The organism is Cytobacillus horneckiae, from assembly GCF_002835735.1.
GTDB lineage: Bacteria > Bacillota > Bacilli > Bacillales > Cytobacillaceae > Cytobacillus > Cytobacillus horneckiae.
The window spans coordinates 57672-107094 of record NZ_PISD01000015.1; the positions used below are offsets into that span (position 1 = coordinate 57672).

Genomic DNA, 49423 nt, shown 5'->3' on the forward strand with positions numbered 1-49423 from the left:
CTATAAATCTATAGCCAAGCCCCTTGACCGTTGTGATGAAGGCTGGCTTTGAGGGAGCTTCTTCGATTTTTTCACGGAGCCTTCTAATATGAACCATCAATGTATTGTCTGCCCCATAAAAATCCTCTCCCCAAACTCTTTCAAACAGTGTTTCCTTGCTGATAATCCGGTTTGGATTGCGCATAAAGCACGCCATTAAGCCGACTTCTTTTGCCGTCAGTTCAAGAAGTTCACCATCTTTCATTACTTCCGTTTCATCAAGATTCATTGTAAATGGACCGACAGTCATCGCTTTGTGGGCATTTGTCTGCACGGACATTTCCATCGTATATAAGCCTGCGCGCCTAAGCTGAGCTTTCACGCGAAAAGCGACTTCTTTTGGACTGAATGGTTTTGTTATATAATCGTCGCCGCCAATCGCCAGTCCCAATATTTTATCGATTTCATCGGATTTAGCAGATAAAAATAACACAGGAATTCGTGAGACCTCGCGGATTTTATTGCATAAATCATAGCCCTCTCCATCTGGCAGCATGATATCTAATATAGCGATATTCGGGTTGAACGAATGAAACTTCTCCCAGCCCTCTTGAACAGAACCCGCCATTTCTACTTCTGAAAATCCTTCCTTCGCAAGCGCCGTCTTTATTAAATGACATAAGTCACTCTCATCATCCACGATCAAAATACGCGGCTTTTCCATCGCTAGCACATCCTCTCTTTTACAAATGAGACCGTTCTATCTCCTTATAGTATAAACCACTGTTGAAGCTATTTTAGCATTTAAGGATTTTGTAAGGTAGCCGTGAATTTAGCGTAAGGTTCGCTCGGTATAGTAAAGACATAAGAAAGAGGTGCATATGGATGGAACCATTATTAGTAGTAAGAAATGCAGAAAAAATTTACGGAAATAGCGCAAATACCTTTAAGGCGCTTGAAAATATATCATTTGAGATAGACCATGGAGAATTTGTAGGTGTAATGGGACCTTCGGGTGCAGGAAAATCAACATTGCTTAATGTACTTGCAACCATTGATTCACCGACAAATGGAGATATTTTAATCGGCAATGACAATATTGCCAAAATGAAAGAAGAGGCACTGGCCGATTTTCGCCGTGATCACCTTGGGTTTATATTCCAGGATTACAACCTGCTGGATTCATTAACTGTGCGTGAAAATATTCTTCTTCCGCTGGCCATTGCAAAGAAACCGGCAGCTGAAATCAAAGAGCGTGTAGACACAATTGCCCGTACTTTCGGCATTTCAAATTTACTCGACAAATACCCATACCAGATTTCCGGCGGTCAAAAGCAGCGTACAGCTGCGAGCCGTGCGCTCGTCTCTAATCCAAAGCTCATTTTTGCAGATGAGCCTACAGGGGCATTGGATTCTAAATCAGCGACTGATTTGCTGGAGAGTTTAAGCAAATTGAATGTTGAGCATGAAACAACGATTATGATGGTAACGCATGATGCATACGCTGCAAGCTTCTGCCGTCGAATTTTATTTATTAAGGATGGTCAATTGTCGAAGGAAAAATTCCGCGGTACGAAAACACGGAAGGAATTTTTCCAAATGATTTTAGACGAACTGGCTCAAATAGGCGGTGACGTGCATGACGTTATTTGATTTAGCGCTGAAGAATATTCGCCGCAACATGAAAAGCTATTCGCTTTATATCGGTTCGACGATTTTTTCAATCATTATTTACTTCACATTTGTGACTTTGAAATATAGTGAGGACATTAGTTCATTAGCAGAAACATCCAAACAAATCAGCAGCATCATGAGCGCTTCCGCATTTGTCTTAATGATTTTTGTGGCGATTTTCATTGCCTACTCAAATTCCTTCTTTATGAAAAAAAGGAAAAAGGAAGTCGCGCTTTATTCGCTTTTAGGTGTACGCAAACGTTCGATTGGCTTCATGCTGTTTTTTGAAAACATGGTCATTGGACTGCTTTCACTAGTAGTTGGCGTGGGGCTTGGGTTTTTATTGTCACGCGCATTGCTGACCATTTTAATGAAATTGATGGGTCTGGATATCGTAATCGGATTTGCATTTTCAATCGATGCGGTCATCAATACATTGATTGTATTTTTCATCATTTTCTTATTTACCTCCATGCAAGGATATCGCGTCATTTATCAATTTAAGCTCATCGATTTATTTCATGCTGAGAAAAAGGGCGAGGAATTGCCAAAGGCCCGCATGATTTCGGCTATTTTAGGCGTGGTCACTTTGGCAACGGCTTACTGGCTGGCATTGCAGGATTTAACGACTTCACCCATTTGGCGCATGCTCAGTTTAGCGATGCCAATCGTCATTATTGCCTTAACTGTCATTGGCTCTGCACTAATATTTAATAGTGTGCTTGTCTATATGTTATCAATCATGAAAAACAATAAGCGCTGGGCTTGGAAAGGGCTTAACTTAATGACTTCCTCGCAGCTGCTGTATCGTATTAGGGGCAATGCGAAAACTTTAACAATCATTGCGACCTTGAGTGCGACAACCATTACAGCGGGCGGAGCAGTATTTGGACTTTACTATAATGCAGATAAAAATGTACAGACCTATACGCCATATACATTTATGTGGGAAGGTGCTCCGCAGGAAATTGATCCACATTTAATAGAGCACGCTGAAACTGTCCATAGCAAGACGCTTCGGATTGAACAAGGTGCGTATGAAATGGAATATGCAGTCATTAAACAATCAACATTTGAAAAACTGGCGAAAAACCTGGATTGGTCAGATATACAAGTGGCAAAAGACGAGGAAGTGCTGATGATTGATGCGTTTTATAATGAACAATGGTCGCAAAAAGTAGACTCAGTCATGATTGATGGCACAGAATACAAGGTCGCGAAATTGTATGACAAAGCAGTATTTAATACATTCACAATTGGCGCAAGTGCCATCGTTGTCACAGATAAGCTATACAGTGAAATCACTGCAGATGAAAAAACATACCAAGCTGTGCAAGTAAAAGATTATAAAAACCAATTGGCATTATCCGAGGAATTAGCTGCTAAAACCGAAAATTTCTCGAGTGCAACAGAAGACTACAGGGCTTCAATTGAAGCATCAGGTGCGCTGTTATTCGTCGGCAGCTTTTTAGGACTGGTCTTTCTTGTAGCAACCGGCAGCATTATCTTCTTTAAGATGATGACAGATGCAGAAGAAGATAAAGGAAAATACGCCGTGCTATATAAAATTGGCGTATCAAAACGAGAAATGAAGCGGACAATCCGCAGTCAAGTAGGGATGATATTTGCGGCGCCGCTAGGATTGGGCCTTCTTCACGGAGCGGTGGCATTAACGGCCTTCTCCAATTTATTGATGATGAATTTGCTCGTGCCGGTGCTTATATGGATGCTTGCTTATACTTTAATTTACACCATTTATTATTTCATCACAGTACGAAGCTTTAACAAAACAGTTCATTAAGATGGAGGAATAGATATGAAAAAAATATTAGGGATACTAGGCGTATTATTAGTGGGTGCCATTGTTATTTTTGCAACAGTGGATTTTAATAGATTTGGGAAAGAGAAAGCGTATGTGCAAATTACAGACACAGCCTCAGTGGAAGAAACAAAATTAGATTCTGGCGAAATCATAAAGCGGTACTGGTATAATCTGCCTGCCTATAAAGAAAATGGCGATATGATAGAGGTTGAATTTTCTGGCGCAAAAGAACTGCGCAAAGATGCCTATTTGATGCTGTATATAAAGAACGGAAAAGAAGTCACTTCCTATGATGAAGTACAGCTAAAAGAAATTCCGCAAAAAGCAAAAGAGAAGTTGGAAGGATAAGCGAAAAAGCCCCTGAGCAGCCATTCGTGCGCACAGGGGCTTTTCAAATTCAAGATAATATCAGGTATAATAGAAGTTTGTACACGGAAATGATAAGAAAAAACAATTTTGAATAAAAGAGGCTTCGTTATGAGTGAAAAAAGCTTTAAAGACTATCAATTAAGTGAAGAAATTGTAAGGGCGCTGGATAGCTTAGAATATAAAAATCCAACGGAAGTGCAAGATCAAGTGATTCCTCTAGTTCTTGCGAAAGCAGATCTTGTAGTGAAATCACAAACAGGAAGCGGCAAAACGGCATCCTACGGCATTCCCATTTGTGAATGTATTGATTGGAAGGAAAATAAACCTCAAGCATTGATTTTAACACCAACAAGAGAACTTGCCGTTCAAGTGAAGGAAGATATCACAAACATCGGCAGGTTTAAACGAATTAAAGCTGCTGCGATATTTGGTAAACAGCCATTTGCAGTTCAAAAAACAGAATTAAAGCAAAAAACGCATGTTGTCGCAGGTACACCTGGCCGTGTGCTGGATCATATAGAAAAAGGTACTTTGGCGTTGGATGAGATCAACTTTCTAGTAATAGATGAAGCAGATGAAATGCTGAATATGGGCTTTATTGATCAAGTGGAATCGATTATTAAAAAAGCCCCTTCCAATCGTGTAACAATGCTGTTCTCGGCCACTTTGCCTGATAAGGTAAAAGACTTGTCGCTTAATTATATGAAAACACCGAAGGATATTGAAATAAAGGCAACAGGTATGACCACTGATAAAATTGATCATTCTCTTGTGCATATAGCAGAAGACAATAAATTTTCGATGCTAAAAGATGTGACCGTCGTTGAAAATCCGGATAGCTGCATCATTTTTTGCCGAACGAAGGAACGCGTCGATGTGCTGTCCGACAAGTTAATCGATAGCGGGTATAGCTGTGATCAGATTCACGGTGGCATGGAGCAGTATGACCGTTTAGAAGTGATGGAGGATTTTAGAAGGGGCGAATTCCGCTATTTAATCGCTACAGATGTCGCTGCGCGGGGAATTGATATTGATAATATTACGCATGTGATTAACTATGATATTCCGTTAGAAATGGAAAGCTATGTTCACCGTACAGGAAGAACAGGCCGAGCAGGACAAAAGGGGAAGGCCATTACGTTTGTTACATCCTATGAAGAAAAGTTTTTAAAGGAAATTGAAGAATATATCGGCTTTGAAATTCCAGAAATGCCGGTTCCATCCAAAGAAGAAGTAACGAAATTGAAATCTGCTTTTGACGAGAAGATGGAAATTGAACCAACAATAAAAAAAGCAAAAAATGAAAAATTAAACAAGCATATTATGAAATTGTATTTTAACGGTGGAAAGAAAAAGAAGCTTAGAGCCGTTGATTTTGTAGGAACCATTGCAAAAATCGATGGTGTCACAGCGGATGATATCGGCATTATTACGATTCAGGATACAGCTTCTTTTGTTGAGATACTAAATGATAAGGGTCCGCTTGTGCTGAACAAAATGAAGCATACAACGATCAAAGGTAAGCTGTTGAAAGTACATGAAGCAAGAAAATAGATATTTCTCCAATTGGTGGTAGACACATATTGGCAACTGACTTAGACGCATATATTTACATGAATGGTTCAAAATAGACAAGTAAGTCAGATAATAGGAGGAATAAAATGGACTTTCAACAACCGCAAAACCACCAAAATATTGAAACCGGTACTGTTCCGCCACAATTGAACCATGGCGGCCATGAAATGTTTGATGCTCACGAAGTACTCGCAGGTGCGATCAACACAATGAACACGTATACAATGCTAAGTGAGCATGTGCAAGATCCAGAGCTTCGCGATATTTTACAGCGACAAAAACAATTTATGGCAGATGAATATAACATAACACTAGAATGCTTTAAAACGGGACAAGATCCTTCAAAACCGACTCAAAGCTATAAAATGAAACAAGGCAATGACTTCACGTATGGCATGAAACCGAGCCAGCCAAAAAAACCAATGCAATCTGCAGCAGAATTAAACGATGAAACCATTGCCCTTAGCATGTTAAGTGCAGTGAAGTCGGTTGCGCCAGTTAAAACAGGTGCAGCGATGGAAACAACCAATCCGGTCGTTCGCCGTGTACTTGCAGATTCGATTCCGAACTGCATTGAGATGGCCTATGAAATCTCACTTTATCAAAACAAGCACGGTTACTATCAAGTGCCGCAGCTTTCGCAAATGGACATGCAGCAAATGCAGAATGGTTATGCATCTGCGCCAGTTCAGCCGCAAATGCCTGGACAATATCCTTCTCATTAAAAATAACGCTGTTTCCATTAATGGAAGCGGCGTTATTTTTAATGAGGATATTCGGCATGCTCCTTCATGCTGAAGCTTAAATCTTAATCAGGCACTTCATCCTTCGATTGGCCATATAATCGGACTCTTTCACTAGGCTCTTACGAAAAGAAACCAATAATCGGTGTGCAGAAGTTAAGAACTGAAGCATAGCTAAGCCTTTGTTCACGAGGTGTTTGCAATTTTTCTCACTCCTGTCATTATTTTCAATTTACATAACATCAATTTTATAAAGGTAGACTAGAGGAAAGCGACTGTAACATTTAATAGGTTGGGATTAAAGCGATTTTCAATAAAGGAAGTTATAATAAAATTAAGAACTAAGTTTTATGCAACAGATGAAAAGGAGGCTGATGACATGAGTAATAATGCAGGCTGGAATTTAGATAATAGTTACGTCAAACTGCCTAAATCATTCTACTCCAGCATGAACCCGAATCCTGTAAGCGCGCCAAAATTGGTTTTTTTCAATGATGAGCTGGCTGCATCTCTCGGATTGGATAGCCAATCATTGCAAAGCGAGGAAGGCGCAGCCGTATTTGCAGGAAATATTGTTCCAGAAGGTGCTTCGCCGCTTGCTCAAGCTTATGGTGGGCATCAATTCGGTCATTTTAACATGCTGGGGGATGGCCGGGCAGTGCTGTTAGGCGAACAAATCACTCCTGAAGGGGAGAGAGTGGATGTTCAGCTAAAAGGCGCAGGCAAGACAGTCTTTTCCCGCGGGGGAGATGGCCGGGCTGCTCTTGGTCCGATGCTGCGGGAATATATTATTAGCGAAGCTATGCAAGCGATTGGCATTCCGACAACCCGCAGTTTGGCTGTTGTGACGACTGGAGAATCGATTTTTCGTGAAACGGAGCTGCCTGGAGCAGTGTTGACACGAATCGCAGCGAGCCATCTGCGCGTGGGCACCTTTCAATATGCGGCAAAGTGGGGGGAGCTTGAAGATCTTCGCGCCCTTGCCGACTATGCTATACAGCGTCATTACCCTGAAATTGAACCAGATGAGAATCGATACCTGTCATTTCTTGAAGAAGTGATAGAACGACAGGCTGCTCTCGTTGCGAAATGGCAGCTCGTTGGCTTTATTCATGGGGTCATGAATACGGATAATATGACCATTAGTGGTGAAACAATCGATTACGGACCTTGCGCTTTCATGGATGTGTATAATCCGAAAACAGTCTTTAGCTCCATTGATGTTCAAGGCCGCTATTCATATGGCAATCAGCCATATATGGCTGGCTGGAATCTTGCGAGATTTGCTGAAAGCTTAATACCGCTCCTTCACGATAATCAGGAACAGGCAATCGAACTTGCTCAGCAGAAAATTTCAGCATATATGGACATTTATCAATCATATTGGCGCACCGGAATGAGATCGAAACTGGGGATATTTGGCGAAGAGGCAGAAGATGAGGCCATTATGAACGACCTTCTTAATTTGATGGCAGAATATAAAGCGGATTATACAAATACATTCAGAGCTTTAACGTTCAATGCACTAGAAGGCTCTGATCTATTCAAATCAGATGAATTCTCGCAATGGCATAAGAGGTGGCAGGAAAGGCTAGATAGACAACAGGAACAAAAGTCGGAAATCGGTCTTCTCATGAAAAGGAGCAATCCTGCAGTAATTCCGAGAAACCACCGAGTAGAGGAAGCGCTTGAAGCAGCGGTCGAGCATGGCGACTACAGTGTGATGGAGCATTTATTGAATGTGCTCTCACACCCATATGCACATTCTGCAGAACAAGAGCCATTCGCCAAGCCTCCTATCACGACTATACCTTATCAAACATATTGCGGAACGTGAGTTACATGCTGTCTTGGATTCAAGGCAGCATGCATTTGTTTTTGAATAAGATGAAAACGTATTTAAGAAAATTAGAAAAAGGTGATCAGTCATGACAAAAACTATAGTAGAAAAATTAAACTTACAAAAATATAAAAAAGCCGTTATTCTTGATACTCCAAAAGGCTCAAATTACTTTGATGGCTTAACAGATTATGATACAAAGCTAAAAGCGGGCGGATATGATCTCATTTTTGCTTTCGTCCTTGAGATGGATGCTTTAAAAAATCTTGTTCAAAAGGTGATTGCCGGCAATTATTTAAACGAGAAGGGTTACCTTTTTATGGCCTATCCGAAAAAAGGGAACAAAGTATACCAAACTTTCATTCACCGCGACGATTTGCTAGCTGGATTAGGTGCGGATGAAGATGGCTATATCGGATCGAGCGATATAAAATTCGCACGCATGGTTGGGCTCGATGAAGTGTTTACTGTCGTTGGTTTAAAAGTGGAAGCAAGAAAAAGCCGTCCTTCTTCAAAGGCAAGTCAATGCGTGGATGATTATATTGCAATGATTCCAGACATAGAAAGTGATTTGCAGGATGCCCCCGAATTACTTTCATTTTATCAGTCGCTCACCCCGGGTTACCGGAAGGACTGGGCTCGATATGTTTACAGCGCCAAACAAGAGGCAACAAAGGCGAAACGGCGCGAGGAAATGAAGATGATTCTGGATAAGGGCTATAAAAGCCGCGATTTGTATCGCAGGGAGATCTAGTCTATAGATTGCTTTAGGAACTTATTATTTTTGATTTATTTAGTCAGATATATATGATAAAATTCAATATAGAACTCCGATATCGGTTTCCTATATAACGGGAGAGATAATAATTGGAAGATAAAGTATTAAGGAAACTTTTCCTTGGTTTTATCCAAATTCATATATTGCATCATGCGAAAGAACACCCAGTTTTTGGACTCTGGATGTTAGAGGAGCTTAAAGAGCATGGATATAGTATTAGCTCAGGAACTCTCTATCCAATATTGCATTCTATGGAGGCAGACGGGCTATTAGAGAAAGAAAACAAAATTGTCGATGGCAAAATAAGAAAATATTATCGAACCACAGTTAAAGGTGAAGAAGTGCTTCTTGAAGCAAGGAATAAAGCCTATGAATTATTCAAGGAAATTAAGGATTAGGAAGCGTTGAAGCTTACTTTTCCTTACTGTGAGAAGGGAAAGTGAAAATGCAAAAACCTAATAAAAATGTTCTTCAATCTTTATTAGAAATATTTATCGTATCATCTAAGCTGGGATTGACTTCGTTTGGCGGACCAATCGCTCATTTAGGCTATTTTCATAATGAATATATTCGTAAAAGAAAATGGATGGATGAAAGGAGCTATGCGGATTTAGTAGCGCTGTGCCAGTTTCTGCCCGGCCCGGCAAGCAGTCAGGTTGGAATAGGAATAGGCGTGATGCGCGCAGGTGTAGCGGGAGGTATTGTTTCATTTCTTGGATTTACATTGCCTTCTGTAATCACCCTCATTTTATTTGCACTGCTTATTCAAGGGTTTGATATAGGAAATGCTGGCTGGATTCATGGCTTGAAAATTGTAGCTGTAGCTGTTGTCGCCCATGCCATCATCGGAATGGCCAATAATTTAACGCCTGATTTGCCAAGAAAAGCAATTGCTTTATTTGCTTTAGTACTTACTTTGCTGTGGCAGGCAGCATTTTCACAAATTGGCGTGATTTTGTTATCAGCGTTTATTGGCTATCTTTTGTTCAAGGAGACGAAGGAAGAGCCTCATACTCGTGTTGATTTTCCAATATCACGCCGATTTGCCACCGTCTGTTTAGGATTATTTTTCGGGTTGCTTGTTCTTTTGCCGATTATGAGAGAAATCACCTCATGGCAATGGATCGCAATGTTTGATAGTTTTTATCGTTCTGGTTCTCTCGTATTCGGCGGAGGCCATGTAGTCCTGCCATTGCTAGAAAGAGAATTTATTCCTACAGGCTGGCTGACTGAAGAAGCCTTTCTGGCAGGCTACGGAGCTACTCAAGCTGTTCCAGGTCCATTATTTACCTTTGCCGCTTATCTTGGGACAGTCATCAATGGCTGGACAGGAGGCTTATTAGCAACAACAGCGATTTTTCTACCGGCTTTTCTTTTGATTTTAGGAACGCTTCCTTTTTGGAATATTCTTCGAAGCCATCCTAAAGTGAAAGGGGCACTAATGGGCGTGAATGCGGCCGTAGTCGGCATATTAATTTCAGCATTCTATCATCCTATTTGGACAAGTTCGATTAAGGAACCGGTTGATTTTGCCTTTGCAGCTATTCTATTCAGCATGCTCGTATATTGGAAATTGCCGCCATGGATTATTGTAATTACTGGTGCAGTGGGTGGAACGCTCCTGTCGTATCTGTAATGATAACTTGAAAAATGACTGATTCATTGTTTTATCAGTCATTTTTTTGTTTTTTTTCCAAAAACTTTAATGCCGAGATACCAAAATACAGCCATTAAAATAAATGAAGCAATCAATACGGGTGTCGGTCCAAATTGAATAATAAATGGGACAGATGCTGCTGTTACAAGGCCTCCTCCAACCATAGGTTCAAAAAGAATTTGTTTGTAGCCGAAAGCGTTTAATGCCGGCGTTTTATTTTCGGGGTCGACCGTACGCATTAGCATAATCCCTGTAGCTGCTACGCCAGTCGATTGTCCAAAATCTCCGAGACCTCTTTCAAACCAGTAATGGGGAATCATCTTTGGTGCTAAATATAAAAATAGGATGACATTAAGTGCAATACCAGCTACCGCTAGAATGATAAAAGGAATAAGATTATTACCGATTACTTGCAAACTTAGCGAGCCCATTGCGCTTATAATAAGGAAATCGAGTGCTACTCCTTGAATGCGATTAATTGATTCACGATCTACTAAATGCTGCTTATCAAATCGCGAAAGGAAAATTTGCAGCAAAATGCCGCCAATCATCGCAAATGGAAATAATGGTACATATTCAAATAAGTAAAAATCAAAGGCTTTCCCGTAGGTTAAAGTCTCCAGCCAGATGAACAATTCTAGGATCATGTAACCGCTAAATATCGAAATAGAGACAAAGCCTATATGCAGCGCCAACGGTTCAATTGACATTGTTGAAGTGGTTTTAGTGCCGGCTGATTCACGTTTTTCAACTGGAACAATTCCAGATTGCTGTTCAATGGATATATCATTCGGGTGCTGAAGTGTTTTTGACTTCCCATTCCTTGCTCCCCAATTAATAATGGCCATGCCAATGATAATCCCTGATAAGATTCCTACTGTAGAAAGTCCAATGGCTAAATCATAGCCTTCCTCAAACCCAAGAGAGTTAAATGTCCCCTGAAGTCCAGCAGCAGTCCCGTGGCCGCCAACAAAGCTTATTTCTATCAGTGCACCTGCTGCAGGACTGAGTCCGAAAATAGGAGTAATAATCAATATAGCAAGTAAAATCCCAACTACATATTGCGCAAATGAAATGGTATAGCCCAATGCGATATGGGGTCCGCCTGTTTCCCACATTTTTTTCGGTTTTGGCAAAACAAATCCAATAAATAAGCAAGCAAATACAATGTTAATAAGCAGTCCTGGTAAATCAGCCCATACTTGAACGATTTCTTCAGTAAATATCCCTGCCTGAAAAGTTGATGAATGACTGAATCTTCCTAGTACTTCAGGTCCAAGCATTAACGCAAGGCTTCCGCCAATTAGTGATGTTGGTAAAAACAGCCGCTGTAAAATCGGAATCTTCACTCTGATGTATTTTCCGAGAATTAGTAATGTTGCAAGTACGATAAGGGCAAAGCCAATTACTTCTAATGTCATTCCATATTCATCCTTTAGCTTAAATCAAAGTTTTTTAATAACGTTCCCTGTTTTTCCAGTAAAAAACATGAATAAAATTGATATATTAATTAAGTATTTATTTTCAAATGTATGAATAGATCGTTGTTGGCGTCAGATTATAAGTAGAGGATATTTATCAGCTTACGAAAACCGAAAAAGGAGTGTTTTAATTGAATATTGAAAAGGCCAAAGGGCGCCATTATATTCAGGATCGTACTGGAAAAATGATTGGGGAGATTACCTTTATTGAGACGGATGAACATACGGTCATGATTGAGCATACCTTTGTAGATGAAGACCACCGCGGGGATGGTGTTGCTCGGGAGCTAGTAGATTCTGTTGTTCAGGAAATGAAGCGGGAGAATAAAAAGATTATTCCCGCCTGCCGATTTGCCGCAGTATTGTTTGAACGCATCCCGTCCTATAAAGAACAAATGGCAAAATAGCAAAAATCCTCTTGCTCAGCGGTGGGGCCCTTTGTGAATACGATCAGGACTAACCGCAGAAGTACTGCGGTTTTTTTGGTGCACGAACAAATTTGAATGAATCAAACACGAAGAAAGCACAATGACAATCAAAATAGGTCAACGTATTATTCATTCGCAAGCAACCTAACTTTACATAATATTTTGATTTCCTTTATTTTCGTAAAGTAAAAATGTTCAATATCTATTTCTTTATTGGAACAAACCTATTATAATATAATAATTCATCATAATTGAAATTGTTATAATACAGAATTAGAGGAGGATCATCTATGGAATGGTTTCAAAGTCTAATCACAACAATCGGTAATTTCGTTTGGGGACCAGTAACACTTGTTTTAATTGTTGGAACAGGTATTTTTTTAACAATCAGACTAGGATTCTTGCAAATTAGAGATTTGCCTTATGCTCTAAAACTCACTTTTAGTAAAAGTGATAAAAATAATAAAGATAAGGGAGACATCTCTCATTTTCAATCATTAATGACTGCAATGGCAGCTACGTTAGGGATAGGAAATATAACTGGTGTGGCGACTGCAATCATGATGGGTGGAGTCGGTGCTATTTTTTGGATGTGGCTAGCAGCATTTTTTGGGATGGCAACAAAATATGCAGAGGCAATTTTGGCGGTTAAATATCGAGTCACAAATCATAAAGGCGAAATTTCTGGTGGCCCGATGTACTATATTGAGAAAGGCCTTGGATGGAAATGGCTAGCTGTATTATTCGCACTATTCGGATTTTTGGCATCATTTGGAATTGGAAACATGACGCAAGCGAATACGGTTGCCGGCTCATTAGAAACAAACTTTGGCATCAATCCTTGGATTTCAGGTTTTATATTAATGGTGTTTACAGCCATTGTCCTTTTAGGAGGAATTAAGAGCATTGGTAAAGTAACAGGTATATTTGTTCCTTTTATGGCTTTATTTTATTTAGCCGGCGGACTAATTATTATTATTTTAAATATAACAGAAGTACCGGCAGCATTCGCTTTAATTATCAATGAAGCATTCAATCCATCTGCAGCCGCCGGCGGTGCGGTCGGAATGGCTATTCGCTACGGGGTTGCACGCGGAGTATTCTCTAATGAGGCAGGTCTAGGCTCTGCGCCAATCGCTGCAGCTGCAGCAAAAACCGACTATCCAGGCAGACAAGCCCTCGTATCTATGACCGGCACATTTATTGATACAATCATTGTATGTACAATAACAGGGCTAACAATTGTTCTAAGCGGATTATATGCTGGCCACGAAAATGCTTCAAGTTTAACAGGTGAGGCATTTGAATTGTTCCTTCCGGGTGTTGGTAATTATATTGTTATGTTTGGAATTATGTTCTTTGCCTACTCTACTATTATTGGCTGGTCGTATTATGGTGAGAAGTGTTTCGGCTACTTATTCGGCGATAATAAAACAATTATTTATAAAGTGCTATTTGTTGCTATTGTAATGATTGGTGCGGGACTAGAGCTAGAGCTCGTATGGGGCATCGCTGATATTTTTAATGCTTTAATGGCTGTGCCTAACTTAATTGCGCTTCTATTTTTATCACCGGTCATTGTTGCTGAATCGAAAAAATTTAGGGCCATCCGTAATAAAGAAAAACTGGAAGAAAGAAAGCAAAAAATGGCAAGTTGATTTAGCAGGTTTTTCCTCTCTTCTATTGAATTATTTAATCAAGGTATAAAGAAGAGGGGGAAAACAAATGGCTACTGTGAGAGTTGAAGTAGAGCAAGGGCTACTTGAAGGAATAATAGGAAATGGTGTCAAGGTGTGGAAGGGAATTCCTTACGCTAGAAAGCCGATAGGTGCCCTCCGTTTTCATCCCCCTGTACCCATGGAAAAATCGGCAGGCATTTATCACGCTGATGCATTCGGACCTGTGAGCATTCAAAATCGTGAAATTGCAGAAAGGTTGGGTACACCTACCAAAAATATGTCTGAGGATTGCTTATATCTGAATGTATGGGCTCCCGAGAAAACTGAAAAGAAGCTTCCAGTCATGGTATGGATTCATGGCGGGGCATTTCGATCAGGCTCTGGGAGCACACCATTATATGATGGCACAAAGCTTGCTGCTTCAGGGGAAGTCATTGTCGTCACGCTCAACTATCGCTTAGGCGTCTTTGGCTTTCTTCACTTAGCAGGAATTAGTAAAGAATATACGGCAAATCTCGGTTTACTAGATCAAATAGCCGCATTAAAATGGGTGCAGGAAAATATCGCTGTATTTGGAGGCGATCCTAATCAAATGACTATTTTTGGTGAATCTGCCGGATCAATGAGTGTAGCCGCATTATTAACAATGCCTGCAGCCAAAGGCTTATTTCAAAAAGCAATCCTGCAAAGCGGCGCATCACAGACAATTCCTCACAAAAAAGCAACTGAAATCGCAGAAGCAGTTTTATTAGAGCTTGGAATAAAAGAGAATGAGCTTGGAAAGCTGAATTCATTCACAGCGGATGAAATTGTACAGGCTAGTGAAAAAGTGACTCTTCAGTACGCAGCCTCTGGTGCCATGCCTTTTCAGCCGACAGTCGATGAAAGAACATTGCCTTTTCAGCCAATTGATGCAATTGCAAACGGTGCAGCAAAGGGTATACCGATAATAATTGGGACAAATCACGATGAGGGCCACTTCTTTTACAATGAGCAAACGCCTCTTACACCGGAAAAAGTAATAGCGGCTTCATTAGTTAAACGAGTAGGGGAGGAAAATGCCAACCAGCTTGCATCTTACTATCCGAAAACCATGGATGGTCAAGCACAATACATGACCGATTTTGTGTTTTGGAGACCGTCGCTGCAATTAGCCGCTGCTCAATCCACCTATGCCCCTGTCTGGATGTACCGTTTCGACTGGCATATTCAGGGGCATCCTATGGCAGGAAAGGCTATGCATGCGCTGGAAATTCCTTTTGTATTCAACAATCTATCATACTTTGAAAAAATAAACGTTCAGGTGAACAATGAAATAAAGTCATTAGCCGATACGATGCAAAAAGCTTGGATAACATTCGCCAAAACAGGTCAGCCTAACATTCAACATGTTGATTGGCATGCTTATTCCGTATATAAACGCTCAACCCTGATTGTTAACTCTACAATTTCTTTAGTTCCGGACCCTAATAGTGAAAAAAGAAAATTAATAATAGAAGATCATCACCAAGAACGAAAATAGACTAACAAAGAACCACTCTTAATAGAGGTGGTTCTTTTTGGTTAACAGGAGATGTTTAGTTTCATGTGGGATATAAAAGGGAGATAATTCAGTGTAGAGCCGGAAAAAGAAGCCACCTTCCGGACAAACGCGTAATATCTCTGCGAAAAGCTGGAAAAAAAGCGCCCTTCAATGAGATAAAAGCAATGTATCTCAGCGAAGAGCATAAAAAAGTCCTTCAGCAAGATAAATCTTACTGAAGAATTGAAAACCAAAGGGCAGCATTCCAAAGTCATATCAAATTCCCCACCCGATACAACTCACCAATAAAACGCCTATTTCTTATGCATTTTTCTCAACCAAATAGCAAGCTGGAGCGTAATCACATCATTGGTTTTTTGAGGATTGTAGCCGGTTATTTCTTTGATTTTCTTAATACGATAAATGAGCGAATTACGGTGGATATACATTTTTTTTGCACATTCACCAAGGTTTAAATTATTAGCGAAGAACTGCTCTAATGTATCGATTAACTTTTCCGATAATCCACTTAATATCCGTCCATAATATTGCTGCTGTGAGTTTTCATCTAGTTTTTGCAGCAGTGCCTTTGTTTCAATTTCTTTAAATGCTGTTAATGATTGATCAGGTTCACCCAATGTTAACGAAGAGATCGATTCCTGATAGGTATGGGGTATGCCGGTTAATTCAGTGACACTTGTACCCATGCCAATTTTTGTATCTATTCCTTTTAGCTGCCCCTTGGCGATTAATTTCAGTAAATTATCTTTTACCTTTGTATCAGGAATCCCAGAGCTAAGAATAAATTGTTGATTCACACCTAAAAATCCGATTAATGTATGTTTTTTATTAAAAATACCCTCCACCCAATGGGTAAAATCTATTCTTTTTAATTCAGGCTTATTTGTTTCAATGACTGATACTTGAAAGGGAGGCTGAAGAGAAATGCCGACAAGCTCCAGTCTTTGTTGGATTGATTTTTCATTTAAAGTGTCCTGAAGTAAATCATCGAAAATATGATCCTTTGTTTTTTGCTGCCATTCTATTTGTTCTGCTGTAAATGCTTGCTGAAGCATCATCTCTGTAATCATTTTGACTAATTCGCCAAACTCCATAATTTCTTCAGGATTACCCGTAATACCGATGACGCCTATAATTTTTTGATTGAAATGAATAGGTAGGTTGATTCCAGGCAAAGAGCTTTCCCATTTAACAAGGTCTTTATCGTGGATAATAACCGTCTTGCCAGTTTTTAAAACTTCCATTGCACCATCATGGATTGTATTCATTCGTTCAGGATTCCCAGAAGCAATGATGATCCCATGATCATTCATTATATTAATATTGCGATTTAGTCTAATCATCGTTTGCTTAACTATCTCTGCGGCAATTTCCTGAGTTAACATTTGGGTCACCCTCATTATAAAGATTTAAGAAATAATTTTTGTTATATATCAGATAGATGATATCACATTCTGTTTATAATAGATAAAAAACTATCGAAAATTGATTAAATTTTTTGGTTATACGACACGATGACATTTAGTATGTCACATATATATAATAAAGATAACACATTATACGTTAGGTGGGGAAACAATGAAAATAGTGATAGCGCCTGATTCTTTCAAAGGGAGCTTATCAGCAGTTGAGGCATCAAGCGTAATTGATAAGGGAATAAAGAAAGCGCTTCCGAGTGCTGAAACGGTATTAGTGCCAGTAGCTGATGGCGGCGAGGGTACAATGGATAGTTTAGTAGCAGCAACAAACGGTCACAAAGTTGAAGTTGCAGTAAAAGGTCCATTACAAGAAAAAGTAATAGCTGAATACGGTGTATTAGGTGACAAAGAAACATGTGTAATTGAAATGGCCAGTGCATCAGGTTTGATTTTAGTAGATAAAGATAAAAGAAATCCGCTCGTGACCACTACATTTGGAACAGGGGAATTAATCAAACGAGCATTGGATGATGGATATAAAAAGTTTATTTTAGCTATTGGTGGAAGCGCTACCAATGATGGCGGGGCAGGCATGCTTCAAGCATTAGGGATGAAGCTGCTGGATAAAAAAGGAGAATCAATCGGTTTTGGCGGAGGTGAGCTGGATCGAATTGCTTCCATAAACGATGAGCAATTTGATTCTCGCATTTCATCATGCACGTTTTTGATTGCATCAGATGTGCAAAATCCGTTTATTGGGTTAAATGGCGCGTCACATGTGTTTGGTCCACAGAAGGGCGCAACACCTGAAATGGTTGAACAGCTTGATCGAAATTTAGCAAACTGGGCTGATGTCATTGAGAAGAAGACATCCATCCGCTTACATGATGAACCAGGTGCAGGAGCAGCTGGTGGAATTGGCGGCGCTTTTCAAGCATTTTTTCCAGCAAAAATGCAAAGAGGCATTGATATTGTCATTCAATATACAGGTTTTGAAGGAAAGCTTGAAGGTGCAAGCTGCGTCTTTACCGGGGAAGGTCAATGTGATTACCAGACCGCCTCTGGAAAAACACCAATGGGCGTAGCGGAAGCTGCAAAAAAATACGATATTCCTGTATTTGTCCTTTCGGGTTCAATTGGAAAAGGAATTGAAGAGTTATATCAGTATGGAATTACAAGTGTTCACAGTCTAGTAAACGGCCCTATGAGCCTTGATGAAGCGATGTCAAAATCTCATGATTTATTAGAGTCTGCCGCTGAACGAGTGATGCGCACATTTATCGCTTAAAAAAAAACAATAAAAGAGTGAGGAGGCAATACCATGTTATTTTTAATTATTGCAATTGGGGTACTGTTGATTGTCCTAGCAACGACTAAATTTAAGCTTCATCCGTTTATGTCGCTCTTGTTAGGTACATTATTTGTTGGCTTTGCAACAGGAATGTCTCTTGAATTAATTGTGGAAAGTATAAATAGCGGCTTCGGTAACTTAATGATGAGTATAGGGCTTGTTATTGTTTTTGGAACCATTATAGGCGTCATTTTGGAAAAAGCAGGGGCGGCTTACAGGATGGCTGAGTTGGTTCTGCGTATTGTTGGACCTAAACGGCCTCAGCTAGCTATGAGTATTATTGGATTCATCGTATCGGTTCCGGTTTTCTGCGATTCAGGCTTTATTATTTTATCAAGTTTGAGAAAAGCGCTTGCTAAAAGAGCGAAGGTTGCGGTAGCCTCTATGTCCGTTGCGCTTGCAACCGGCTTATATGCCACTCATACGTTAGTGCCGCCAACACCAGGTCCAATTGCCGCCGCAGGTAACATTGGTGCGGATCAATATCTTGGTACGGTTATCCTAATTGGATTTATTGTAGCGATTCCTGCTGCTATCGTTGGCTATCTTTGGGCAGTAAAAGTGGGAACAAAAATTGTGGTTGAAGAAGAAATAAATGAAAGCGGAGAAGAGTATGACTATGATAAGGTTGTAGCTTCATTTGGAAAAATGCCATCTACTTTTCAAGCTTTCTTGCCTATCGTGCTGCCAATTATTTTAATTGCCGTAGGGTCCGTTGTTTCCATGGTTGGAATGGAGGGCGGATTAGCAAACTTCTTGATTTTCCTTGGCAAACCTGTGATTGCCTTATTTGCGGGTATCATTGCCGCATTGCCGTTACTACCAAAATATGATGAAGAAACGCTAACAGGATGGGTAGGAAAAGGGTTAGTTGATGCAGCACCCATTCTATTAATTACAGGTGCAGGTGGTGCCTTTGGTACAGTAATTAAAAACTCTGGTGTTGAGGACATTATTCAAAGCTGGAATATAAGTGATGTTTTCACTGGGGCATTATTCCTTGTTATTCCTTTTATCATTGCCGCAGCTTTAAAGACAGCACAAGGATCATCAACGACGGCTTTAGTAGTAACTTCCTCACTCGTAGCTCCGATGCTGCCAGTATTGGGAATAGAAGGTGCTGTTCCATTAGCACTTGTCGTCATGGCGATTGGGGCTGGTGCGATGACAGTCAGCCATGTAAATGATAGCTTTTTCTGGGTAGTGACGCAGTTCACTGGCATGAAAGTGACAGATGCGTATAAAGCACAAACCATGGCAACATTAATTCAAGGCTTAACGACGATTATTGTGACGATGATTCTATGGGTCATTTTAGTTTGATATAAGATTTACTTAAAGCATCTGATTGCCTGCAATCAGGTGCTTGTTTTTTCGGTTTTGGTGAATAACTAGAAATTATTCCTCTGAAGAAGAAAGAATGAGCGGTCTTCCGGTGAATAACTAGAGTTTATTCCTCTGAAGAAGAAAGAATGAGCAGTCTTCCGGTGAATAACACGAGTTTATTCCTCTGAAGAAGAAAGAATGAGCGGTCTTCCGGTGAAAAACCAGAGTTTATTCCTCTGAAGAAGAAAGAATGAGCGGTCTTCCGGTGAATAACCAGAGTTTATTCCTCTGAAGAAGAAAGAATGAGCAGTCTTCCGGTGAAAAACCAGAGTTTATTCCTCTGAAAAAAACAAATTAGCATTCTTCTTGAATAACCTGAAAACAGTGTCCACCGCCTAAATTAATTCAATTCAGCTTACACTCTTCCAATTAAACGAAAAATCCTGATGGCAGCCAGCCATCAGGACTCTTCTATTTGAATGCGGGTCCTAATCTTTTCTTGGAGGATGCGGACTTCATGTTCGTCATTGGGATGTTTCATGAGATATTTCTCGCAATCTTCCTTTAAATATTGAAAGAACGTTTCATCATTCAATATGACTTCTTCATCTTCAGCTACTAAAGGGGCGTCGATATAGTACGCAATGCCTGAATCACCGAAATAATCTTCCTCCCATTTTTCATAATAATTAGCGAATACGAAGCGGGCATATTCTGTGCCATAGCCTTTGCCTTCTGCATAGCAGTTTAATATTTTGAGAAACTTCCCATCACCCATATGGCGATAAAATGTAGTGATCAATTCTTTTTCGTGATTCTCCATTGTAAGTATCCTCCTTTTAATCCATCGTAGGGAAGAAGTTTGTTATTTCTCCTTGGTCATTCAGATACCCTCTAAAGTTTAAGCCATTTGAGGCGGTGCCATTGATTTCTCTGCCGATGATTTCTCCGTTGCCCATTGCTTCTTTTCCCCATTGTATCATTTGCTGATCTGAAAACACGTTTGGATCATAGACGGTTTTTGGATGAGTGATATTTTTGTATTCACCTGGGATGACGTCACCTTTCATGTCAAGCTTTGGGATTTGGTATTCGATTTCATACACGCCTTCGATAGATGGGTGTTTTTTCTTGGAAATGATACAGTCTTCCAAATTCCAGCCTTGATCTTTAAATGCTTTTTCAAAATGGGATAGATTATGTCCGCCGACGATTCCTTTTCCTTTTTTTCTAACAACATCTGCAACCTCAACCATATGCTTTTCATACCCTGGTTTGTAAGGGAAATTGTTCTTGGGCTTTGGTGGAGTAGGGTCAGGCTTAGGGTCATTTCTTCTGCCAAATCGGGAAGTGAGCCATTCCTTCAGTTTCCCGGCGCCAGTCCTGCCAAATGGAATTCTGCTTAATAGGAAGCCTAAACCTGCTGCGAGCGCATTTTCAGGGGTTAGCAATGATTTAGGATTTCTGATAATATCAGCAATTTGTCGTCCGCTTGCAGCCATCCCGATACCGGTTGAGACAGCCCCCACAGCGCCCCAAAATCCAAGGAGCGGGAATGTTAAAGCAAATGCGCCAAGAATAATCATGCCTTTCTGAGAAAGGGAAAGTCCATTCCACCAATTTTGCAAACTATCAAACAGGCAGGCAAAGCAAGCATTGATGCCTCCATTGTCTAACATGCCAGACATATACAAGATGCCTGCTGCTAATACGAATAATACAGTTAACCCGGCAAAGCTTCTCATCAGCAGCGCCTGAACTTTTGGGAGAAGTTTCTTCGCTTCATGATTGCCATGAACCATTGTCAGTCCTGTTTCACGTCTCTCCCTGTAAAAAAGTAGTAAATTCATGTATCGCTGTCTATCAGTTATAAAAGCTTTTACGAGCTGCCAAATTTCAGAGAAAGGCTGAATCATATGCTCGTGCTTTAATAATGGAAGTTTGTTTCTCACATGATTAATATCGCGATAATCAATCAATAATGCCGCACAGAGCATTATTAAAAAGAAGGGCTTCGCTGCATAACCGCTGCCTAATAAATCATGAAAAAAAGTCAACCATCCTGGTGCGCGGAAATTAGCATTCCAGATGGCATGATCAAAAATTGCCCAGATTAGGAGAAATAAAGGAAACAGAAAGGCTAGAAAGGTAAACTTATGTCTGAACCTAAATGCCAGCCCAACTCCAAGGGCGATAATGGCGGTTAGCAGCGGGTGGCCGGCAGTCATTTTATCAGGAAGGAAGCTTTCTTCAAAATAGCCTGGGAAAAGGGTGAATAAATCCCAATGGAGCACTTTTCCTCCGAATAAAGTTACGCCATAATCAAACAAGCCTCCGGAGTTAATTCTGCGCGCAGTTTCCTCTAAAAACTGAAACCCGGCGCCTGTTGCGGCTCCAATAAGGGCATAATCAGTCAAGCTTAATGATGAAGCGCGTCTTGAGATAAATAAATAGAAAGCAAGAGGGATGAGCTTTAATACTTCCTCTGCGACTGGTGTAAGAAAGGCCATACTCCAAGCATTTGTAGTTGTGCCGCCTAAAAAGGACGTAATCGAGTAAACAATAAGCGTATTTACCGGTACAATCAGCCATGCACCTGCTATAAAAAAATAGCTGTATTTTTTCCATGTGAGTGTTTTACTTCGTGAAAGCAGCCAAAACTGGAGAAGCACATAAAAACTCCAAAAAAATTGCAGAAACATTTTCCGTGCATCTTCCATGAAGAATAAACTGATGATAAGAACAAGTATGGAAACCCATGAAAAAACAATCATTAATTTGTTAATAAAGGGATATTTTTGAGGAAGCTGCTGATAGAATAGACTGATTGATTCAAGGATATTTCTCAACGTTATTCTTGTTTTTAACATGAGATTTATCACTATTAATCACTCCGAAGCGGTTAGTTTTTCTTATATTCGTTTTTAACTATATAATAATCAACTAAATTAATGAATAGGTCGAATTTTCTAAAAATATTTTAAAAGCTAACGCTGACAGAAGAATAATAAACCCTTTTGCCAGATTTAGCTTAAAGCGGAATGTACATTTTATTGTATGTTCCGCTTTTCTATTTCAAGATTTAATCGTCTTAAAAAGGCCTTCGTTGTTTTACTCATATGTTTCTTTTTTAGGTGCACCCATCCATAATGGACAATTTCATCCTTAAGTTCATCAATCTGGACTGTGGCTACGCCAGGTGAATCAATAAATGAATAATCCAAGCCGAGTGTGATGGCTTCCCCTTGGGAGACAAGATGGGTAATGGCGTTTGTATGATTTGTTTGCAAGATGAATTTATTGTTAGATTTGGCATGCAATAATCGGTTTAATGCATCATTTAAATAATCATCCTTATATAAGACAATGGGATACTTGCAGACTTCCTCTGCAAGCATACTTTTTTGTTCTGCGATTGTAGAATCGCTTTTAACAGCGATTACAAGCTTTCCTTCTAACAGCGGTTCAAAGTGAAAACGCTCTTCACTCACTTCCAATGTTTGGCCTGCTACAAGCAGGCCGACATCTACTTCTTCATTGAGCAGCTTATCAGTAATTTCCTTTGGACCAAGTTCTTGTAGCTCTACGGTGACGTGTGGATTCTCTTTTTTAAAGGAAAAGACAGCTGAAAGCAAAGCAGTGGTCGGTCCTGGAATCGTTGCAATCCGGATATGGCCATACAATGTCTCGGTATAAGAAAGGGCGATTTCTTTGAATTCATCTACATCTGACAATATTTCTTCTGCTTTATGTATAAGAACTTCTCCTTCAGGTGTCAATTTTGCACCTGAGCGTGAACGTTTAAAAATAGCGACATCTAATTCTGCCTCAAGTGTACTGATTGATTGACTTAAAGCAGATAAGGATAAATACAAATTATTTGCGGCTACCGTAAGTGATTTTGTTTTGGCTACCTCTAAAATATGGCGAAGCTGCTCGAAGGTCATATCGTTTGCTCCTAACTTAACATTCATTTTATTGCTTATCTTTAGTATATGTGAAGTGACAGGAAACTTGTAAGTGAAGTGATTTGCGGAATTGGTGACTGTTTCATGTGGAACAATTAAAGGCAGATGCCGTTTAGCATCTGCCTTATCCTATCGCTCGTTGCCAAAATAAGTAGGAACAATGGTTTCAAAAGTCTGGCTATCTACTTTCTGAATGAGCTTTTTCACTTCGATATTAAAGTATTTTAGCATGTTTTCCTCTGTCATAATTTCGGAAACATTGCCGGTAATCACTGGTTTTTCTTTGGCGACCATTAGTACCTTCTCGCCGAAGTAAAAAGCATGATTCGCATAGTGTGTATTAATTAAACAAGCGAGGCCTCTTTCCTTTGTTAACCTCTTAATTGTTTGCAGAATGACTTTTTGCTTGTAGATATCCAGATGGGATTCAGGTTCATCCAAGATTAGTATTTTTGGTTCTGATACTAAAGTACGGGCGATGAGAGCAAGCTGAAGCTCGCCGCCGCTCACAGCGTTGCATGATTGATGGGCTAAGTGTCCGAGCCCAACGGACTCAAGCGCCTCAAATGCTGCCTGTTTATCTTCTTTCGAAGGCTGAGCAAAGGCATTGAGCATTTTTGCTCTTCCCATCGTGACTAAATCTAAAATACTGTAGCCAAACGTCATTTTAGAGGCTTGAGGAACATAGCCGATCGTTTTCCATATTTCTTTTTGCGACAGAGAAGCTAATGACTTTCCTTGTAAGAGGGTTTCGCCTTTTTCCCATTTTAGCAATCCCATCACACATTTGAGCATTGTCGTTTTACCTGCACCGTTTGGCCCGAGAATAGCCATGATTTCACCTTGGTTCAGGTCAAAGTTTATGTCATTATGATAGAGATAACTTTGCTGTTCCGATTGGCTTTTTTTGTTATAAAAATAGTTTCCATCTTTTACTTGCAGTATCAATTCCAGCCACCTCCAGTTTTACGAAGTAAATAAGCAAAGAAAGGGGCGCCCACAATCGCTGTTAAAATCGATAATGGGATCTCAGCTGCAGTTAGGCTTCTGGCAAGGGTATCAATAATAAGCAGATACACCGCACCAATGGAAATTGAAGCAGGCAGTACATACTGATTGTTGCTGCCGACAATCATGCGGGCAATATGAGGGATAATTAAGCCTACCCAGCCGATGATTCCTGCAATGGCAACAGATGCTGAAGTGATTAACGTGGCCCCGATAATAACAAGCCACTTCATTCTAACGACATTAATTCCTAAAGATTTTGCTTCTTCATCAGATAGTGACAATATATTTAATCTCCATCTGCAAGCATATAAAATAATCATGCCAATGATGATTAAAGGGCCGCCGATAAGCAGTTCTTTATATCCGGCAGTGCCTAAGCTTCCCATTAACCAATAGGTGATAGAAGGGAGCTTTTCCTCAGGATCGGCCAAAAATTTGACGAGTGAAATGAGCGCCTGGAACAAGGCACTTGTCACCACCCCAGCTAGTACAAGCATAAAGATCGGCATTTCCCTTTTAGACCCGCTAATGACAAAGGCAAATCCAATTGCGAGCATGCCCATAATTAGGGCCAGTATCTGCATAGATACACCATTGCCAAAAAGCAAGATTCCAATTGATGCACCAAACCCTGCACCAGCAGAAACGCCCAGGATATCAGGGCTGACCAAAGGGTTTGCAAACATCCCTTGGAAGGCAGCACCAGCGATGGCCAGGCCGCCGCCGATAAGCATGGCAAGCAGAATGCGGGGCAGCCGTACATTCATCACAATCGTTTCTTCCATTTGAGTCCATGTTTGCTCAATAGGGAAGAGCTGAGATAGCAGTATTTTCACTTGGACGATAAACTCTACTTCAAACCGACCAATCCCAATAGAGAGAAGCCCAAACAAGAAGGGGAGCGTCCAAAGTAACAGTTTGATCATCTTTGATTTCATTTGAGAGTCACCTTTACCTTAATATTTTGCTGCTTCGGATGGCGGGTTTAAAATTTCATGTACTTGTTCGTTAGATAAATCATAATCGTAAAAGCGTTGATAATAGTCCTTAATCTCACCATTCATATCATAGTCAAATAGCTCGGGGTGATTTTTCTGAGCCATCCATTTCAGCATTAAAGGCGCATCGCCGCTTGGCGGATACCAGCGATAGATTCCTAGCGGCATTTTATATACCTTTTTATCTTGAACCGCTTTTATTTGGCTCCAATCTTGACCGTCAAACACATTATTAAATAAATCTTCCGGCTGAGTTTCAGTAAAGTTCGTAATGTAAATAATGTCAGGATTCCATTTATAGATTTGCTCCATATTGACGGCTTTAATTCCATCGATTTCATCTTCTGCTACATCAATTCCGCCTGTTGCATGAATCCAGCGATTGCCGTGCATATTTTTACCTGGCACTGATATCTCTCCGTTGCTGTGGTATTGAAGCACCATCACGCGCGGTTTGTCTTCCTCTTTTACATCAGAGAGGGTATCATCTATCATTTTTTGATTCTTCTCACCCTCTTCTATAATGGCTTCAGGGCGATCAGATATCCCAGTCACTTCTCCTGTTAAGGTTAACCATCTGTTTAATGTATCAAGAGGGTTCATAGAATCAGTGGTTGTGTCTAGAGCAACGGTTGTAATTCCAGTTTCTTCAAGCTTCTGAACCGTTTTCTCCTGATTGGCAATTTCGAAATATACTTGAGGATCCAGTGTCATAAGTTCCTCAATATTTACTTCTCCATTTTCAATGAAGTTTGTTTTTGCATCCAAAATGGAAGGTGATAAATCCTTTAAAATCGAATTGGATGCCGCATTATATGAGTTGGGATGAATACCGACGATTTCATCTGTAGAATTTGTCCCTATGTACCATGTGGAAAAGTATGGTAGGATACTTCCCATCACTACACGATCTAATTCTCCCGGAATCTCAACCTCTCTATTTAACTCATCTGTAATGAGCTTAGTTTCCTTGCTTGGTTCTAAATCTTTATTAGATACAGTGTCGCTGTCTCCGCATCCTGCCAGTAAAAATAGTAAACTAGCACTGTATAAAAATAATTTTCCTTTCATATTTATCTCCTTCTCTGCTAATATATTAATTGATAATGATTTTCGTTATCACTATTTAATTTAACCTATTTGATAATGAGAATCAATGTCAATAATATACTGGGATAATTTACAAACCTAAATAGAAGACAGCAGCTACAGGAGGGAACAGCCTTGACTCAGAATAATGATATTTTGTATTTAGACCCTGGCCATGCTTTCGGCATAGGCAGCAGGGAAAGTTCATTTATTAAAAATAATTTTCAGCTTGTCGATCAGTACGAGTTAGAAGCTATTGATTTGCATGAATATAAATGTTTAGTTGTCCATGATTTTATTGATCAGGAGTTCATGTTTAAACAGAGGGAGAAAGTTCGCTCGTTTCTAGATGCTGGAAAGATTGTGATTTTCGCTGGTCATTTGTTTAAGGAGTGGCTGCCAGGGTGTCCACTATTTACACCGAAGGAAATACATCAATTTACTGATTACGAGATTTCAATTGCAGCACCGCATACAATTTTTTCTGGAGTTATTTCAGAAGAAATGACCTTTAATAAAGGGGTAGCCGGCTTCTTTGCGCGGGGAACTCATTCACCTGTGCCTGCAGGTGCTGAGGTCTTGCTTACCTTGCCGGGTGCTATGCCAGTTACGTATATTGACCGCCAGACAACTAAAGGAACCATTTTTGTTCACGCAGGCAGAGACTTGTTTGTTAACCGCATGCAAGGAAAGTCTACAGATCGCATTAGTGTGCAGCTGCTGCAATGGGTTCATGAAGAATATCGAAACTTACAAGGCGCGGGTGAAAAAATATGAGAAAAATCGCAGTCGTTTACAGTGGGAATAGCGCTCATTATCGCACTTTCAATGAGCCAAAATATCGCAAATTTATAGCTGAGCTTATTTACTTGCCGGATTTACTGGAAGCATCGCTTGAAAATTATGATGTGCTAATTGTGCCATCTCAATTAAATGAGCGGCTTCTGCTTGGTGCAAAAGAGAAGATTCTTGCCTTTGCTGAACAAGGGGGAGTGGTCGCGGCTTTCGGCCCTCAGCCATGGGAATGGCTGCCCAACCAAAAATGGGAGGAAAGGGAAACGAATTTTTGGTGGTGGAAGGAAAAGGGCGCTTCTAGTGGACTAGTGTTAGCAGCACCACAGCATGATTTGTTTAATTATATTACACTCGAAGATGCCACATGGCATCAGCACGGTGTATTTTGGCCGGTTAATGGAGCGGAAAAGCTTATCACAACAGAGGATGGCGGTGCAGTTTTATATGTTGATAAAATCAGCACTGAAGGAACTTGGATTGTGACTACGCTTGATCCGGATTATCATTTTGGTTCATACTTTATGCCGGCGACAGAGCGCTTTTTAGATGGATTTTTACCTTGGCTTGCGCAAGGGAAAATCTCCTGAGAAAAAGAAACACCCCTTTCATTTCTCAACTCCTTTTAGCTGAAACCGCTTTACAATCTAGCAAAACAGCAATATAGTATTTATGGTATATATTAACAATATAGGGGAACTAAGAGGATGAAAAAGGGGAAATTTTTGAGAAGTATCATTATCATTTTAATAGTGCTATGTGCAGCTTGTTCCGCGGAGCAGCCTGTCGCTGTAGAAGGTGAAGTGGAGGCTGAGGCAGCTTCTCTACAGACGAAAATTGATGGAAAAGTGAATGCAGCTGAGGCAAGTATCCAAGAAGATGAGAGCATGTATATCGTCAATGATTCAGTCAATATGAGGCAGCGCCCCTCAACAGATGAACAGATAGAAGATGTACTGTATGAAGGTGAGGAAGTGCGCTTTTTATCAGCTGATGGGTCATGGTTTGAAGTTTCAAATGGAGAGGCTAAAGGATTTGTTCACCAATCTTATCTCGATCTTCCGGATCAAGAATCTGAATCTACTGGGCGCGATGTTTTGATACTAATGTATCATGCAATTGATGACTATAAAGGTTCCGGCAGCAAAGAGCTGTATGTTACACCGGAAAACTTTGAAAGTCAGATGCAATACTTAAAATCTGAAGGGTTTACACCGATCACCTTTGCTGATTTAGATCATTTGAAAGAAATCGAAAAGCCTGTATTAATTACATTAGATGACGGCTATAAAAACAATATGAATGCCTATTATATTTTGCAAAAATTAAAGGATGATGATTTTCCGGCAAAGGCAACCATTTTTATGATAGGAAATAAGATTGATCAGAAACATGGATTATCGACTGAGCAATTAAAAGAAATCACTGCTTCAGGAATTATTTCCATACAGTCGCACACAGTCACTCATCCTTCTTTGCCAACAATAGGGAATTATGAACAAGAGCTAGGTGAAATAAAGAACCAGCTTGAAGGGATTACAGGGGAAAAGGTCATTGCACTTGCCTATCCTGCTGGTAAATATGATGATAAAGTGATTGAAGAAACAAAAAAGTACTATGATTATGCTGTCACTATCCATCAAGGGATTGCCGATATGAGCGAATCACCTTATGAAATGAAAAGAATCCGTGTAAATTACACTACAAGTATAGATGGATTTGAATATATGGTAAATCAATAAAAACAGAGGGTTTCTACCTCTGTTTTTATTTTGATAAAATGTAAGAAAAGAGGGGAAAGTTGTACTTTATCTTGCACCAGACGAATGTCTCTTGCGGTTTTTAGTCTATCCCTTATACTACGGTAGAAGCAGGAGGTGTTTCACGTGGAACAATTATTATTTGTGTTGATTATTTTTATTGCGTCTATCCTTCAGACAAGCACAGGCTTTGGTTTTTCTATTTTAGCCACGCCGTTTTTATTATTGCTGTTTGAGCCTGCTGAAGCGATACAAATTAATTTAATCCTGTCCTTATTTATTTCGATTTCTTTAATGGGGAAAATCAGCAAGGATATCGACGCTGGTATTTTAAAAAGGCTTATCATCGGAAGCATTGTCGGTTTGCCTATAGGAATCATTGTGTTTCTTTTCATTAACATTCAATGGCTGAAGCTTGGGATTGGCATCCTCGTGCTGGCCTTAACAGGGATGATGATGCTCCAGTTCCGCATTAATCAGACAAAAGGAAGAGATTTAGGTGTTGGAGGCATGTCAGGTGCTTTGACAACGGGCATTGGTATGCCAGGTCCGCCATTATTGCTTTATTTTTCAGGCACTGATACAGAAAAGGCAAAGCTTCGTGGAACGACTTTAGCGTTCTATTTATTTATATATGTAATCAGCCTTTTGATTCAGGTAATTTTTGCAGGGACAACGAAAACAGTCTGGGTTTCTAGCGGAATTGCCCTGCCGATTGCAGTATTGGGGATGATTTCAGGCCAATTATTATTTAAATGGATTAATCAGCGTGTCTTTAAGGTATTTACCTATGTGATTTTATTGTTCACAGGGATTTATTTGTTGATTGATAGTTTTTAGCATTTGTTTTTGGTGTATTCTTGTACATACATTTAAATTTTGTGTCGGGGTCTTGCAGGGTATTAGGAATCTAGCGCTTTCTTTTCAACTTTCACACAGATTTCAAGTTAATAAAGTACCTGCCATTGTAAAAATTAATTTACACTGTCAGGTACTTTCTTTTTTAGGTTCATCGCTATTCAGGTGTTGATATGGGAAAAATGCTACAAAAAAACCAACTGAAAAAACAAATGATTTTTCAGTTTTCTCTTAAATTTCTCTCTTTACTAATTCTTCAAAAAATAAAATATTCTCTTCGAATTGAGGGACGGATTTCTGCGCTTCTGCATCTTTTACAAGCTGGACAACCAAATCATTAAATGGAGTGCGGACACCGAATTCTTTTCCTTTTTCAGAGACCACACCGTTTATATAATCAATTTCGGTTTTTCTTGATTTTTCAAGGTCTTGAAGCATACTAGCTTTTAGGAGCGCTTGCGGTGAAAAAGCTTGCTTTGCTACACCGATGACAAAAGGCATATTGCTTTTTTCTTCATTGATAGTAAAAATGCCGACATGGACACCAGCTAATGTAGTAAATTCGACACCAGCAGCAGCTCCTGCCTTTAGAGTTTCGTCAGCCAGCATGACAGCACTTGTAACAGCTGCTTCATGATTTAAAATATCGCCATAGGTACATCCTAAAGCAGCTGACATGCCACTCATAGCTACATTTACGAGTAATTTTGACCATTTTGTACCTACTAAATTTTCAGATACCTCAGTTCCGCCTACTAAATTAAGAATCTCTTTTATGTGAAGAATTCGATCAGATTGATTTCCATTAAGCTCTCCGATTTGAAAAGCATTTGCTTTAAAAGCATCAGCTGCAGAGGTTAACTCTGATACGCCTGGTTCAACCCATGTAGCGCCAAATTCAACTGAACCGCCAATAACTCTATCTTCTCCTAAAGCAAAAGAGAGACTTTCTTCCGGAACCCCATTTTGCAATGAAAGTACAATCGTCTCATTATGAATATATTGTTTAAGGTTATGTAGGACATCCTCGTTAAAGACTTGTTTTGTTAATAGCAGAACGAGATCGTATACGCCTGTCATTTCATCGGGAGTAAGGGCTTTAACAGGTAAAGTCTCACTTACAGTTCCGACTATGGACGCGCCTTTTTTATTTAAAGCATTTACATGTGCCTGATTTACATCAATGAGCTCAACGATATCTGTTCCTTTTGATAGATAAGCACCGATAATCGTACCCAATGAACCTGCACCCATGATGGCTATTCTCATATGATTATTTGCTCCTTTAAATATAGTTTGTTTGTATTGATTAAAAAGTCCTATTTTTCTAATAAAAATTATAGATAAATGTGAATAAAGCATCAATAAATATTCCTAATATGGGTATAATGTTATAAAATAAGGTAATATACGGAAGTGTTAGAATTACATTCTCATAGGGTCTGAAAGGGGAAAAAATATGAAGCTGCAGGATAAATATAATACAGGGAGAGTCCATAAAGTCAATCTGACATTGATTATTTTCATGGTAATTATGCTGATAGTGCCAATCGTTTTGGACAGAGGTGCAGCAGATTCACTTTCTGTAATGATTGGTGGAAGTATAGTAATCATTCTCGCTGTTATTAATTTCTTTTTGCCTGTAAATACCTATTTAAAAGGGTTTTGTTTTGCTTTATTACCATACTTAGTAGTCATTGCACTCTTTTATTTTGATGGATTTGCTTTAAACAAACATTATTTAATTCTTTTTACGATAGCAATGGTCTCACTATACTTTAAAAAAGAATTAATTCTCGCCTTTTCAGCAGTTTATAATATTACCTTTACTGCAACATACTTTTTTAGCTCTGCTAATTTGCTAGATTCAAGCGATTCGATAAGAAGCATTTTTACGATTCTATTTGTTACGAATGGAATCTTATATTTGCTCTACTTATTGTCAAATTGGGGAAGGACGTTAATAGAAGAATCATCTATTAAAGAAATGGAAGCGAAGGAATTATTAGATAAGCTAAAAGCAACCTTTGATTCTATTGATAGAGGAACAAATACATTAGAAAATAATATTAATCAATTTAACGTAAACATCACGACGATTTATGAATCGAGTCATCAAATCCTTGAAGCTGTTCAGCAAATGGCTTCAGGCATTCAAGAAGAAGCCAACAGCTTAAGCATCGTGAATGAATCAATGGCACATTCATTGGAGAAAACAGATGAAACGATTGCTATTTCCCAAGGACTTGTAGAAAAATCAGATGAAATGAATATAAAAGTTCAGGATGGATGGAATAAAATCCAGCAAGCAACAGAACATATCAGCACAGTGAATTCCACGATTCGCTTAACTGCTCTAACTGTATCTGAAGTCCACTCCAGTCTTGAAAAAGTCAATTCTTTATTGGAGGGAATTAAGCAAATTGCTGATCAGACAAACCTGCTCGCACTTAATGCAGCGATTGAGTCAGCGAGAGCAGGCGAGCATGGCAGAGGTTTTGCTGTCGTCGCAGATGAAGTCCGAAAGCTCGCAGAACAGACAGCTGAAATTACCGTATCGATTACTGATGTGACCCATACACTCTTCCATAAATCAAAGGAAGCAAGGGAGAAGTCAAGCGAGGGTGAAACAGCTGTTAAAGAAGGGCAGCATTTATTAGATGAAGTTGCCGATTATTTTACAGAAATACGCGATTCATTTGAACAAACGAATAATGAATTATCGAAAGGCATGGGAGAAATAAAATCGGCTACCGACACGTTTAGCCATATCCAAGCACAAATCGGAAACATGGCAAATATTTCCGAAGAAAATGCAGCTTCCACTGAAGAAATTGTTGCCACACTCGAGGAGGAGCATGGGATGATTTCTTCAATTAATCAATCTGTTGCAGAAATCAAGAAATTAAGCAGTGAATTAAAAGAAATGGTCAAAAAGGGAATTAATTAGCGATGAGAGATCTTTCATAAGATCTCCTTTTTTATCGGGTTTATTTCCACGACCCTTTCAAACATCTTACACTGAAAATGAGATCTGAATTTTGTGATCATAACCTGAAATTTACCCTATTTATGATGAAAGTAATCTCTTATTTTTACTAGCAATCTTATCATTTATATCAAAGAATGAGTTAATCGAAATTCCTACAAATGGTCCTTCAATGACAATACCTCTTAATGCTGGTATTCTGGGTGGAGATTAACTCGAGTGGAGTCTTATCGTTTTAGATTGTTTAATTAGTTAAAAAACAAAAATGTAAGAAATAGTGGTGTATACCCTTTTTCTTACATTTTTTGTGTTATCGTATATAATAAAGTCATATCCTTTTGAAGGAGCAATATTATGTCTAATAAAAAGATTGTATTATACGGTAGCTTGTCTATAATCTTTGTTATTACTCTGTTTTTTTCATGGTATGAGGGCAGTGGTATAAGAGATGATACTTTTGAATGGGGTAACTCAACTTATTTTACAAATTTTTCAAAACAAGGTATAACTTACCCCTCAGATATATCCAATTTAGATCATTTTGTATATGCAGCGAAATTCAACCCGATTTTTCCTTTAATTATGATTCTATCTATCCTACTTATTGTATCAATAGCATTATGGGATCAATCGAGTATTTATAGCATGACAGGATTATTTGTTCTAGGACTTATATTAATAATCATTTCAGTTTTAAATTACGCTCCATCCACTATTGGCGCTAAATATTTTGTATATACTTTTATTATATTAGGCATTTCTTATGTCACAGCTTCTTTATTCTTTTTCGTTAAGAAAAAGAATATTCATTAGTAGAATGAAAGAGTGAAGGATACTATTTAAAATCGTTTAACCCGCACTCTTTTTCTGTATTAATTAGTAAAAAGCCAGGTCCCCATAAATTTAATCAACACACAAATGATTTTCTAACTCCTTTTTTCACTAGACATTATCAAGCGCGATAATCTCACCTTATTTGCTTAAATCGAAATAACTAATGTATTTTTCCCATTATTAGACGATGTGGTTTTTGCAAAATTAGGATAATGATATAATAGGAGTATTTTCAGCTGATTTAGAACATTGCGGTTTTAAGGAGTATTATAGATGATTAATAAAAAAAGAAAGGGGAGAATGCCTTTTTTTCTTCCTAAAATATTCAATTTAAAACTCAAAATGCTTCTCCTAATAAGCTTATTAATTATTGGGATATGCATCATTTTTTTTATGTTTCTTGAAAGGGTCATTTCAAACACAATTGAAGATCAAATCGGCAAACGTGCTTTGAGTTTGGCACATAGTGTGGCGAATATCCCTGAAATTAAAGAAGCCTTTCTTACAGATGATCCTTCTTCTATCATTCAAGAGATTGTTCTGCCGATTCAAAAACAGTCAGGAGCAGAATTTATCGTTGTCGGCAATAAAGAAGGCATCAGATATGCCCATCCAAATCCTGAGGCAATAGGAAAGAAGATGGTTGGCGGTGATAATGATCGCGCTTTAAATAAAGGCGAGGCTTACGAGTCGAAAAAAGAAGGAACATTAGGGCTTTCCATCCGCGGGAAGGTGCCAATTTATTTGGACGGGGAAATAATCGGCGTTGTTTCTGTTGGCTTTTTAAATGATGATGTCCAGCATACTATAAGCGACCAAAGTAAATCCTTATGGCTGACAGTGGGGGTTATTATTCTTATTGGCATTACAGGTGCTACATTCATCACAAATTATATAAAAAGGCTGCTCATTGATATGGAGCCGGAAGAAATCGCGCATTTATATCAGCAGAACGAAGCAATTCTTCAATCTGTCCATGAAGGAATTATTGCTGCTGATGAAGGCGGCTGTATTACAGCGATGAATAGGTCGGCGAAGGAGATTCTTTTTTCACAGGAAAGTGAAAGAGGGAAAACCTATATTGGCTTATATTTAAAAGAAACCGTTCCCTCACTTGATATAAAAAAAAGAAATACCTTTTCCAATCGTGAGATGGTGATGGGTGAAAATATTGTTCTTGTGAATCAAACCTCAATATACAATGAAGACACATTTGCCGGCACGGTGTATACAATTCGTAAAAAAACAGAATTGGAGAAGGTTACCGAAGAACTAAAGAGGATTAAACAATATGCAAACTCGCAGCGTGCACAAACACATGAGTATTCAAATAAACTTCATATTATCCTAGGGCTTGTCCAAAATGATCATAAGGCTGAGGTCATTGACTTTATAAAAAAAGAAAGCAATCTTCAGCAGGAGCGACTCAAATTTTTATCTGAAAAAGTAGCAGATCCGCTTATTCAAGCATTGCTTCAGGGAAAATATAATCAGGCAAACGAACTTGGAATCAGCATGAATATTCATCCTGACAGCAGGATGGAGCATCTATTCTCAGAAACTGAACAGGATGCGGTACTAACAGCGTTAGGGAATGTGATTGAAAATGCATTGGAAGCAGTAAAAGGAATGAGTCATGGCAGAAAAAGAATCAATATATTTTTCACTGATATTGGTGAAGATTGCCTATTTGAGGTGGATGATTCTGGACCAGGGATTGAAGAAGGAAATGTTCCCCGTATCTTTGAGCAAGGGTTCTCAATGAAGGCGGGTGCCAATAGAGGGACAGGCCTGGCGCTGTCGAAAATTGCTGTTGCACATGTGGACGGTGAGATTCTCTATGAAGAAGGCGAGCTTGGTGGCGCGAGTTTTATGATCGTCATACCAAAAGGTGGAGAGGAGTAGCAGCTATGGAAGAAATAACAGTGCTCATCGTTGAAGATGATTTTAGAGTGGCTGAAATCAATCGTCAATATGTTGAACAAGCAGCTGGTTATATCGTCCAAAAAATAGTATACAGCGGCAGGGAAGCGCTTGACTATTTGGAGGACAGTGAATACTTGCCTGATATTGTTTTACTAGATGTATATATTCCTGATGTAGACGGAATGGATCTTATGTGGAAAATCCGTCAAGCATATCATGAAATAGACATCATGATCGTCAGTGCTGAGAAGGAGGCGCAATCGATTAGCGCAGCCTTTCGCGGAGGTGTATTCGATTATATAGTAAAGCCTGTTGACCACGAGCGCTTTAGCAAAAGTCTAGATAATTACCGTGAATATCGAAATCTATCAAAGGCCAAAAAAGAATGGGAGCAGTCTGATATTGATGGCTTAACGAGGAATCTACAAATTCAAGGAGGATTAGACAGCTCAGGAGCCTCATTGCCAAAAGGGATTGATGCGATCACTTTAGATAAAATGATTGAGCTTTTTTCCGTGATGGGGATGGAGGCTGTTACTGCCAATGAAGTAAGCTCTGCACTTGGAATCAGCCGGTCGACAGCGAGAAGGTATTTAGAATATCTAGTTTCATTGAAAAAAATGGAGACAAAATTAATATATGGAACGGTAGGAAGACCACAGCGCAAATATGTTCTTTCGTGAAACTTATGAACAAAATTAACAATATGAATTTTATTTAATTTATGAACGTAAACTATATCCCTTTTCCCGCTCGTGGTATTTTCATACTAATCTAAAAAAATACAATTTTATGTTCGATTGAAAACGCATTCATTATTTTTAGATTCTTTAAGTGTGAATGTCACGGAAGGGGATATATATACATGAGTTTGAGCCTAATAGGATTTATAACGATTTTGGTTATCGTTGTGTTGCTTATCAGCGGAAAAGTTACACCAATTGTAGCAATGGTTTTGCCGCCTATATTAGGCGCCCTTGTTGCAGGATTCAGCATCACAGATGTGGGTAGCTTCTTTGAAAGCGGCGTCAGTTCTGTCATTAATGTCGCCATTATGTTTATATTTGCTATTATCTTTTTCGGAATTATGCAAGATGTTGGCTTGTTCGATCCAATTATTAATAAGCTTGTCTCATTATCGCATGGAAATATTATTACAGTTACTGTCGGTACAGTCATCGTTGCGGCAATTGCTCAATTAGACGGCTCAGGCGCTTCTACCTTTCTTATTACGATTCCAGCATTATTGCCGCTCTATAAACGTTTAAAAATGAGTCCTTATTTGCTCTTGCTCCTTATTGCTGGAAGCGCCAGCATTATGAATATGCTACCCTGGGCAGGACCACTCGGAAGGGTCGCTTCAGTTCTTGAAATGGATGTTACCGAGCTGTGGCAGCCGCTCATTCCAATTCAAATCTTTGGCATGGTACTAATGGTAGCATTAGCCGTTTTATTAGGAATAAGGGAAAAGAAAAGAATCATCAAATCATATGGCTCACTTGAAGTAGCGGCTGCTCTGGAGGCAGAAGCAGAAGACACGGATAGTATAGTGGAGCAAAAAGCAAACCCGCATGCAAGACCAAAGCTCCTTTGGGTAAATGCTATTTTAGCCCTCTTGGTAATTGGCGTGCTTGTTGCAGGCATTATGCCTGCCGGGTTGGCGTTTATGATCGGTGTCAGTCTCGCATTGCCAATAAATTTTAGAGTAGTCAAAGATCAAATGGACAGGCTTCGTGCTCATGCACCTAATGCATTGACAATGGCTTCAATTATTTTAGCTGCCGGATTATTTTTAGGCATATTAAATGGAACGGGCATGCTTGAGGCAATTGCGAACGATGTTGTCAAAGTGATGCCAACTTCAATAGGGCCGTTTCTGCATATTATTGTTGGTTTCCTTGGAGTGCCTTTTGACTTAGTGCTAAGCACAGATGCATATTATTTTGCATTATTCCCAGTGGTAGATCAAATAGCCGCCACATACGGTGTTGCATCTATATCTACAGGTTATGCAATGATTATTGGGAATATTGTTGGTACATTTGTAAGTCCATTAGCACCAGCTGTATGGCTAGCTCTTGGCCTGGCAGGTCTAGAAATGGGGAAACATTTGCGTTATTCGCTTTTCTGGATGTGGGGTCTCAGCATTATATTAGTAATCACAGCAGCAATTATTGGTTTAATTTAACATATTATTATAAACCTTGGTATATTAGTGTTTATGATAAAAAAGAACTAAAACTATTATCATTCTATTGACAGATGGATTTATAGTATTGTAGCCTTATAGATATAATTGAATAAGGCCTCACTTTTTCTGGTGAGGTAGAGGCGCGGTATTTAATAGTCTATAGCAGAGCGTAAAAAGGCGTGATGAAGCTATTGAGAAGGAAATATCGCCGAAATATATAATATCCTTTTATATTATATGTTGGGTCTGCAGTTAAGAGCTGCAGGACTGTCTCAATAAACTGCCCGGTTTATTGAGGGGAACTATCTCGTAAATGGGAAAAGTAGAGGATTTAGGCTAACGTATATGCAAAAGACCTGAGTTCATCTCAGGTCTTTTTTGTATTATTTTATATATTTAGAATAATCTCATTAAATATACTATTTAGAGGGGGAATATATATGAAAAGGAAACTATCGTTATTTGCGGTTATTGCGTTAGTTACAAGTTTATTTTTAGCAGCATGCGGTTCAGGTGGTTCTGAAGGTTCAGGGGATTCTGGCGGTTCAGATTCTGGTGGAGACGATGTATTTAGAGTTGGAATGGAGGCAGGCTATGCTCCATTCAACTGGACGCAAATGGATGATGCAAACGGCGGTGTGAAAATTGATGGCAATCCAGAATACGCCGGCGGCTATGATGTGGAAGTTGCTAAAAGGATTGCTGAAGGCCTAGGCAAGGAGCTTGTTATTGTAAAAACAGAATGGGACGGACTTGTACCTTCTTTGAACTCAGACAAAATTGATGCCATTATTGCAGGCATGTCCCCGACAGAGGAACGTAAAGAAACAATTGACTTCTCCGATAATTACTACAACTCGGATCTCGTCATGGTAGTGAAAAAGGGTGGAGACTATGAAAACGCGACTAGTATTCAGGACTTTAGTGGCGCAAAAATTACAGCACAGTTAAACACATTCCATTATTCTGTTATTGAGCAAATTAATGGTGTATCCCAGCAGCCGGCAATGGACAGCTTCCCTGCCATGCGTGTGGCTCTTGAGTCAGGCATTATTGACGGGTATGTTTCTGAGCGCCCGGAAGGTGTGAGTGCATCAAGTGCAAATGAAAATTTTGCAATGGTGGAATTCAAAGAAGGGTTTGAGACATCTGAAGATGATACTGCTATTGCAGTCGGTGTAAAGAAAAACAGTGAGTTAACAGATAAAATAAATGAAATTTTAGCAGGTATCTCAGAAGAAGAGCAAATCAAGATTATGGATGCTGCCATAGAGAATCAGCCAGCGGCAGAGTAATAATGAAGAGCCGGCTGCATGTAAATGTAGTCGGCTTTATTGATTTAAGAATAAGCATAAATTTTTTCAAGTTAGAAAAATGTCTAGCTCCAGCGCCTATCGCCTCTCAAACTGTTCGAAAAAGCAAGCCCTTACAGTTTGAGGCTCACAGAAAGTGGGTTATGCAGATGCTGCTACAAGTAGTGGCGATGCGTTCATTGATAGAGCAAGGCGCTTGGCTTTTCTACAAGGAGGAGCAACAATGACGTTAGAATGGATTTTTAGAATCGTTGAACAATATTGGCCAATGTTCTTGCGGGGAGCAGGTATTACGCTTCTCATTGCTTTAATAGGAACTGTATTAGGTGGAATGATCGGATTGCTGGCAGGGGTTGTGCGTACAATTCCATGCCCAGAGCGCGGTGTAAAAAGGTATTTGTTAAAAACGATTAACTTTATTTTATCCGTGTATATCGAATTTTTCCGCGGAACACCAATGATTGTTCAGGCAATGGTAATTTTCTATGGAGCTGCGTTAGCCTTTGGCTACCATATGAATCCAATCATTGCTGGAGTTGTAATTGTATCAATTAACACAGGCGCGTATATGGCTGAAATCGTCCGCGGAGGCATTATTTCTGTTGATAAAGGTCAGTATGAAGCGGCACAGGCTATTGGGATGAACCATATTAAAACGATGATAAACGTAGTCATGCCTCAAGTCATCCGAAATATTTTACCGGCGACAGGCAATCAATTTATTATAAATATTAAAGATACAGCGGTATTGAGCGTCATCTCTATATCAGAGTTATTCTTTGTTACGAAAACGATAGCAGGAAATAATTATCGCTATTTCGAAGCTTTCTTTGTTGTATGTATTCTGTACTTTATCATGACATACACAATTACATTGATTCTTCGCTATATTGAGCGAAGAATGGACGGTCCGGATAACTATGTTATGACGGCGAATCAAATAGATACGGCAGAAGATATTAAACGAAAAAATCAAGGGATGTAGCCGCGAATGGAGGGAATAAGTATGGAAGCAGTCATTGATATTCAAGGCTTAAGCAAATCCTTTGGCAGCCATGAGGTTTTAAAGGATATAAACTTTTCGGTGAATAAAGGAGAAGTAGTAACGATTATTGGCTCATCTGGATCTGGTAAATCAACACTTCTGCGCTGCGTGAATCTTTTAGAAAAACCAAGCGGCGGCAAAATTATTTTTAATGGTGAGAATATACTAGATGATAAGCATGATGTGCATCAATACCGTAAAAATTTAGGGATGGTTTTTCAGCAATTTAACTTATTTAATAACCATAATGTAATAGGAAATTGCGTCGTTGGACAGGTGAAAGTTTTAAAACGTTCAAAGGAAGATGCGGAAAAAATAGCGATGAAGTATTTGAAGGTAGTTGGAATGGATGCCTATGTTAATGCAAAACCACGACAGCTGTCAGGCGGACAGAAGCAGCGTGTAGCCATAGCGAGAGCACTTTCTATGGAGCCCGACGTGATGCTGTTTGACGAGCCTACTTCCGCACTTGATCCAGAAATGGTCGGAGAAGTGCTTAAAGTAATGAAGGAACTGGCTGGAACAGGATTAACAATGCTAATTGTTACCCATGAAATGGAGTTTGCCCGTGAAGTGTCTGATCGCGTCGTCTTCATGGACAAAGGTGTTATCGCAGAAGAAGGCACACCTGAACAAATCTTCAATCAGCCTGCACAAGAGCGGACGAAGGAATTTCTGAAGAGAACATTAAAATAAATTGGAAAGCCTGCTGGGAAATTCGCTCAGCAGGCTTTTTGTCGAAAAATGGCGGTGAACGGTACCCATTAATTGAAGACTTTAGCGTCCTTCCTGACAGGCAGTACCTTTTTATAGATTTGCACAATATCTTCTTTAACGGCTCTTCTAGGGTTATTGTGAACGGTGCCATGATCATTCATTGCATCTTCAGCGAGCTGTTCGATATCGTCTGCGGAAAATTCTTTATTAATAAAGTCGAACGATGCTGGAATGTCAATGGATTGTAAGAAATCACGAACAAGTGATATCAGTGTTTTTGCTGATTTTGCATGGCTCTCATAGGAAAGCGAAGGATCTATCATTCTGGCGATATCAGCATACTTTTGCGGGTTGGCTGCGATGTTATGTTCAATAATATGAGGCAGGATGACAGCGTTGGCTATTCCATGCGGAACTTGATAGCGTGCGGACATTGGATGCGACAAGGAATGTACGAGACCAAGACCTCCTGAGTTAAACGATAATCCGGCAAACGTACTTGCTAAATGCACTTGTGCACGTGCTTCAAGATTTCCTTCATGTGCATATGTCTGAGGAAGATTGTCCCAAATCATGCGGATGGCCTGGAGTGCGAGTGCATCTGAGAATGGGTTGGCTGGTAAAGAAACATAAGCTTCAATCGCATGGACGAGTGCGTCTGAGCCTGTTGCGGCCACATGCTTTCGAGGCAGTCCAAGTGTAAGTGATGGGTCAACGAACACAGCTTTTGGAATGAGTAAAGGAGAAGCGAGAATCAGCTTTCTGCCTGCATCTGTATCAGTGATCACACTTGCAAGTGTCACCTCTGATCCGGTGCCAATCGTCGTTGGAATCGCGAAAATCAGCGGAAGTTTGTCTTCGATGGGCTTGCCGCCTAAGGTGTAATCAAGAACAAATCCAGGATGGGTAGCAGCTACTGCCAATGCTTTTGCATAATCCATTGAACTGCCGCCGCCAAGAGCGACAATGAGGTCAGCCTGCTCGAGATGAAAGCTCTTCACGCCTGTCATAACTGAATGGGTAGAAGGATTTGGCTCTACGTCTGAATAAACAACATAATCAACCTTTTTAGCTTCTAATGCTTCCGCAATCGTCTGAACAACACCGGAGTCAATTAAACCTTTGTCTGTAATGATGAAGGCTTTCTTTTTTCCTGAAGCGTTAATCTTATCGGCTAGCTCTTGTTGGACAACGTGATAGCCAAATTTTAAGTCCGTATTCAGACTTAATTGAAAAGGCGCATTTAATAAACCCATCTTTATCCACTCCTTAAAACGAGATTTTAGCTTTCCCTTAATAGTTAAGCGCTTACACGGAGATCTCCTTCCTTTTTCAAAAGAATTATATGAAAAAATTTCTACGCTTATGTTAGCGGTCATTCTGTTAAAATGAGAGAAAAGCAAGAAGTGAGGGGAATGTGAAATGGGAATAGCAAAAGCCGAATATCAATCACCGATAGGGATACTTGAGGTAACTGGAAATGAAAAAGAAATTGAATCGATTCTTTTTAATGAGAAGGAAGAGATAGATTTTCCGGTTACAGATGATACACCTCATGTAATCAAAGACTGTATTCGACAGCTCGATGAATATTTTAGGAGAGAACGAGTTGAATTTAATATTCCTTATTCTGTGAAAGGAACTGATTTTCAGCAGTCCGTTTGGGAGGCTTTAACGTCAATTCCTTATGGAAAGACTGGAACATATAAAGATATTGCTGTATCGATCGGCAATGAAAAAGCAGTCCGAGCTGTAGGCAGCGCAAACGGAAAAAACAAATTAACGATCGTCATTCCTTGTCATCGAATTATTGGCACAAACGGGACATTAACAGGCTATGCAGGTGGTATGGAACGCAAAGAGTGGCTCCTTGCCCATGAGAAGCAGACGTTAAAAGACTAATTGCTATTTTCATAGTATAATCTAGATATTAATTAAAAATAAAAGGATGGTTGCAATGGCATTTGAAACACTCAGCATTGATGAACTCATTAAGAGCCGTCGTTCAGTTAAAAAGTTTAAGCAAGATGACGTGAGTATAGATGAAATTGTTGAATTGCTTGAAGTCGCGAAATGGGCACCGAATCATAAAATGACAGAGCCGTGGCGCTTTTTGCTATACAGTGGTGAAGGAAAAGAGAAGTTTATTCAGGCATACTGCGGGTCGCAAGCTTTAAAGGACGGAAGTCTCCCTGATAAGGCTGTGAAAAAATCAGAATATTTCCGCTCCATTCCGATTCACTTAGTTGTAGTTATGCCTGAGGACCCGCGTCAAAAAACATGGGATGAAGATTATGGCGCAGTGAGCGCCCTTATTCAAAACTTTCAGCTTGCTGCATGGGCAAGGGGCATAGGCATGATCTGGCGCACAAACGATTGGATTTATAACCCTGTATTCCGTGAAGCTATTGGCGTAAAGCCAGGCGAAAAAGTTGTAGCGACGCTCATGATAGGCTATGCGGAGCATGTACCAGAAGCAAAACCGCGTACAACGATTAGGGAAAAGTTAGAAATTATTAGTGAGTAGAGATAGGATATAAGTGCGATAAGAGCGCAAAAATTATACAAATAAAAACACCGTAGAAGCCCAGTTTTACGGTGTTTTTGCTCTATTAGAGCGATTCTTTTATTACCTTTTTATAATAAAGAACAGATAGAATGCCGAATATTGAGTATAAAACGGTGTACACACACATGACCATAATCATCGGCGTCCATAGCTCATTTCCGAATAAGAACCAGCCGGACTGAACAGCGAAATAACTGTGAAATAATCCAAGTACTAAAGGTATGCCGAAATTGAAAAGCTGCTTCGCCTGAATGCCTTTCAGTAAATCAAATTGTGTAAAACCAAGCTTTCTCAATATCGTATAATTGCCTTTTTCCTCTTCTCCTTCATCCATTTGCTTAAAGTATAGTATACAGCCTGAAGTAATGAGGAAGGTGAGGCCTAAGAAGCCGACAATGAACATCGTTAAGCCATAAATTAATTTATACTTTTTTGACATGTCTAGCTGTGATACATTATGGTGGTTAAATTTAAAGCTGCTATACAATTCTTCTGCTTTTTCCAAATCATTGTCATCTTCTAAATCCATGCCGATATAAATCATGGAGTCTATTTGTATTTCCGGATCATAATTTTCCTTTAATTGTTGAAACACTGAATCATCTACAATCGCAGTCGGTACACCACCTGCGGTAAAATGGAATGGAACCACAGACTCCTTGTTTGTTCCTAAAAATTGAAGGGCTAAATCATTTTCTTTCGTTTTTAAAGTGACATCGCCGCCTGCTTTAAAGGACATAAATTGGTCCATAATATCAGCATAACCACTAAATAAAGTTTCATCTTCCTTTAAATTCACACCTTCGATACTTTGCTCGCTTATAACGGGTGTGACCATTGAGGATGTATCCGTCATGTTGCTATCTTCTGTTTTCACTTCAACAACATCCGTCATATCAAAATCGGCTTGAATTACCTCAATTTCTCTCTCCTTATAAAGGATACTGCGGTCATCTAATGCAGTTTTAAACACTTCAGCGTCCTCATGATTCGTAAAGTAATAATCTGTAAGGGCACTGTCATGTGCACTTTTTTCTGCGGAATAGTAGGAGATATAACTAAGAGACAATAAGCCGATCGCTAAAGCCGAAACAGTTGTAATCACCGTTAATAGCAAAGAATTTGATTTCATTCTAAACATAATCGAGGATAATGATAGCACTTCATTGATGTTTAAATAGCCGCCTTTGCTTTTTCTGATTAAGTTTGATACAAAAGTAACTGAGCCTCTGTAAAATAAATAAGTCCCGATAATGACAGATGCCAAAATAAAAATCATCGCGGCTGCTAAGCTATTCATTGTAACAAAGTCACCGCTAAACAATTTTGAAGAAACATAATAGCCTGTGACAATCAAGGTGATACCGAGAATGCCTATGATAATCTCCCATAAGGAAACGCGCTTTACTCGTCCTTCAGCGCTTGATTTAACATGAAATAATGACAGGATGCTCTGCTTTTTAATAAAAATAAAGTTCATGAGCATGATCACTAAATAGATTATGGCAAAGACAATAATGGTCTGGACTAAAGCCTCTATTGAAAATTGCAGCTTGGCAATGTCATCCACACTAGTTACTTTAAATAAAATCATCAGAATTAATTTAGATGTGGCAAAACCTATGAAAATACCGATGGTTACCGAGCCGAAATAAAGCAAAAAATTCTCGGCCGTTAATATCCGGAAAATCTTGTTCTTTGTCATACCAATTAATTGGAATAAGCCAATTTCCTTGCTCCGCCTTTTAATAAAGATATTATTTGCATAGACAAGGAAGACAGTAACAATGGCGATTAAAAGCACGGAGGCCGCTTTAATGCCGGCTCCGCCCTTTACCGATCCGGAAACTTCATCCATTGAAGGATCATATTGCAAAGTAACAAAAGCAAAATAAAGCGCGGAGCTAAACGCTAATGCAAACACATATAAATAATAATTTTTTATATTCTTCTTTAAATTTCGCAGGATAAGGCTGTTAACGCTCATTCTGTACACCGCCCAATATTCCTTGCGTTTTCATAATATCCTTAAAGAAATTCTTGCGTTCTTCATCACCCTTATTGATTTGCGTATAAATTTGTCCATCTTTAATAAAGATGACACGGTCGCAATAGCTTGCGGCAACAGGATCATGAGTAACCATAATAATCGTTGCTTTGCGATTTCTCTTTAATTCACTAAGCTTATTTAATAAATCCGATGCAGATTTAGAGTCTAGAGCCCCTGTTGGTTCATCAGCAAAGATAATGCTAGGTTCATGAATAAATGCTCTGGCAGCAGATGTCCGCTGTTTTTGGCCGCCTGATATTTCATTAGGATATTTATCTTGTAACTCTAGAATGCCGAGCTCTCTAGCTATTCCCTCAAAGCGCTGATTGGCTTCTTTTTTTGATACTTTTTTAATGGAAAGCGGCAATAAAATATTTTCCTTCACCGTTAAAGTATCAAGCAAGTTGTAATCTTGGAAAATAAATCCGAGATAATGCTTGCGGAACTCAGCAAGCTGCTTTTCCTTCATACCAGTCATTTCTTTACCTTCGATTGTAATCGAGCCTGTACTGACTCTGTCAATCGATGATAGCACATTAAGCAAGGTCGTTTTGCCTGAACCTGAAGCCCCCATAATACTGACAAATTCACCTTGGTTGATAGCGATATCCAGCCCTTTTAATACTTCCTGTTTATTGAATTTATTTCCATAGCTTTTATGAATTTTATTTGCTTCTAAAATTTTCATAAATGTGCTCTCCTTTATCACTTGTTAACTTTATTGTAAAAGGGCAGGCTTTTTTTCTCCTTCGATTGTACGAACAAAAGAGAAGAGCATGTGACATTTTTGTCACATGCCCGTTATATGTACAAATTCATTCTCTTTAGGAAAATGCAATGTGAAAGTGGTGCCTTTATCAACAGCCGATTCCACGTTAATATGAATATGAAGGGCATCTGCTGCTTTTTTTGTTAAATAAAGACCCATCCCTGTTGCTGCATGGTCAGAGTGAATGGTTGTCGATGTAAAGCCCTTGTCGAAAATCCGCGGAATATCCTTTGCAGCGATTCCACGGCCATAATCTTTTATCGATACAACGGTTTGTTCGTCCTGTTCCGTGCTGCATACCTCAATTTCTGACGCACTGCTATATTTCACTGCATTAGTTAAAAGCTGCCTCATAATAAAACCGAGCCACTTCGCATCTGAGAGCACCTCTGTTATCGATAAATCAATATCAAAGCCAATCCCTTTTTCAAGGCACCATGACTGCAATTCGCGGATTTCTTTATAGATTAACTTTTCCAAATTTACTTGTTCGATGTATAAATCGTTCTCAATCGATGGAATTCGGTTTTGATGCAGCTGCTGATCGAGGAGAAGGTGAATGCGCAGCCATTCATAGGATAATTGGTTTTTAAGCTGGCTTTCCTCTAATCTTTCTATTTTCAACTGCATAGCTGTTAACGGTGTTTTCACCTCATGAATCCAAGTCAATAAGTCATCCTTCTCCTGCTCTAATGCCAGCTGCTTTTGTTCTGCTATTCGATTCAACTGCAGGGTTTGCCTTTGCAAATTTTCTTCAATCATTTTTTCAAAAGGGCTGTTTCCCTCACTAATGCTTGTTGTATCGAGACTATTTTCCCAATCTTTAATACTTTTATAAAACTGGGTTTCTTTTTGGTAGCGGAAAAAGACAAAAAAAGATAAAAATAAGAAAAAACAAAAAGACTGCATAAAGGATGGACGACATAGCTATGGTTGGATCTATGTAAGCAATAAAAACGATAAAAAGAAGGAGAAATAAAAAAAGCAGAATCCAGCTTATTCTTTCTCTTATATAGCTGAGCCACATATTAAATCCCTTCCTCCAAAGCAATATAGCCTTGTCCCACTTTTGTTTGTATTTGACTGCCGAGACCGATTTCATCCAAGCTTTTACGAAGCCTGTTCACATTTACGGTTAACGTATTATCACTGACAAAACGTTCATCATCCCAGAGGCTTTTTATTAAATCATTCCTGCTAATGATTTTATTCTTTTGCTCCAATAGCTGTTTTAAAATAAACATTTCATTCTTTGTTAATTCAATCGACCCGTTTTCATTGGAAACTGTATGCTTTTCATAATCAACAGTAGCTCCATGCCATGTTTGTAAGTGAACTTGTTCTGAGTTGTAATTATACACACGGCGAAGAGTCGCTTGTATCTTCGCAATTAAAACATCAAAATGGAACGGCTTTTGCACAAAATCATCAGCACCGAGCTGCATCGACATCACCATATCTGTTGGGTGATCTCTCGAGGATAGAAAAATTATCGGAACATTGGAATGGCCACGAATAAGCCGGCACCAATGAAACCCATCAAATTTAGGAAGCTGAATATCTATAATAACTAAATCAGGCTTCACTTCAGTAAATGTTTGCATCACTTGTGCAAAGTCATCAATACCGTATACCTCATAAGACCACTGTGAAAGCCGGTCTTTAATTTCCTTGAATAAAGTTAAGTCATCTTCAATGAGGAGAATTTTAAACAAATGCTTCACCACGCTTGTATAGGCTGTTTTTTTTATTGTATATGAATTCCAATTTTTATGCCATTAAGGGGGGAAACGTCTGCCGCAATCATGTAAAATATAAGTAAAGTATTAATAGAAAGGATGATATTATATTGAAAGAAGTTTTGAAGCGAAGTGAATCAAAAGAGCTAGTGCTTATCCAAGGCTTAAACAAGAGATTGGTTTTTTCTAATGAGGAAAAACAATATTTCTATTATCTCAGGAAAGGAGACCAAGGTGAGAAGTACTGGGCAGATGTACTAAATCGGCTATCAAATGATGTTTTAATCCTTCATGACTTAACATTAAATCATAAACAAACAGTTTTCCAAATTGATACAGTCTGTATATTTCAAAAAGTTGTCCTTTCATTTGAGGTAAAAAACTATGAAGGGGATTTTCAGCTTAAGCCCAATGATTTATGGATCAGCTCATCCGGAGCCGAAATAAAAAGCCCCATGCTGCAAGTGAGGCGAAGTGAATCCATGCTGAGGCAGCTTTTCCAATCTCTCCGATTGAACCTTCCTATCGAATATTATCTTGTATTTGTCCATCCAGAATTCATGTTATATGGTGCACCATCAGACCAAAAAATAATTTTTCCTCCACAAATAAATAGATTCATAAAAACCCTCAATCAAAAGGACTCATCTCTTTACCAGGATCATTACAAATTAGCTAGCCAATTAATCTCACTAAATGCGAAATATATAAAATCAGAACCATTCATACAATACAAATATGAACAGCTTAAAAAAGGAGTTTGGTGTAAAAAATGTAGTAAACCGCTTATTCCCAGATATAACTGCCTCTACTGCTTTTACTGCTATATAGAATACCCTATCGGAGGCGCCATTCTCAGCTATATTGAAGAATTACTTTTACTTTTCCCTAATATAAAAATCACCAAATCAAATTTTTGACTGGTGTGGCGAAATCATATCAAAGAAGGTTATCCAAAAAGTATTGAATAGTAATTTCAAAAAAATGGGTGAGAATCGGCATAGCTACTATGTAAAAGCTGAATGTGACAGTAAAAAGAATTTTTAAGGGAGAAGGGAGAGCGTCTCATCGCCCATCTGAGGGAAAAGAAGAGTAGGAAGGGAGAAGAGCGAGCGTCTCATCGCCCTTCCTACTCTTCTTTT

General features: G+C 39.2%; 44 protein-coding genes, 1 pseudogene and 1 riboswitch (1 of these 46 running past the window's edge). Of the genes and pseudogenes, 30 read left to right on the top strand and 15 right to left on the bottom strand.

From position 1 onward, the window contains the following. Positions 1-703 carry the 5' portion of a response regulator transcription factor gene (locus CWS20_RS08210; protein ID WP_066188732.1) on the bottom strand. It extends 8 nt beyond the left edge of the window, so 703 of the gene's 711 nt are visible here — the first part of the coding sequence; its start codon is at positions 701-703; its stop codon lies off the left edge, out of view. A 161-nt stretch (positions 704-864) separates the two neighbouring features. Between CWS20_RS08210 and CWS20_RS08215 the strand changes: the two genes are divergently transcribed. From CWS20_RS08215 to CWS20_RS08255, 9 genes are all read left to right on the top strand, one after another. Continuing rightward, entirely contained in the window at positions 865-1632 is a 768-nt protein-coding gene (locus CWS20_RS08215; protein WP_066188737.1) for an ABC transporter ATP-binding protein, read from the top strand. Next, on the top strand, positions 1619-3454 hold the full coding sequence (locus tag CWS20_RS08220) for an FtsX-like permease family protein (RefSeq protein WP_066188739.1): 1836 nt from the start codon (positions 1619-1621) through the stop codon (positions 3452-3454). Before CWS20_RS08215 ends, CWS20_RS08220 begins: the two co-directional genes overlap by 14 nt. Before the next feature lie 15 nt (positions 3455-3469). After that, the gene (locus CWS20_RS08225) at positions 3470-3823 is read left to right on the top strand and encodes a YxeA family protein (RefSeq protein ID WP_066188742.1); all 354 of its coding nucleotides are present in this window, start codon (positions 3470-3472) and stop codon (positions 3821-3823) included. Positions 3824-3952: 129 nt separating this feature from the next. Next, positions 3953-5398 (top strand): DEAD/DEAH box helicase, encoded by a 1446-nt coding sequence (locus tag CWS20_RS08230; RefSeq protein ID WP_066188744.1) that lies wholly within the window; start codon positions 3953-3955, stop codon positions 5396-5398. A gap of 107 nt (positions 5399-5505) precedes the next feature. Beyond that, on the top strand, positions 5506-6144 hold the full coding sequence (locus tag CWS20_RS08235; protein WP_066188747.1) for a spore coat protein: 639 nt from the start codon (positions 5506-5508) through the stop codon (positions 6142-6144). Between the two features lie 397 nt (positions 6145-6541). After that, positions 6542-7999 (top strand): protein adenylyltransferase SelO, encoded by a 1458-nt coding sequence (locus CWS20_RS08240; protein ID WP_066188750.1) that lies wholly within the window; start codon positions 6542-6544, stop codon positions 7997-7999. A 91-nt stretch (positions 8000-8090) separates the two neighbouring features. Next, on the top strand, positions 8091-8756 hold the full coding sequence (locus CWS20_RS08245) for a YdeI/OmpD-associated family protein (protein ID WP_066188752.1): 666 nt from the start codon (positions 8091-8093) through the stop codon (positions 8754-8756). Positions 8757-8869: 113 nt separating this feature from the next. Further along, positions 8870-9178: a PadR family transcriptional regulator gene (locus tag CWS20_RS08250; protein ID WP_066188755.1), complete on the top strand. Its 309-nt coding sequence runs from the start codon at positions 8870-8872 to the stop codon at positions 9176-9178. A 47-nt stretch (positions 9179-9225) separates the two neighbouring features. Beyond that, positions 9226-10416: a chromate transporter gene (locus CWS20_RS08255; protein WP_066188757.1), complete on the top strand. Its 1191-nt coding sequence runs from the start codon at positions 9226-9228 to the stop codon at positions 10414-10416. A 38-nt stretch (positions 10417-10454) separates the two neighbouring features. Here CWS20_RS08255 and CWS20_RS08260 read toward each other — a convergent pair whose 3' ends face one another. Continuing rightward, positions 10455-11858, bottom strand: coding sequence for a sodium/glutamate symporter (locus CWS20_RS08260; RefSeq protein ID WP_066188760.1), 1404 nt, complete (start codon positions 11856-11858; stop codon positions 10455-10457). 191 nt (positions 11859-12049) lie between these two features. Between CWS20_RS08260 and CWS20_RS08265 the strand changes: the two genes are divergently transcribed. The 3 genes from CWS20_RS08265 (at position 12050) to CWS20_RS08275 (ending at position 15547) form a co-directional block, all read left to right on the top strand. Continuing rightward, on the top strand, positions 12050-12325 hold the full coding sequence (locus tag CWS20_RS08265) for a GNAT family N-acetyltransferase (RefSeq protein WP_083957101.1): 276 nt from the start codon (positions 12050-12052) through the stop codon (positions 12323-12325). 311 nt (positions 12326-12636) lie between these two features. Continuing rightward, positions 12637-14004, top strand: coding sequence for an alanine/glycine:cation symporter family protein (locus tag CWS20_RS08270; RefSeq protein ID WP_066188763.1), 1368 nt, complete (start codon positions 12637-12639; stop codon positions 14002-14004). A 67-nt stretch (positions 14005-14071) separates the two neighbouring features. Further along, on the top strand, positions 14072-15547 hold the full coding sequence (locus CWS20_RS08275; protein ID WP_066188766.1) for a carboxylesterase/lipase family protein: 1476 nt from the start codon (positions 14072-14074) through the stop codon (positions 15545-15547). A 314-nt stretch (positions 15548-15861) separates the two neighbouring features. On the opposite strand, the gene CWS20_RS08280 is transcribed toward CWS20_RS08275, so the two are convergent. Continuing rightward, positions 15862-16953 carry a CdaR family transcriptional regulator gene (locus tag CWS20_RS08280; protein ID WP_066188769.1) on the bottom strand — a complete coding sequence of 364 codons (1092 nt, stop codon included), beginning with the start codon at positions 16951-16953 and terminating at the stop codon, positions 15862-15864. Between the two features lie 193 nt (positions 16954-17146). On the opposite strand from CWS20_RS08280, the gene CWS20_RS08285 reads away from it, so the two are divergent. Both CWS20_RS08285 and CWS20_RS08290 read left to right on the top strand, forming a co-directional pair. Further along, complete coding sequence (locus CWS20_RS08285) at positions 17147-18274, top strand: glycerate kinase (RefSeq protein WP_066188772.1); 1128 nt, start codon at positions 17147-17149, stop codon at positions 18272-18274. Positions 18275-18307: 33 nt separating this feature from the next. Further along, positions 18308-19660 (top strand): GntP family permease, encoded by a 1353-nt coding sequence (locus tag CWS20_RS08290; protein ID WP_066188775.1) that lies wholly within the window; start codon positions 18308-18310, stop codon positions 19658-19660. 463 nt (positions 19661-20123) lie between these two features. On the opposite strand, the gene cdiI is transcribed toward CWS20_RS08290, so the two are convergent. The 6 genes from cdiI to CWS20_RS08320 form a co-directional block, all read right to left on the bottom strand. Further along, positions 20124-20486 (bottom strand): ribonuclease toxin immunity protein CdiI, encoded by a 363-nt coding sequence (cdiI, locus tag CWS20_RS08295; RefSeq protein WP_066188778.1) that lies wholly within the window; start codon positions 20484-20486, stop codon positions 20124-20126. Positions 20487-20502: 16 nt separating this feature from the next. Then, positions 20503-22545, bottom strand: coding sequence for a PrsW family glutamic-type intramembrane protease (locus CWS20_RS08300; protein WP_066188782.1), 2043 nt, complete (start codon positions 22543-22545; stop codon positions 20503-20505). 168 nt (positions 22546-22713) lie between these two features. Beyond that, positions 22714-23610, bottom strand: coding sequence for a LysR family transcriptional regulator (locus CWS20_RS08305; RefSeq protein WP_066188784.1), 897 nt, complete (start codon positions 23608-23610; stop codon positions 22714-22716). A 150-nt stretch (positions 23611-23760) separates the two neighbouring features. Further along, a complete protein-coding gene (locus CWS20_RS08310; RefSeq protein WP_066188786.1) occupies positions 23761-24579 on the bottom strand; it encodes an ABC transporter ATP-binding protein in 819 nt (272 codons plus the stop codon). Further along, positions 24576-25580 carry a FecCD family ABC transporter permease gene (locus CWS20_RS08315; protein WP_066188789.1) on the bottom strand — a complete coding sequence of 335 codons (1005 nt, stop codon included), beginning with the start codon at positions 25578-25580 and terminating at the stop codon, positions 24576-24578. The genes CWS20_RS08310 and CWS20_RS08315 overlap by 4 nt, the downstream gene beginning before the upstream one ends. A gap of 18 nt (positions 25581-25598) precedes the next feature. Continuing rightward, positions 25599-26711 carry an ABC transporter substrate-binding protein gene (locus CWS20_RS08320; protein WP_066188791.1) on the bottom strand — a complete coding sequence of 371 codons (1113 nt, stop codon included), beginning with the start codon at positions 26709-26711 and terminating at the stop codon, positions 25599-25601. Positions 26712-26864: 153 nt separating this feature from the next. Here CWS20_RS08320 and CWS20_RS08325 point away from each other — a divergent pair, with 153 nt between their 5' ends. From CWS20_RS08325 to CWS20_RS08340, 4 genes are all read left to right on the top strand, one after another. Further along, positions 26865-27506, top strand: a complete 642-nt coding sequence (locus CWS20_RS08325; protein ID WP_066188793.1) for a phosphate starvation-inducible protein PhoH — start codon at positions 26865-26867, stop codon at positions 27504-27506. Continuing rightward, a complete protein-coding gene (locus CWS20_RS08330) occupies positions 27503-28111 on the top strand; it encodes a hypothetical protein (RefSeq protein ID WP_066188795.1) in 609 nt (202 codons plus the stop codon). Before CWS20_RS08325 ends, CWS20_RS08330 begins: the two co-directional genes overlap by 4 nt. Positions 28112-28228: 117 nt before the next feature. After that, a complete protein-coding gene (locus CWS20_RS08335; protein WP_066188798.1) occupies positions 28229-29263 on the top strand; it encodes a polysaccharide deacetylase family protein in 1035 nt (344 codons plus the stop codon). A 144-nt stretch (positions 29264-29407) separates the two neighbouring features. After that, positions 29408-30121: a sulfite exporter TauE/SafE family protein gene (locus CWS20_RS08340; protein ID WP_066188801.1), complete on the top strand. Its 714-nt coding sequence runs from the start codon at positions 29408-29410 to the stop codon at positions 30119-30121. A 249-nt stretch (positions 30122-30370) separates the two neighbouring features. On the opposite strand, the gene CWS20_RS08345 is transcribed toward CWS20_RS08340, so the two are convergent. Then, positions 30371-31408: a ketopantoate reductase family protein gene (locus tag CWS20_RS08345; protein WP_066191943.1), complete on the bottom strand. Its 1038-nt coding sequence runs from the start codon at positions 31406-31408 to the stop codon at positions 30371-30373. 190 nt (positions 31409-31598) lie between these two features. Here CWS20_RS08345 and CWS20_RS08350 point away from each other — a divergent pair, with 190 nt between their 5' ends. From CWS20_RS08350 to CWS20_RS08390, 9 genes are all read left to right on the top strand, one after another. Beyond that, the gene (locus tag CWS20_RS08350) at positions 31599-33089 is read left to right on the top strand and encodes a methyl-accepting chemotaxis protein (RefSeq protein ID WP_083957104.1); all 1491 of its coding nucleotides are present in this window, start codon (positions 31599-31601) and stop codon (positions 33087-33089) included. 393 nt (positions 33090-33482) lie between these two features. Then, positions 33483-33941 carry a DUF4306 domain-containing protein gene (locus CWS20_RS08355; protein ID WP_066188804.1) on the top strand — a complete coding sequence of 153 codons (459 nt, stop codon included), beginning with the start codon at positions 33483-33485 and terminating at the stop codon, positions 33939-33941. A gap of 294 nt (positions 33942-34235) precedes the next feature. After that, positions 34236-35867 carry an ATP-binding protein gene (locus CWS20_RS08360; RefSeq protein ID WP_241504155.1) on the top strand — a complete coding sequence of 544 codons (1632 nt, stop codon included), beginning with the start codon at positions 34236-34238 and terminating at the stop codon, positions 35865-35867. Between the two features lie 5 nt (positions 35868-35872). Next, positions 35873-36571 (top strand): response regulator, encoded by a 699-nt coding sequence (locus tag CWS20_RS08365; RefSeq protein WP_066188807.1) that lies wholly within the window; start codon positions 35873-35875, stop codon positions 36569-36571. Positions 36572-36753: 182 nt separating this feature from the next. Further along, positions 36754-38076 (top strand): CitMHS family transporter, encoded by a 1323-nt coding sequence (locus tag CWS20_RS08370; protein WP_066188809.1) that lies wholly within the window; start codon positions 36754-36756, stop codon positions 38074-38076. A 130-nt stretch (positions 38077-38206) separates the two neighbouring features. After that, a riboswitch (Lysine riboswitch) is annotated at positions 38207-38392 on the top strand. Between the two features lie 127 nt (positions 38393-38519). Continuing rightward, a complete protein-coding gene (locus tag CWS20_RS08375) occupies positions 38520-39374 on the top strand; it encodes a transporter substrate-binding domain-containing protein (protein WP_066188813.1) in 855 nt (284 codons plus the stop codon). Positions 39375-39376: 2 nt separating this feature from the next. Next, entirely contained in the window at positions 39377-39619 is a 243-nt protein-coding gene (locus CWS20_RS08380) for a hypothetical protein (protein ID WP_066188816.1), read from the top strand. Then, positions 39616-40377, top strand: a complete 762-nt coding sequence (locus CWS20_RS08385; protein ID WP_066188819.1) for an amino acid ABC transporter permease — start codon at positions 39616-39618, stop codon at positions 40375-40377. The genes CWS20_RS08380 and CWS20_RS08385 overlap by 4 nt, the downstream gene beginning before the upstream one ends. Before the next feature lie 21 nt (positions 40378-40398). Then, the gene (locus tag CWS20_RS08390) at positions 40399-41133 is read left to right on the top strand and encodes an amino acid ABC transporter ATP-binding protein (RefSeq protein ID WP_066188826.1); all 735 of its coding nucleotides are present in this window, start codon (positions 40399-40401) and stop codon (positions 41131-41133) included. A gap of 68 nt (positions 41134-41201) precedes the next feature. On the opposite strand, the gene CWS20_RS08395 is transcribed toward CWS20_RS08390, so the two are convergent. Beyond that, complete coding sequence (locus CWS20_RS08395) at positions 41202-42410, bottom strand: iron-containing alcohol dehydrogenase family protein (protein ID WP_066188829.1); 1209 nt, start codon at positions 42408-42410, stop codon at positions 41202-41204. Positions 42411-42576: 166 nt separating this feature from the next. Here CWS20_RS08395 and CWS20_RS08400 point away from each other — a divergent pair, with 166 nt between their 5' ends. Then, positions 42577-43056, top strand: coding sequence for a methylated-DNA--[protein]-cysteine S-methyltransferase (locus tag CWS20_RS08400; protein WP_066188832.1), 480 nt, complete (start codon positions 42577-42579; stop codon positions 43054-43056). Positions 43057-43111: 55 nt separating this feature from the next. Continuing rightward, positions 43112-43681 (top strand): nitroreductase family protein, encoded by a 570-nt coding sequence (locus tag CWS20_RS08405; RefSeq protein WP_066188835.1) that lies wholly within the window; start codon positions 43112-43114, stop codon positions 43679-43681. A gap of 85 nt (positions 43682-43766) precedes the next feature. Here the strand turns inward: CWS20_RS08405 and CWS20_RS08410 are convergent, their stop codons facing one another. From CWS20_RS08410 to CWS20_RS08425, 4 genes and pseudogenes are all read right to left on the bottom strand, one after another. Then, on the bottom strand, positions 43767-45710 hold the full coding sequence (locus CWS20_RS08410) for an ABC transporter permease (RefSeq protein ID WP_066188837.1): 1944 nt from the start codon (positions 45708-45710) through the stop codon (positions 43767-43769). Then, positions 45700-46461, bottom strand: coding sequence for an ABC transporter ATP-binding protein (locus tag CWS20_RS08415; RefSeq protein ID WP_066188839.1), 762 nt, complete (start codon positions 46459-46461; stop codon positions 45700-45702). The genes CWS20_RS08410 and CWS20_RS08415 overlap by 11 nt, the downstream gene beginning before the upstream one ends. A 102-nt stretch (positions 46462-46563) precedes the next feature. Further along, positions 46564-47569, bottom strand: a pseudogene (locus CWS20_RS08420) (sensor histidine kinase). Between the two features lies 1 nt (position 47570). Continuing rightward, the gene (locus tag CWS20_RS08425) at positions 47571-48257 is read right to left on the bottom strand and encodes a response regulator transcription factor (protein WP_066188845.1); all 687 of its coding nucleotides are present in this window, start codon (positions 48255-48257) and stop codon (positions 47571-47573) included. 134 nt (positions 48258-48391) lie between these two features. On the opposite strand from CWS20_RS08425, the gene CWS20_RS08430 reads away from it, so the two are divergent. Then, positions 48392-49201: a nuclease-related domain-containing protein gene (locus tag CWS20_RS08430; RefSeq protein ID WP_066188848.1), complete on the top strand. Its 810-nt coding sequence runs from the start codon at positions 48392-48394 to the stop codon at positions 49199-49201. Positions 49202-49423: the final 222 nt, after the last annotated feature.

What these genes read in the sequence shown, in the direction of transcription:
- CWS20_RS08220 (WP_066188739.1), top strand. Translation starts at nt 1,619, where the DNA reads ATGACGTTATTTGATTTAGCGCTGAAGAATATTCGCCGCAACATGAAA.
- CWS20_RS08370 (WP_066188809.1), top strand. Translation starts at nt 36,754, where the DNA reads ATGAGTTTGAGCCTAATAGGATTTATAACGATTTTGGTTATCGTTGTG.
- CWS20_RS08320 (WP_066188791.1), bottom strand. Translation starts at nt 26,711, where the DNA reads ATGAAAGGAAAATTATTTTTATACAGTGCTAGTTTACTATTTTTACTG.
- CWS20_RS08230 (WP_066188744.1), top strand. Translation starts at nt 3,953, where the DNA reads ATGAGTGAAAAAAGCTTTAAAGACTATCAATTAAGTGAAGAAATTGTA.
- CWS20_RS08260 (WP_066188760.1), bottom strand. Translation starts at nt 11,858, where the DNA reads ATGACATTAGAAGTAATTGGCTTTGCCCTTATCGTACTTGCAACATTA.
- CWS20_RS08215 (WP_066188737.1), top strand. Translation starts at nt 865, where the DNA reads ATGGAACCATTATTAGTAGTAAGAAATGCAGAAAAAATTTACGGAAAT.
- CWS20_RS08285 (WP_066188772.1), top strand. Translation starts at nt 17,147, where the DNA reads ATGAAAATAGTGATAGCGCCTGATTCTTTCAAAGGGAGCTTATCAGCA.
- CWS20_RS08395 (WP_066188829.1), bottom strand. Translation starts at nt 42,410, where the DNA reads ATGGGTTTATTAAATGCGCCTTTTCAATTAAGTCTGAATACGGACTTA.
- CWS20_RS08240 (WP_066188750.1), top strand. Translation starts at nt 6,542, where the DNA reads ATGAGTAATAATGCAGGCTGGAATTTAGATAATAGTTACGTCAAACTG.
- CWS20_RS08335 (WP_066188798.1), top strand. Translation starts at nt 28,229, where the DNA reads ATGAAAAAGGGGAAATTTTTGAGAAGTATCATTATCATTTTAATAGTG.
- CWS20_RS08390 (WP_066188826.1), top strand. Translation starts at nt 40,399, where the DNA reads ATGGAAGCAGTCATTGATATTCAAGGCTTAAGCAAATCCTTTGGCAGC.
- CWS20_RS08315 (WP_066188789.1), bottom strand. Translation starts at nt 25,580, where the DNA reads ATGAAATCAAAGATGATCAAACTGTTACTTTGGACGCTCCCCTTCTTG.
- CWS20_RS08225 (WP_066188742.1), top strand. Translation starts at nt 3,470, where the DNA reads ATGAAAAAAATATTAGGGATACTAGGCGTATTATTAGTGGGTGCCATT.
- CWS20_RS08275 (WP_066188766.1), top strand. Translation starts at nt 14,072, where the DNA reads ATGGCTACTGTGAGAGTTGAAGTAGAGCAAGGGCTACTTGAAGGAATA.
- CWS20_RS08280 (WP_066188769.1), bottom strand. Translation starts at nt 16,953, where the DNA reads ATGTTAACTCAGGAAATTGCCGCAGAGATAGTTAAGCAAACGATGATT.
- CWS20_RS08415 (WP_066188839.1), bottom strand. Translation starts at nt 46,461, where the DNA reads ATGAAAATTTTAGAAGCAAATAAAATTCATAAAAGCTATGGAAATAAA.
- CWS20_RS08245 (WP_066188752.1), top strand. Translation starts at nt 8,091, where the DNA reads ATGACAAAAACTATAGTAGAAAAATTAAACTTACAAAAATATAAAAAA.
- CWS20_RS08365 (WP_066188807.1), top strand. Translation starts at nt 35,873, where the DNA reads ATGGAAGAAATAACAGTGCTCATCGTTGAAGATGATTTTAGAGTGGCT.
- CWS20_RS08400 (WP_066188832.1), top strand. Translation starts at nt 42,577, where the DNA reads ATGGGAATAGCAAAAGCCGAATATCAATCACCGATAGGGATACTTGAG.
- CWS20_RS08270 (WP_066188763.1), top strand. Translation starts at nt 12,637, where the DNA reads ATGGAATGGTTTCAAAGTCTAATCACAACAATCGGTAATTTCGTTTGG.
- CWS20_RS08385 (WP_066188819.1), top strand. Translation starts at nt 39,616, where the DNA reads ATGACGTTAGAATGGATTTTTAGAATCGTTGAACAATATTGGCCAATG.
- CWS20_RS08375 (WP_066188813.1), top strand. Translation starts at nt 38,520, where the DNA reads ATGAAAAGGAAACTATCGTTATTTGCGGTTATTGCGTTAGTTACAAGT.
- CWS20_RS08235 (WP_066188747.1), top strand. Translation starts at nt 5,506, where the DNA reads ATGGACTTTCAACAACCGCAAAACCACCAAAATATTGAAACCGGTACT.
- CWS20_RS08255 (WP_066188757.1), top strand. Translation starts at nt 9,226, where the DNA reads ATGCAAAAACCTAATAAAAATGTTCTTCAATCTTTATTAGAAATATTT.
- CWS20_RS08350 (WP_083957104.1), top strand. Translation starts at nt 31,599, where the DNA reads ATGAAGCTGCAGGATAAATATAATACAGGGAGAGTCCATAAAGTCAAT.
- CWS20_RS08290 (WP_066188775.1), top strand. Translation starts at nt 18,308, where the DNA reads ATGTTATTTTTAATTATTGCAATTGGGGTACTGTTGATTGTCCTAGCA.
- CWS20_RS08345 (WP_066191943.1), bottom strand. Translation starts at nt 31,408, where the DNA reads ATGAGAATAGCCATCATGGGTGCAGGTTCATTGGGTACGATTATCGGT.
- cdiI (WP_066188778.1), bottom strand. Translation starts at nt 20,486, where the DNA reads ATGGAGAATCACGAAAAAGAATTGATCACTACATTTTATCGCCATATG.
- CWS20_RS08305 (WP_066188784.1), bottom strand. Translation starts at nt 23,610, where the DNA reads ATGACCTTCGAGCAGCTTCGCCATATTTTAGAGGTAGCCAAAACAAAA.
- CWS20_RS08355 (WP_066188804.1), top strand. Translation starts at nt 33,483, where the DNA reads ATGTCTAATAAAAAGATTGTATTATACGGTAGCTTGTCTATAATCTTT.
- CWS20_RS08330 (WP_066188795.1), top strand. Translation starts at nt 27,503, where the DNA reads ATGAGAAAAATCGCAGTCGTTTACAGTGGGAATAGCGCTCATTATCGC.
- CWS20_RS08405 (WP_066188835.1), top strand. Translation starts at nt 43,112, where the DNA reads ATGGCATTTGAAACACTCAGCATTGATGAACTCATTAAGAGCCGTCGT.
- CWS20_RS08410 (WP_066188837.1), bottom strand. Translation starts at nt 45,710, where the DNA reads ATGAGCGTTAACAGCCTTATCCTGCGAAATTTAAAGAAGAATATAAAA.
- CWS20_RS08360 (WP_241504155.1), top strand. Translation starts at nt 34,236, where the DNA reads ATGATTAATAAAAAAAGAAAGGGGAGAATGCCTTTTTTTCTTCCTAAA.
- CWS20_RS08380 (WP_066188816.1), top strand. Translation starts at nt 39,377, where the DNA reads ATGAAGAGCCGGCTGCATGTAAATGTAGTCGGCTTTATTGATTTAAGA.